Genomic DNA, 56,531 nt, shown 5'->3' with positions numbered 1-56,531 from the left:
ATCACCGCCATCAACGGCCGCGCCATGCGCTGGCCGCAAGGCGCCACCCTGCTGCAGGGCGAGGCCGGCAAGCAGGTGCGCCTGGAGCTGCTGCAGGGCCAGGAGCGCCGCAGCCTCATCGTCACGCCCGTGGACCCGCGTCGCGAGAGCGTGCTGCGCTACAACGACTGGCGCCACGGCCGCGCGAAGGCCGTGTCCCAGGCCAGCAACGGCCGGGTGGGCTACTTGCACCTGCGCGCCATGGGCGCCGAGGACGTGGCCGACTTCGCCAAAGACTTCTACGCCCAGCTGGACAAGGAGGCCCTGGTCATCGACGTGCGCTTCAACAACGGCGGCAACATCGACAGTTGGATCTTGGAGAAGCTGCTGCGCCGCGCCTGGGCCTGGTGGCAGCCGCGCCACCCGGCCGGCGGCGACACCTACCCCAACATGCAAAACAGCTTCAGCGGCCCGCTGGCGGTGCTCGTCAACGAGAACACCTACAGCGATGGTGAAACCTTCGCCGAGGGCTTCAAGCGCCTGAAGCTTGGCCCGGTCATCGGCAAGGCCACCAGCGGCGCTGGCGTGTGGCTGAGCGACCGCAACCGCCTGATGGACAACGGCATCATGCGGGCGGCCGAAACCGCGCAGATCGACGCCACGGGCCAGATCTTGGTGGAAGGCGTGGGCGTCCAGCCCGACCTGGAGGTGGACAACCCGCCCCGCCACACCGCGCAAGGCGGCGACGCCCAACTGCAGGCCGCGGTGGCGGCGCTGATGAAGCAGCTGCCGGCCAGCACACCCGCACAGCGAAGCCCACGCGTGAAGGCCTACCCCGACTTGAAGCGCTGACGCGGCGGGTGGCGCCCACTCAGCGGTAGCGCTGGAGGATGGTGGCCACCTCGCCCGAGCGGCGCACCGCCTCCACCGCGGCCAGCAGCCGGGCGGCGTCCACCCGCCCGGCCTTGGGCACGGCGCAATGCACGGGCTCCTGCGACACCTCCAATCGCCACGGCGCCAGCGCGGCGTGGGGCGATTGACGCAGGAACCAGCCCAAGGTCAGGGCGTCGGTCACGGCGTAGGGGTGACGGCGCAAAGACAGCTTGAGCAACAGCTTTTCTTGGTCGACGGCGTCTTCGCGCAGCCAAGTGCCGGCCTGGAAGCCGGCCTCCAGCGGCGGGTAGCGATAACCGCGCGTGCCGCCCACCACGCTGCGGGCTGGCAGCTCGGCCAAGGACTGCGGCGCTGGCACGCCGGCATGGCCCACGATCACGTTGGCCACGGGGAACAACTCGCCACTCCAGGCGTAGGCCTCGGGGGTGCTGGTCCAGGCGGGGCGCACGTAGCAACGCAGGTCGGCGTCTCCGGCCAGAGCGGCCGCGTCCATGCGGGCGCGCGGCATGACGACGAAGTGCACGCTCCGGCCCAGGCGGTGCGCCACGGCCTGGGCCAGGTCGGGCACGATGCCGCCCTGCACCCGCTCCTCGCGCCAGTCCAGCAAGGGCATGGCCCAGGCGCTGGAAACCAAAACGCGCAAGGGTTCGACGCCCTGGGCCTGCACCGAGCCCAACGCCAGCGCCCATGCGCCAGCGCCGAGCGCGGCGCGGCGCGTCGCGCAGCGTCTCGATCGGCGGCGGTTTGCCGGGTTCGTCACAGGGTCTCCATGGGTCAGTCAGCGACGCACGATCAGGGGTGTGAGTTCCGTCAGGGCCCGCACGCGCCGAGCGGCGTCTTGGGCCTCGTCCTGCGAGTCGAAGGGGCCCAGCTGCACGCGGTGCAGGCCGCGATCGCGGAAGGTGGTGAGCAGCAGCTCGGCCTGCGGCCACTGCTGACGCACCCGCTCTTTCAGCGCCAGCGCGTTGTCCAGCTCCCGAAAGCTACCCAGTTGCACCCAAGTGCCGGGGCTGGGGGCGCGAACCCGAGGCGCGGCGTTCTCCACGGGTGCCGCATCGCGCAGGGCTTGCGTGTCCGGCAGGTCGGGCGCCCCCACGCTGGGGGCGGGGGCCGCCAGCACCGGGTCGGCGGGCGCGCCGTCGCGGCGCCAGCGCCCAGCGCGGATCTCGTCGAAAGTCAGGCGCTCGATTTCCACCGGGGCCACACCGCGGTGGACGTCGAGCTTGAGCGCGGCGGTGTAGCTCAGGTCGATGACACGGCCCTTGACGAACGGCCCGCGGTCGTTGACGCGAACGATCACCTCGCGTCCATTGGCTGGGTTGCGCACGCGGGCGTAGCTGGGCAGGGGCCAGCGCGGGTGCGCGGCCGTCATGGCAAACATGTTGTAGGTCTCGCCGCTGGCGGTTTGGCGGCCATGGAACTTCTTGCCGTACCAGCTGGCCAGCCCCCGTTCGGCGTAGGGGCGGTCCTCCAGCAGCGGCTCGTAGCGCTCGCCCAGCACCTCGTAGGGCTTGTTGGGCCCACCCAAGCGGATGGGTTCGACGCGGGGCACGGCGTCGGGCACTTGGAGCAGGTCGGGCGGCACCTGGGCGGTCAGGCCGTCGCGGCCCGTGCGCTCGGGGGCGGGCAGGCTGCTGGGCTCGCGCGTGGCGCAGGCCGTCAGCAGGGTCAGCAGCATCAGGAGGAGGAGCCGTTCCAGCATGGCGCGCACCTTAGCATCGCGCCCTCTGACGCTCCAGGCTTGCCATGTCCGCCACCGTCTTCCCCCCTTGGCCCCCGGCCACCGTCACCGTGCTGGGCCGCGCCGAGCGCTTTCCGGTGCATCGCATCTACTGCGTGGGCCAGAACTACGCCGAGCACGCCCGGGAGATGGGAGCGATGGCCCTGCAACCGCCCGCACCGGACCACCGTCCCGCCACCGCGGCCCCCTTGGAAGGCGTGCTGCCCCCGCCCTTTTTCTTTGCCAAGCCGGCCGACGCCGTGTTCGAACCCGCGCTGCGCGGTGCGCTGCCCTACCCCTGCGCCACCGAGAACCTGCACCACGAGGTGGAGTGGGTCGTCGCGCTGGGCGCGCCGCTGCACCGTGCCACGCCAGCGCAAGCCCTCGCCGCCGTGTGGGGCCAGGCCGTGGGACTGGACTTGACCCGCCGCGATCTGCAAGCCGCCGCCAAGGCCGCAGGCAAGCCCTGGGATGCGGCCAAGGGCTTCGACCGCTCGGCCGTGCTGGGCCCGATCCAGCCGCTGGCCAGCGCCTTGCCCACGGCAGGACGCATCGCGCTCGGCGTCAACGGTCTGCCGCGTCAGCAGGGCGACTTGGCCGATCTGATCTGGCCCGTGCCCGACTTGCTGTCTCGCTTGAGCGAGCTGTACGAATTGCAGCCGGGCGACCTCGTCTTCACCGGCACGCCCGCTGGCGTGGGGCCGCTCTTGCCGGGCGACCGCGTCGAGGCCAGCATCGACGGCCTGCCCCCCTTGGTCTTGGAGATCGCCCCCCGTGTTTGACCACAACGAAAGCTTGGAAGAAGCCCGCGCCCGAAACATCCGGGACGCGCTGCGCGAAGACATCGGCGTGGCCGACTGGACCGCCCGACTCACGCCCGCCGTCCAGCGCGTGCGCGCGCAGCTGCGCGTGCGCGAGGCCGCCGTGTGCGCCGGTCAGCCCTGGTTTGATGGTGTTTACGCGGCGCTGGACCCGAGCGCGGTGCTCACTTGGCACGTGCCAGAGGGGGCCGACATGCAGGCCGACACGGTGATCTGCACGATCGAAGCCGACGGCCGCGCCCTGCTCAGCGCCGAACGCCCGGCGCTGAACTTTTTGCAAACGCTGTCGGCCGTGGCCACGCTCACCCGCGAGCACGTGAAGGCCATCGCAGGCGCCAGCCCCAACCCTCGGGGCTGCGTCATCCTCGACACCCGCAAGACCCTGCCGGGCCTGCGACTGGCGCAGAAGTACGCGGTGCGCGTGGGCGGCGGCGCCAACCAGCGCCTGGCCTTGTACGACGGCATCCTCATCAAAGAAAACCACATCGCCGCCGCCGGTGGCGTGACGGCCGCCCTGCGCGCCGCCGAGGCCTTGAAGGCGGGCGTGAGCATCCAGATCGAGGTGGAAACACTGGCGCAGCTGGACGAAGCCCTGCAAGCGGGCGCCACCAGCCTGCTGCTGGACAACTTCAGCCTCGACGCCATGCGCGAGGCCGTGAACCGCAACGCCGGCCGCGCGCTGCTCGAGGCCAGCGGCGGCATCACGCTCGAGGGCCTGCGCGCCATCGCCGCCACGGGCGTGGACCGCATCAGCATCGGCAAGCTGACCAAGGACGTGCGCGCGGTGGACTACTCCTTGCGCGTGCTCGGCCCGGTGTGAGTCAGCCCGGCGCCGCGCGCTCATGCGGCGCGGCGCGGGGGCTTCAGCGGCCTTACAGGCCCAAGCGCTGCGCGATGGCGGCTTTGGTGGCGGGCAGTTCGGCCGGCAGGCGCAGGGCCAGTTGGGCGAACAGCTCGTCGTGCAGCTTCAACTCGGCGGCCCAGTCGGCCTTGTCGATGTGGGTCACCGTCTCGAAGTGCGCGTGCGTGAACGGCAGGCCGCCCCAGTGGATCTCGTCGTACTTGGGCGACACACCAAACGCGTTGTCGCTGCCCTCGACCTTGCCGTCCAGGCGGTCCAGCATCCAAGCCAGCACCCGCATGTTTTCCCCGTAGCCGGGCCAGACGAACTTGCCATCGGCGCCCTTGCGGAACCAGTTCACGCAGAAGATGGCCGGCGCCTGGGCGCCGAGTTGCGCGCCCATCTTCAGCCAGTGGGCGAAGTAGTCGCTCATGTTGTAGCCCATGAAGGGCAGCATGGCGAAGGGGTCACGGCGCACCACGCCCTGTTGCCCAAAGGCGGCGGCGGTGGTTTCGCTGCCCATGGTGGCGGCCATGTAGACGCCTTCCACCCAATTGCGGGCCTGGGTGACCAGCGGCACCGTGGTGCTGCGGCGGCCGCCGAAGATGAAGGCATCGATCACCACGCCCTCGGGGTTGTCCCATTCGGCGTCCAGCGCGGGGTTGTTGGTGGCGGCGATGGTGAAACGGGCGTTCGGGTGCGCCGCCTTGCGGCCGTCGACCTTGGCGTCGTGCGGCGTCCAGTCCTTGCCTTGCCAGTCGATCAGGTGCGCCGGGGCTTCCGCCGTCAGGCCTTCCCACCACACATCGCCGTCGTCGGTCAGGGCCACGTTGGTGAAGATGACGTCGCGGTCCAGCGAGGCCATGCAGTTCGGGTTGGTCAGCGTGTTGGTGCCTGGGGCCACGCCGAAGTAACCGGCCTCGGGGTTGATGGCGCGCAGGCGGCCATCGGCCCCCGGCTTGATCCAGGCGATGTCGTCGCCGATGGTGGTGACCTTCCAGCCCTCGAAGCCGGCGGGCGGGATCAGCATGGCGAAGTTGGTCTTGCCGCAGGCGCTGGGGAAGGCAGCGGCCACGTGGCGCTTGACGCCTTGCGGGTTGGTCACGCCCAGGATGAGCATGTGCTCGGCCAGCCAGCCTTGGTCCCGGCCCATGGTCGAGGCAATGCGCAGCGCGAAGCACTTCTTGCCCAGCAGCGCGTTGCCGCCGTAGCCCGAGCCGTAGCTCCAGATCTCGCGGGTTTCGGGATAGTGGACGATGTACTTGGTGCTCGGGTTGCAGGGCCAGGCGCTGTCGGCCTGGCCGGCTTGCAGCGGCGCGCCCACGGTGTGCACACAAGGCACGAAGTGGCCGTCGTCGCCCAGCACCTCGAGCGCGCCCTTGCCCATGCGGGTCATCAAGCGCATGTTCACGGCCACGTAAGCGCTGTCGCTCAGTTCCACGCCGATGTGCGCGATGGGCGACCCCAGCGGGCCCATGCTGAAGGGCACCACGTACATCGTGCGGCCCTTCATCGAACCCCTGAACAGAGCCTGGTCGCCCGTCTGCAGCAAGGCGCGCATCTCGTCGGGCGCCATCCAGTGGTTCGTGGGGCCGGCTTCGTCCTTCGTGCGGCTGCAGATGAAGGTGCGGTCTTCCACACGGGCCACGTCGCTGGGGTCGGAGCAAGCCAGGAAGCTGTTGGCGCGCTTGGCCGGGTTCAAGCGCTTGAAGGTGCCCTTGGCCACCAACTCATCGCACAGGCGGTCGTATTCGGCTTGCGAGCCGTCGCACCAGTACACCTCGGCGGCCTCGGTCAGGGCGGCGATTTCCGCCACCCAGGCAATCAGCCGAGCGTGCTTGACGTAGGCGGGAACGTTCAGGCGCAGGCCTTCCATCGTGGGAGCGTTCATCGGGCGGGTTCCATCAAAGTTACGAAAGCGGGATTGGGTGAAGGCCCGCCCAGCCGACCTTCACCCCATACCGCGTGGGAAGGTCGATTGTCGGCGGCCTGTAACCGCGATGTAACTCCCCGCGGACGCGGGGTTATGCGCTTGGCGCATGTGCCAATGTGCCCCCACCCTCGCGGACACTGGGGGCATGAAGCTGCTCAGCGTGAACCGGGCGACCAGCGCCCCCATCCCCACTTTGACGGGCGAACGGGTCTTCAGCGCCATCGGCAAGGGGGCGGTCGACGGGCCGGTGGCGCTCTCGGCCTTGGGGCTGGATGGCGACGAGCAGGCCGACCTGAGCGTGCATGGGGGCTTGAGCAAGGCGGTTTACGCCTACCCCAGCGAGCACTACCCGTTTTGGCAGACCGTCCGGGCCCAGGCTGGCGCGGCGGCCTGGGGCGAGACCCTGCCTTGGGGAGCGATGGGCGAAAACCTGAGCCTGAGCGGGCTGCTCGAAACCCAGGTGTGGCTGGGCGACCGCCTGTGTTTTGACGATGCCGAACTGGTGGTCAGCGAGCCGCGGCAGCCGTGCTTCAAGTTCAACGCCGTCATGGGCTTTGCACAGGCCGCGAAACTGATGGCTCAGAGCGGCTACTGCGGCTTCTACCTGGCGGTGAAGCGCCCCGGCCGTCTGCGCGCCGGGGCAGCGTTTCGTCTGGAGCCCGGGCCCCGGGAGGTATCCATCCCGGAGCTGTTCAGGCTGGCGATGCGGGGACGCTGATCGGGAGGCGGGCCCCGCCCGAGCTCAGAAGGTTTCCCAATCTCCATCGGCGGCCGGCGCTGGCGCTGGCGCCGGACTGGGGGCAGGTCGGGGCGTGCTGGCTGCGACCGCCGCCGGGGCCGACGTGGGCCTGGGCTTCTTCATGCCAGGTTTGAGGCCGGGTTTGGGCGCTGTTTTGGAGGCCGAGCTGGGCGTCATGGCTGGCGCCGGGGGCCTGTAGGCCATCATGCTGCTGCCGCCCGGCAGGCGGAAGGTGGACACCACCTCGGCCAGCTTTTGCGCTTGCTCGCGCAAGGAGTGGGCGGCCGCGGCCGACTCCTCCACCAGCGCGGCGTTTTGCTGCGTGGCTTGATCCAGTTGCACCACCGAGGTGTTGACGTTTCCGATGCCGCTGCTCTGCTCGCCCGCTGCGGCGCTGATCTCGCCAATGATGTCGGTCACGCGCTGCACAGCGGAGACGATCTCGCCCATGGTGGTGCCGGCGTCGGCTACCAGGCGCGTGCCGGCGTCCACGGACTCGACGCTCGCACCGATCAAGCTCTTGATCTCGCGCGCCGCCTCGGCGCTGCGCTGGGCCAGGTTGCGCACTTCGGCGGCCACCACGGCAAAGCCCCGGCCAGCCTCGCCAGCGCGGGCGGCTTCCACGGCCGCGTTCAGAGCCAAGATGTTGGTTTGGAAGGCGATGCCGTCGATGGTGCCGATGATGTCGCTGATGCGGCGGCTGGAGTGGTTGATCCGCTCCATGGTGCTGACGACCTCGCTCACCACGGCGCCGCCCCGCTCGGCCGTGGTGCTGGCGCTGCCGGCCAGTTGCGCCGCCGTGCGGGCCGAGTCGGCCGTTTGGTTCACGGTGGTGGTCAGGTCGTTCATGGCGCTGGCCGTTTGTTGCAGGCTGGCGGCGGTTTGCTCGGTGCGGTGGCTCAGGTCTTGGTTGCCGCTGGCCACCTCGGAGCTGGCGACCTGGATGCTGTCGGCCGCTTGACGCACATTGCCCACGATCTTCTGCAGCGAGCCTTGCATGTCCACCAGGGCCTGGGAGAGGGAGGCCGCTTCGTCGCTGCCGCGCACGCCCAGATCGCCGGTCAAATCGCCATCGCGCACGCGGCCGGCAAAGCGCTCGGCCGCTTGCAGGGGTTCCACGATGGAGGCCGAAACCGCACGGCCCAGCAGCACCATGGCCACCACGGCCAAGACGATGAGCGAGCTGCTCACCGTCAGCACGGTTTGGTAGCCAGCCTGGAACCGTCCTTGGATTTGCTGGGTTCGCTCGGCGACCAACTCGTTGGCCTTGGCCAGGATTTCGTCGGCCGTCACGAAGCCCTTTTGGCCCTCTTGGAGGGCGGCTTTGGCATCGGCGACCGTCTTCCCGTCCAACTGCGGCAGTTCCTTGGCGACGGCGTCGTGGTAGCTCACGAGCCCGGCTTTGGCGGTGGCCACGTCCTTGAGCACGGCGGGGTCGACGATGCGACGCTCCAGCTCCCCAAAGGCCTTGAGGGCCCGTTGGAAATGCCCTTCCCACTGGTCTGCATGCTTCTTGCGTTGCGCCGCATCGTCCACGGCGATGACCAAGTCCTTCTCGTAGCGCTGCAGGGCCATCAAGTCGAGCCGCAGTTGGCTGGCCCATTGGCCGCTCTGGGTCACGCGAAAGGTGTACTGCTGGAAGGCCTCGTTGTTCGAGCGGGCGGCGTACAAACCGAAGCCGCCGATCACCAAGATCATCAAGGCGAACAACACGTAAACGGCCAGCAAACGCTGACGGATGTTGAAGTTGCGCAGCATGGAGCGGTTCCAGGAAACTGAACCGCCCCACTCTAGCCATCAGGCAGGGCCCCGACACACTCGGGTTTCCGAGGGGCTCCGACCCCGTTTCAAACGCCCCGCGCGCGGTCGGCGTGGAACTGGGCCTTCCAAGCCGCGAAGCGCCCTTGGTCCAGCGCGTCGCGCATTTCCTGCATCAGGTTCAGGTAGTAGGCCAGGTTGTGGATGGTGGTCAGCATCGGGCCCAGCATCTCGCCACAGCGGTCGAGGTGATGCAGGTAGGCCCGGCTGAAGTTCGCGCAGGCGTGGCAGGCGCAGGTTTCGTCGATGGACCGCTCGTCCTCGCGATAGCGGGCGTTGCGCAGGCGCAGGTCGCCGAAGCGGGTGAACAGGTGGCCGTTGCGCGCGTTGCGGGTGGGCATGACGCAGTCGAACATGTCGATGCCGTTGGCCACGCCTTCCACCAAGTCCTCGGGCGTGCCCACGCCCATCAGGTAGCGCGGCTTGTTCGTGGGCAGCAAGGGTGCGGTGTGGGCCAGCACGCGCTGCATGTCGGCCTTGGGCTCCCCCACCGACAAGCCACCGATGGCGTAGCCGGGGAACTTCAAGTCCACCAGCCCGGCGGCCGATTCGTCGCGCAGCTTCTCGAACATGCCGCCCTGCACGATGCCAAACAAGGCATTGGGGTTCTCCAGCCGAGCGAATTCGTCCTGGCAGCGCTGGGCCCAACGCAGGCTCATGGCCATGCTGGCGCGGGCTTCTCGCTCGGTGGTCAGGCGGCCCTTGGTCTCGTAGGGCGTGCACTCGTCGAACTGCATGACGATGTCGCTGTTGAGCACCGTCTGGATCTGCATGCTGACCTCGGGCGTGAGGAACAGCTTGTCGCCGTTGATGGGGCTGGCGAACTTGACGCCCTCTTCGCTGATCTTGCGCATGGCGCCCAGGCTCCACACCTGGAAGCCGCCGCTGTCGGTCAGGATGGGCTTGTGCCAGTTCTCGAACTTGTGCAACCCCCCGAAGGTCTCCAGCACCTTCAAGCCCGGGCGCAGCCACAGGTGAAAGGTGTTGCCCAAGATGATCTGGGCCCCCATCTCGGTGAGGTCGCGCGGCATCACGCCCTTCACAGTGCCGTAGGTGCCCACCGGCATGAAGATGGGGGTCTCGACCACGCCGTGGTTGAGCTTCATGCGGCCACGGCGGGCGGCGCCTTCTTGGCGCAGGAGTTCGAACTGAAGCATCGGGCGATTGTCGCGGTGCTCTCCGTGCAAACGCTGATGCCGGCTTCGGTGCGTCGACGCAGACTGTCCGCATGGATTCGGCCTTCGCCACCCTTGGGCAACACAAGCGCAGGACTTGGGTCGGTCTGGCGTGCGCGCTGGCGATGCACGTTGCGCAGGCCGGCAGCGACTGCCCGCGGCTGCGGGCGGCCTTGCTGCCCGGGCCAGGTCTGTTCGAGCCTCGCGCCGACGGCTCAGCCGCTGGCATGGACGCAGAGGTGGCTCGCGAACTGAGCCACCGAACCGGCTGCCCACTCGACATCGAGCCCACCAACGTGACGCGCTTGTGGCGCTCGCTCGAGTCGGGCGCGGTGGACCTCACCTCGGGGGCGGTGTACAGCGAGGCGCGGGCCGCCCAGGCCGATTTCCTCGTGTTGACCCGGTTGAGGGGCTTGGCACTGACGAGCCGCGCCTTGGCCGAGTACGTGCCCGACCGCGAGGCGTTCGCGCAGCGCACAGAACTCCGGCTGGGCGTCATCGCTCAAGCCCGCCGGCCGGCCTCCGTGCAGGCCTGGATCGATCGCCTGAAAGCGCAGGGCCGCGTCAGCGAATCGGGGGACTTGACGGGTCTGTTGAAAGCGTACGCAGCAGGCCGGGTGGCCGCTGTCTGGATCCCGCCCGAGGTTTTGGTGGGGCGGACCGATGCCTGGCTGCACCAGCAGCGCCTGCTCGATTGGTTCCCCGACGAGTCATTCATGGTCGGCTGGGCCGTGTCCAAGCGCGTCCCTGACCCCGTCCGGCGATCCCTGCGGTCCGCCGCTGAAGCTGCGCATCGAGACGGCACCCTGGCTCGCATGGTTCAGCATCATTTGGGGCCCATCGTTTCGCGGCATGTCGCGGTGGTTGCGGTGCCGGCGACCGTGGTTGTCAACCCCACGGACCCCACCCGCTGACCGCTCGTTGGTCCTCGCTGGCCCCGCCGTGGACACCCTGCGCGCGCCAGCGCACGCCGAGACGCTGATCAAAAAGAGCCGATTCATCGCCTGCGTGGAGCCCTGCGCCGGCCGCCCCGAGGCCCTGGCCCGGGTGGACGAGCTGCGCGCCGAGCATCCGCAGGCCGCGCACGTCTGTTGGGCGTTGCTGGCAGGCGGTCAGAGCGCGGCCAACGACGACGGCGAGCCCAGCGGCACGGCGGGGCGGCCCATGCTGGACGTGTTGCGTCACCAGGGTCTGGAAGGCGTGCTGGCCACCGTGGTGCGCTACTTCGGGGGCGTGAAGTTGGGGGCTGGTGGCTTGGTGCGCGCTTACACCGACGCCGTGGCGCAGGCCTTGATCGACGCCCCACGCACCCGCCTCCAGCGCTGGGAGATCTTGCGCTGCACCTTCCCCTACCCGCAAGAAGGCCTGGTCCGCCGCATGGCCCAGCAGGCCGGGGCCGAGCTGCTCGCCGCCCAACACGGCGCGCAAGTGACCCTGCAACTTCGTCTGCCGGCCGATGGCGCCCGGGCGCTGGCGTCCGCGTTGGACGAAGCCTGCCAAGGCCGGATTGGGTGGCTGCCGCCCGACCCCGCCACCTAAACTTGCGGGTTCTCCCGCAGTCCCACCCTTCATTCAGCGAGCGACCGTGTCGGCCACCATCCAGCAATCCATTCCCGTCGGCCAGCGCGTCGGCATCGCGTTCTCGGGCGGCCTGGACACCAGCGCTGCCGTGCATTGGATGCGCGGCAAGGGCGCCGTGCCCTGCGCCTACACGGCCAACCTGGGCCAGCCGGACGAGAGCGACTACGAGGACATCCCGCGCAAGGCCAAGGCGTACGGGGCCGAGATCGCCCGGCTGATCGACTGCCGGGCGCAGCTGGCGGCGGAGGGGCTGGCGGCGCTGCAGAGCGGGGCCTTCCACATCAGCACTGGCGGTGCCACCTACTTCAACACCACGCCCTTGGGCCGCGCGGTGACCGGCACGGCCCTGGTGGTGGCCATGCGCGAAGACGGCGTGAACGTCTGGGGCGATGGCAGCACCTACAAGGGCAACGACATCGAGCGCTTCTACCGCTACGGCCTGCTGGCCAACCCGGCGCTCAAGATCTACAAGCCCTGGTTGGACCAGACCTTCATCGACGAGCTGGGCGGCCGCAAAGAGATGAGCGAGTACCTCATCGCCCACGGCTTTGACTACAAGATGTCGGTCGAGAAGGCCTACAGCACCGACAGCAACATGCTGGGCGCCACGCACGAGGCCAAGGACCTGGAGTTCCTCAACGCCGGCCTGCACATCGTCAAGCCCATCATGGGCGTGGCCTTCTGGCGCGACGACGTCGAGGTCCAGCGCGAAACCGTGACCGTGCGCTTTGAAGAAGGCGTGCCCGTGGCCTTGAACGGGCGCGAGTTCCCCAGTCTGGTCGAGTTGTTCCTGGAGGCCAACGCCATCGGCGGCCGGCACGGCCTGGGCATGTGCGACCAGATCGAGAACCGCATCATCGAAGCCAAGAGCCGCGGCATCTACGAGGCCCCGGGCATGGCGCTGCTGCACATCGCCTACGAGCGCCTGGTGACCGGCATCCACAACGAAGACACCATCGAGCAGTACCGCATCAACGGCCGCAAGCTCGGCCGCTTGCTCTACCAAGGGCGGTGGTTTGACCCGCAATGCCTGATGCTGCGCGAAACCGCCCAGCGCTGGGTGGCGCGCGCCATCACCGGCGAGGTGACGCTGGAGCTGCGCCGCGGCAACGACTACAGCCTCCTCAACACCGAGAGCCCCAACCTGACCTACGCGCCCGAGCGGCTGAGCATGGAGAAGGTGGAGGACGCCGCCTTCACGCCGGCCGACCGGATCGGCCAGCTGACGATGCGCAACCTCGACATCGCCGACACGCGCGACAAGCTGGGCGTGTACAGCCGCGCCGGCCTGCTGGGCCGCGATTCGGGCGGCAGCCTGCCCCTGCTGACGGGCGGCGAGGGCTGATCAGCCCCGGCGCGTCAGCAGCATCGAGTCGCCGTAGCTGAAGAAGCGGTAGCGCCCCGCCACCGCGTGGCGGTACAGCGCCATGATGTGCGCGTGCCCGGCCAGCGCGCTGACGAGCATCATCAGCGTGCTCTTGGGGAGGTGGAAGTTCGTGATCAGTGCGTCCACCACCTGGAAGTCGAAGCCGGGGGTGATGAAGATCTCGGTCTCGGCAGCGCCGGCCTGCAAGCGGCCACCGCGGCCGGCCGATTCGAGGGCGCGCAAGGTGGTGGTGCCCACGGCCACCACGCGGCCGCCGCGCTCGCGGCAGGCCTGGATGGCGTCCACCGTGGCCTGAGGCACGTTGAACCACTCGCTGTGCATCTGGTGCTCGGCGATGTTCTCGACGCGCACCGGCTGGAAGGTGCCGGCCCCGACGTGCAGGGTGACGTTGGCTCGCGGGCAGGGCAGCGCAGCCAGCACCGCTTCGTCGAAGTGCAGCGCCGCCGTGGGTGCGGCCACGGCACCGGGGTTCTGAGCGAACACGGTCTGGTAGCGGCGCGCGTCGTCGGCGCTGTCTTCGTGCTCGATGTAAGGCGGCAGCGGCACGTGGCCGTGGGCGTCCAACAAGGCCAGCGGATCGGACGGGAATCGCAGGTGGAACAGGCTGTTTTCGGGGCCGCAGCGGCCGAGCACCTCGGCGTCGAAGGCTTGCGCGAACCGCACTCGGCTGCCGGGCTTGGGGCTCTTGCTGGCGCGCAGGTGGGCCCAGACCTCGTGCGTGCCGGGCAGCAGGCGCTCGATCAAGGCCTCGACGCTGCCGCCCGTGGCCTTCACGCCATGCAGCCGGGCCTTGATGACTTGGGTGTCGTTGAACACCAGCAGGTCGCGGGGATCGAGCAGGGTGGGCAGGTCGCGAAAGACCCGGTCCACCGGCGGCCACTGGCGGCCATCGAGCAGGCGCGAGGCGCTGCGCTCGGCCGTGGGGTGCTGGGCGATGAGCTCGGGCGGCAGCTCGTAGTCGAAGTCGGACAGGGTGAGGGCAGGCGCTGACATCCCGCCATTGTCAAAGCCCGCTCAAACCCTTACTGGATGCGGCGAACCCAGTAGGTCAGGATTTCGACGCGCGGCCGCAGGTCGGTGCTGCTGTAGGCGTACACGGGGGTGACGTTGATCGCGTCCACCACCGGCAGGCCCGAGATGACGCGCCCGAACACGGCATAGCCGCGCTGCGTGGCCGTGGAATCGAGCGCGGTGTTGTCGCGCACGTTGATGAACCACTGCGAGGTGGCGGTGTTGGGGTCGGTGCGCCGCGCCATGGCGATGGTGCCGCGCAGGTTACTCAGGCCGTTGTTGTCTTCCAGCAGCACGGGGCTGTAGAGCGCCGCCTTGGGCACCATGCCGCTGGTGTAGCCGCCGCCCTGGAAGACGAAATCGCGGTCCACGCGATGCACCAGGGTGCCGGTGTAGTACCCCGTGCTGACGTAAGCCAAGAAATTGTTGACGGTCGCCGGGCTGAAGGTGTCGTAGAGCTCGATGACCATCTCGCCGCTGCTGGTCAGCATGCACACCACCGGCCAGCGGCTGGTGGCGGCGGCGGCCAAGCCCGCGGTGCTGCAGCTCAGCGTGGGCGGGTTGGGGCTGGGGTTGGGCTGCGGAACCGGGTTGGGGCTGGTGCCGCCATCGCCCACGATCACCGTGGCCCCGCCGCCGCAGGCGGTGAGCAGGGCCAGCGTGCAGGTGGCGAGAGCGAGTCGGAGGGTGCGCGTCATGGGGAGCGGAGGGCAGGGTGCCGTGAAGCGGCGAGGAGGCAGCAACGCCGCGGGCCGCCTTGGCGTTGACCTCCACCCCAGCTGGCCCTCGTTGCCGAGGCCGGAGCCTTCAAAGCCCCGCCAACAACGCCGCGTTGCCGCCCGCCGCCGCCGTGTTCACGGTCAGCGTTTGCTCCGCCGCGAAGCGGTAGACCTGCTGCGGCTGCGCGGCCTCGTCGGGCGTCACCAAGGGCACGATGGCGCCTTGGCGGGCGGCCAGGGCGTTGAGCAGCGCGGCCTGCTGGGCTGCATCCGCACCGGCCACGAAGGCGGCGTCCAGCGCGGCGGTGCGGGCCCAGTCGGCCCATTGCGCCGGGGCGTGTTCCTGGCAGACCAGGGCTTCGGCTTGTTCGGCGCCGTGACCGCCGCGCAGCTGCTGGCGCAGCGCGCAGGCCGCGCCCAGGGCCGAGGCCTCGCCCACCAGGGTGACCTGGTTGCCGGCCAGCAAGGCCAGGGCCACGGCCGGGCGCCAGGCCCAGGCGTCGCCCGCGCCCACAAAGCCCACCACGTGGCCGCGCGGGTGCAGGCGCAGCTCGTTGCGCTCGCCGGTGGGGCCGGGCAGCGCGCGGGTCAGCAGGCGCGGTGCGGCCTGGGCCAACAGGCCGGCTTGGTCGGGCAGCGCGGCTTGCAGGCTGCGCAGGCGCTGGGCCAGCGCATCGGGCAGGGCGGAGGGCGCGCTGGCGCGGCCGGGCACGGTGGCCGGCTGCACGAAGCGCCACAGGTAGTTGGGGCCGCCGGCCTTGGGGCCGGTGCCGCTCAGGCCCTCGCCGCCGAAGGGCTGCACGCCCACCACCGCGCCAATGATGTTGCGGTTGACGTAGACGTTGCCGATGCGCGCGGCGTCGGCCAGCTTGTCGGCGCGGCTGTCGATGCGGGTTTGGATGCCCATGGTCAGGCCGTAGCCCAGGCCGTTGACCTTCTCGACCACGGCCTCGGGGTCGCCGCCCCAGCGCACGATGTGCAGCACGGGGCCGAAGAGCTCGGTCTTCAGGCTGTCGATGCTGGGCACCTCGAAGGCCACGGGGGCCAGCAGGTTGGGCACGGCGGGGTCGTGCAGCGTGCCTTCGGCCAAGAGCTTGGCCTCGCGCTTGAGGCGCTCGACCTGCGAAGCGATGCCTTGGTGCGCCTCGGCGTCGATCAGCGGGCCGACGTCGGTTTCCAGCTTGCTCGGGTCGCCCACGCGCAGCTCGGCCAAGGCGCCCTTGATCATCTCGATCACGCCGTCGGCGATGCCTTCGTGCACGGCCAGCAGGCGCAGGGCCGAGCAGCGCTGGCCGGCGCTGCGGAAGGCGCTCTGCACCACGGCGTCCACCACCTGCTCGGGCAGGGCGGTGCTGTCCACCACCATGGCGTTCAGGCCGCCGGTTTCGGCGATCAGCACCTTGTTGGCGCCCGTCGAAGCCAAGGTCTTCTGGATGATCTTGGCGACCTGCGTGCTGCCGGTGAAGCACACGCCGGCGGTGGCCGGGTGCGCGACGAGTGCGGCGCCCACGGTCTCGCCAGTGCCGTTCAGCAGCTGCAGCGCGTCGGCTGGCACGCCGGCCTGGTGCAGCAGGGCCACGCAGGCCTGGGCCACGGCGGGGGTTTGCTCGGCGGGCTTGGCGGCCACGGTGTTGCCCGCCACCAGCGCGGCCACCACCTGGCCGGCAAAGATGGCCAGCGGGAAGTTCCAGGGCGAGATGGCGACGAACACGCCGCGGCCCTGCATGGCGCGGTCGCCCGCAGCCTCGGCCTCGTCGGCGTAGTAGCGCAGGAAGTCCACGGCCTCGCGCACCTCGGCGATGCAATCGGCCAGGGTCTTGTGCGCTTCCTTCACCAGCAGGCCGCAGAAGAAGGGCAGCTGGGCGTCCATCACGTCGGCCGCGCGGCGCAGGATGGCGGCGCGCTGCGACACGGGCTTGGTGGACCAGGCCGCGAAGCCGCCTTGCAAGCGGGCCATGGCGGCGGCCACCTCGTCCGGCGTGGCCACGGGCACGCTGGGCACCACGGTGGCGGCAACGGCGGCCACCAGGGGCGCGCGCTGGCTGGGGGCGGCCAGGTCGGCGCCGGTGCTGTTGGCGCGGGTCTCGCCCGCGGCCTTGTACAGGTCGACCGGCAGGGGCAGCAGTGGCGCGGGGCGCACACCTTCCAGCGGGCAGCCCAGCAGCTCGGGCACGGCCACGCTGGGGTCGGCCAGCTGGTGCACGAAGCTGCTGTTGGCGCCGTTCTCGAGCAGGCGGCGCACGAGGTAGGCCAGCAGGTCGCGGTGCTCGCCCACCGGGGCGTACACGCGGCAGGGGATGCGGCCGTCCTTCAGCACCTCGCGGTAGATGCCCTCGCCCATGCCATGCAGGCGCTGCATCTCGAAAGGCGCTTGGTGAGCGCGGGCCATGCGCACGATGGCGGCGATGGTGCCGGCGTTGTGGCTGGCGAACTGCGGGTAGATGACCTCGCGGTGGCGGATCAGGGCCTGCGCGCAGGCCAGGTAGCTCACGTCGGTGTGGGCCTTGTGCGTGAACACCGGGTAATGCGGCAACCCCAGCTCTTGCGCGCGCTTGACCTCGCCGTCCCAGTAAGCACCCTTGACCAGGCGCACCATGAACTTCAGGCCCAGGCGGCGGGCGATCGCCGCGACCTCGTCGACCACGGCGCGGGCGCGGGTTTGGTAGGCCTGCACGGCCAGGCCGAAGCCTTGCCACTGCGGGTGGGCCTTGGCGATGTGCTGGGCCAGGGCCTCGAACACGTCCAGGCTCAGTTCCAGGCGGTCGACCTCTTCGGCGTCGATCGTCAGGTTCATGTTGGCGCTTGCTGCGGCGTCCACCAGGCCTTGCACGCGGGGCACCAGGGTGTCGAACACGCGCTCGCGCTGCAGCACCTCGTAGCGGGTGAACAGGGCGCTGAGCTTGATGGAGATGCCGTCGCCCGCCATGGGGCTGCTGGCGCGGCCGCGCGCGGCGATGCGCGCGATGGCGTTGCGGTAGCTGGCCAGGTAACGCTCGGCGTCGTGCTCGGTGCGCGCGCCCTCGCCCAGCATGTCGTAGCTGAAGGTCAGTTGCGGCTGCGACTTGCGCGCCGAGGCGGCCTCGTTCTGCGCCTCGTCGATGCTGCGGCCCAGCACGAACTGGCGGCCCAGCAGCTGGATGGCGCGCACCGTGGCGCCCACCACCGTCTTGCTGCCCAGGCGGCCCATCAGGCCGGTGCTTTCATCGCCCGGCAGGAACTTCTTGCTCAGGCCGATGGCGGCTGCGCTCAAAGACGACAGCACCTTGTGCGGGCCGTCGCCGGCGCCGTCGAAGTCGGCGCGGCCCAGCTGGTCGGCCGTCAGCGCGATGGCGGTTTCGGCGTCGGGCACGCGCAGCAGGGCCTCGGCCAAGCGCATCAGGGCCAGGCCCTCGGGGCGGGTGATGGGGTACTCGCGCAGCAGGCTTTCCATGGCCCAGAAGGCGGGCGGGTTGTCGCGCACCTGGCGCACCCAGGGGCCGGCCTCGTCGATGACGGCCGGCCAATCGGCCTGGGCCCCGCCCAATTCGGCCACCAGGGCCGCCACGCAGGCGTTTTCGTCGCGGTAGGGTTCGGGCAGGCGTTGCTGTTCGGGCAGGCTCATGATGCGGGCTCCACAGTGGATTCCAAGACTTTAGGCGCGTTGAGTCCGAAAAGTTTTCGGACAATGCAGGCATCTACCGAACAGATGGCGACCCATGGACCAAGACCACGACCTGCCCGAGGGCCTCGACCGCATCGACCTGCGCATCCTGCGCGTCCTGCAAGACGACGCCCGCATCACCCACCAAAAGCTGGCCGAGGCCGTGCACCTGAGTGCCAGCAGCGTGCACGAGCGCGTCAAGCGCCTGCAGCGCGACGGCTTCATCCTGGGCTACCGCGCCCAGCTCAACCCCGACAAGCTCGGCGCGGCGTTGATGGTCTTCGTCGAGGTGCTGCTGGACCGCACCGTGCACGACGTGATGGACACCTTCAAGGCCGCGGTGCAGGCCCGGCCCGAGATTTTGGAATGCCACCTCGTGGCCGGCGGCTTCGACTACCTGCTCAAAACCCGCGTGGCCGACATGGCCGCCTACCGCCACTTCATCGGCAGCGGCATTTGGAGCCTGCCCGGCGTGCGCGAGACGCGCACCTACGTGGTGATGGAGGAGGTGAAGTGCGCGGTGGGGGTGATGGTGTGAGCGCCACCGCTCACCACGACCGCGACAATGCCCCCACGATGACCGACACCCCACGCATGCCCCCGCAAGCTCGCCCGGACGAGCGGCCCGACGAAGACCCCAAGCACCGCGCCGAGCCCGCTTGGGACCTGACGCCCATGGACGCGGCCAGCCCCGCCCCGGCACCTGCGGCGCCCGCCGCAACCCCTGCGGCCCCCGCCAACCCCAACATGGTGTTCTGCCGGGCTTGCGGCCACACCCTCCACATCACCGCCCCCACCTGCCCGAAATGCGGCGCCCCGCAGCGCCTGGCTGCCCCGGCGTCCACCGCGGGCCTCAAGAGCAAGGTCACGGCCGGTTTGTTGGCCATCCTCATCGGGGGCTTTGGCGTGCACCGCTTCTACCTGGGGCAGTGGTGGGGCTTGTTCTACCTGTTGTTCGTGTGGACGGGCATTCCGGGCTTGGTGTCCTTCATCGAAGGCATCGTCTTCCTGGCCAGCGACCAAGCCCGGTGGGACGAGCGCCACAACCAGGGCCGCTCCTCGGTGGGCACCGGCGGCGGGGCGGTGGTGGTGGCCGTGGTGGCGGTGTTCGTGGGCATCGCCATGATCGGCATCTTGGCCGCCATCGCCGTTCCGGCGTACCACGACTACACCCAGCGCGCCAAGTCCGCCAGCGCCTACAGCCAACTGACCTTGGCTGGCAGCGCCGTGGCCGACTTCATCGACACGGAGCAACGCCTGCCCGCCACGCTGGACGAAGCCGGCTACCGCGACGCCCCTTCGAACGGCGTGCGCGAGCTCGCGATCGACCCCAACACGGCGGTGCTCACGGCTTGGCTGGACGGCACGCCCGAGCGAGGGCTTCGCTTCGTGCCCTCGCGGGAGGTCGGTGGTGCCATCGAGTGGCAGTGCGAGGCGATCGGCCTGCGCGAGCAGCAGGTGCCCAAGGCCTGCCGCTGATAGCGAGGTTCAGCGCAGGGCCAGGCCCGCGCGCTCCCAGCGCGGCGTCCAGGCTTGGGGGTCGACCGACACCAAGAGCCGCGACACCCGACCGACCAGCAAGCGCCGTGGCACCGGGCCGAACACGCGCGAGTCGGCGCTGTGGTCGCGGTTGTCGCCCAGCAAGAAATACGCGTCGGGGCCCAAGGTCAGCGGCGCCATTTCTTGCAGCGGCCCGTGCACCGGCAAGCGCTGCACGGCGTGCCGCGCTCCCTGCGGCAACGCCTCGTCGGCCCGCCAAGCCGGCAAGGGCCCCAGGGGCGAGGCCTCGTCGCTTGCCGCTCCACCGCCATGCAGGGGCACGGGTGCGCCGTTGAGCCACAGCGCCCCGTCCACCACCGCCACCGTGTCGCCCGGCAAGGCCACCAAGCGCTTGAGCAGGCGCGTGCCGTCCGCCGGACTGAAGGCCACCACGATGTCGCCCCGCTGCGGCTCGGCGTGGCGATGGAGGTCGATGGACGTGAAGGGCAAGCGCCAGTCGTAGGCCCGCTTGTCCACCAGCACCACGTCGCCCTCCAACACCGTGGGCCGCATGCTGCCGGTGGGCACCGGGTTCCAGTCGGCCAGGGCGCCGCGCATCACGCCCAGGCCAAGCAAAAAGATCAAGAAGCCGCGCTGTTCGCGCAGCCAGGGTCGCCAGTTGAGGTGCATGGGGGAGCTCCATCCGCTTGTGAAACCCAGCGCGCCCTCAGCCGACCGGACGCTGGCGCAGATAGCTCCAGCCAGCGCCGACAGCAGCGCCATGCAGCCCCAGCAGCGCACCGAGGATACCAAGGCTCGCGCCCATCGCGGCAGGGTGTGCTTGGCTGAGTGCGCCTGAAACCCCAAAAGCAAGGCCGGCCGAGAGGCCCAGAGCCCCTGCTGCGAGCCCAAGGAGCGTTCCAACACGAGGCATTTCCAGTCCTTTCTGCGCCCAGTGGGGCGCGTGGCGTCCGGTGGCGCCCAATGCGTCGGGCCTTGGGCTTGGCAGCGAGTGTGCTTGTGACGGGATGTCAGCGTGTCGGGTGCGCGATGAACAGCGGATTGGCGCGAACGACTGGCGGATCAGGCTGGCAAGTGGTCGCGTTGGGTGGGGTCGCGTTGGTTGGGGTCGCTCAAGCGAGCCGTCACAACGCGCCGCCACTTCCGTCCCCTGCCGGATCGCCCGGCTCGCGTCCAACTCGCCCGGCTCCATCGCCCCACCGATGAGCTGCACCCGCGCCCCGGCGGCCTTCAGCCGGGCCCGCCCCGCGCCACCGCCACCAGCAGCAACAGCCCCATCGCAGCGGAGGCCAAACCGATCGGGCGCAGGTGCGGCAGCGCCCGGGGCACCGACCAAGCGGCAAAGCGCTGGTGCCAGCGCCAGGGCAGCACGGCGAGGCCCACCGTCGTGACACTCAGCACCCCCGCCGCGCCGGCCAAAGCCTCGGGCCAGGGGCTGTACGCGGACCAGCGCCACAAGGCCCAGGCCAGCAGCAGCCGCAAGGTCAACTCCAGCGCGTGACGCGCCGGTGTGGTCGCGAAGCCCAGCAGGTAGCGCGCCGCCCCAGCTGGCCGCACCCAGGCCAGGGTGCCGAGTGTCAGCAGGTAAACGCCAGCCAGCACCAAGAGGGCGCCGGCCAAGGGGTCCAACAGATCAAGCATGGGGCGAACCGACGGTTGATGGGCGAGTTTCAGCCAGCAGGGGGCAGCACGTCGATGCCAGGATCGGGAAAGCTCGTGTGCGAGACCCTCGTCTGGCGCTTGTCCGATGCCACGTCTTCGTGTTCGCCCCAGGTCAGCAAGCAGGTGGCGCCGGGGCCATGGACGAGCGCTGCAGATTGACCTGGGCAAAGCCTGTCAACCACGACACGCTGTTCGTGCCGCCAGGGACGCCGCTTGACGATCATCGCGGCGCTCCGTGGGTTGGAAACGTGGCGAGCTTGGCCCTGCAAGGTCTGCGACCGAATCGCCAAGCGGAGGCTGGCGGAACGGAGCACACGAATGGCACAAGCAGCCCCAGATCAGCAGCTGGCGCCGCCCCCCCAGCCCCAGGGCTTCCAGGCACCGGCTGTGCGCTTGACCACGTTGATGTGGCTCGTTTCGTAAGCCGACGTGTTGACGAACAGCTCGTCGACGCCGTCATCGTCCAGATCGGCGCTGGCCAACACCTCGGAGGTTTCGGGCGCTCCGTCGGAGTCGTTGGCGCCCCCCAGGTTGAATGTGTCCCAGGTCAACACCCATTCGCCGCCGTCGCCGGGTTCCGCAACCAGCAGCACCGCGACGCTGGCGCCTTCCCAGTGGACGACGCTGTCGATGACCAGTGCCCGTCCTTCGCCGTTGGCGAGTTGGGCCGAACGAACCCGGGCCTCCGACAGGATCTCTGCCATGCGGCGGGTGCTGAGCTCCGGCTTTACGAGCACGCGTCGGGCCAGCAGGCCCAGTCCCACACGACGTTCTTCCGGGTTGGCTTCGCGCCAGCCGGCATCGCGCCCGGCGATCGGCTGCGTGGACATGACGTCATGCCAACCCCCCTTCACCGTGGGCGGGATCTCGCAGCCATAGCTCGACCCCGCCTCAACGCGCTCAACACGGCTTTCCAAAGGCTCTTGCCCCTGCCCGTAGTTCCAGAGCGGGTCGCCGAGCTTGAGCAGCGCCTCATTCAAAACCACCTGGTTGCCGTCATCGATGAAGAGGGCTGGCGCCGCTTCGCCCTCGTCCGTCGCGGCTGGCAGCGTCAAGACATGCAGGCCCCTGAAGAAGACGAAGTTCCATGGCTTGCCAGTCGCCCCGCTGGGCTCAGACGCGGCGCTCATGGACGCCACCCCAGCCATTGCCACCCAGCAAAGCAGGCGGCCAAGTGCGGCCCTCCGGGCCGAGGTCATCGAGTGGCGCCGCAGGTTGGCGATCCTCACAACGCCGCCGCCACTTCCGTCCCCTGCCGGATCGCCCGCTTCGCGTCCAACTCGCCCGCTTCCATCGCCCCACCGATCAGTTGCACCCGCACGCCCGCCGCTTGCAGCGGCGCTTGCAGCTCGCGCAGCGGCTCTTGGCCGGCGCACAGCACGATGGTGTCGGCCTCGATGAGCTGGCCGTCCTGGCGCTTCTCGCCCCAGGTGACGAACAGGCCCTCGGGGGTGATGCGCTCGTAGTTGGCGCTGCCCAGCATCTCGACCTTCATCATCTTGAGCATGGCGCGGTGGATCCAGCCCGTGGTCTTGCCCAGGCCCGCGCCCGGCTTGCCGGCCTTGCGCTGCAGCAGGGTGATCTGGCGGCGCGGCGCGCCGGGCTGCGGCGGCACGAAGCCGCCAGGGGTGGCGGCCGGGTCGCCCACGCCCCAGTGGCGCTGCCAGGCGGCGGGGTCCAGGGTCAGGCTGTGGCCGGCTTCGAGCAGGTACTCGGCCACGTCGAAGCCGATGCCACCGGCGCCCACGATGACCACCTTCTGGCCCACGGGCTTGAGGCCCTTGAGCACGTCGATGTAGCCCAGCACCTTGTGCGCCACGGCGGGGTCGTCCTGGCCGGGGATGCGCGGGTTGCGCGGCGTCACGCCCGTGGCCAGCAGCACTTCGTCGAAGCCTTTGAGGTCGTCGGCGCTGACGCGGGTGTTGAGCTTGAGCGTCACGCCGGTGCGCTCGATGCGTTTGCTGAAGTAGCGGATCGTTTCGTGGAACTCTTCCTTGCCCGGAATCTGCTTGGCCAGGTTGAACTGGCCGCCGATTTCGCTGCTGGCATCGAACAGGGTGACGGCGTGGCCGCGCTCGGCGGCGGTGGTGGCGGCCGCCAAGCCCGCGGGCCCCGCACCCACCACGGCCACCTTTTTCTTCGCCGGCACGGGGGTGATGCGCAGCAGGGTTTCGTGCGCGGCGCGGGGGTTCACCAGGCAGCTGGCGATCTGGTTCTTGAAGGTGTGGTCCAGGCAAGCCTGGTTGCAGGCGATGCAGGTGTTGATCTCGTCGGCGCGGCCTTCGCGCGCCTTTTTGACGAACTCGGCGTCGGCCAAAAAGGGCCGGGCCATGCTGACCATGTCGGCCGAGCCTTCGGCCAGCACGCTCTCGGCCACGTCGGGCATGTTGATGCGGTTGCTGGTGATGACGGGGATGTTGAGCCCTTCGGCGCGCAGGCCGTCGCGCAGCTTCTTGGTCACCCAAGCGAAGCCGGCGCGCGGCACGCTGGTGGCGATGGTGGGCACGCGGGCCTCGTGCCAGCCGATGCCGCTGTTCAAGATGGTGGCGCCGGCCTTGGTGATGGCACGGGCCAGCTGCATCACCTCGTCCCAGGTCTGGCCGTTGGGGATCAGGTCCAGCAGGCTGATGCGGTAGATGACGATGAAGTCGGGGCCCACGGCCTCGCGGATGCGGCGCACGATCTCCACCGGCAGGCGCATGCGGTTCTCGTACGAGCCGCCCCAGGGGTCGGTGCGCTGGTTGGTGTGCTGGCAGAGGAACTCGTTGATGAAGTAGCCCTCGCTGCCCATCACCTCCACGCCGTCGTAGCCGGCCTCACGGGCCAGCACGGCGCAGCGCACGAAGGCGCGGATCTGGCGCTCGATGCCGCGCTCGCTCAGGCCAAAGGGCTTGAAGGGCGTGATGGGCGACTGGATGCGCGATGGCGCCACGCTGAACGGGTGGTAGGCATAGCGGCCGGCGTGCAGGATCTGCAGCGCGATCTTGCCGCCCTCGGCGTGCACGGCGTTCGTGATCACTTTGTGGCGCGCGGCGGCGCCCGAGGTGCTGAGCGTGCCGGCAAAGGGCTTGACCCAACCGGCCACATTGGGCGCGAAGCCGCCGGTGACGATGAGGCCCACCTCGCCGCGCGCGCGCTCGGCGAAGTAGGCGGCCGCGCGCTCGAAGTGCTTGCGCCCGTCTTCCAGGCCCGTGTGCATGGAGCCCATGAGCACGCGGTTGCGCAGGGTGGTGAAGCCCAGGTCCAAGGGCTGCAGCAGGTGGGGGTAGGGCGTGCTCATGGTTCGTCTCCGATCGGGGTGGCCGATTGTGCTGAGACCGCGGGTCGTCGGCGGCCTGCGGATTGGGGTGGCCACTCCGCTGCGGGCTCGGGCTTTCCCTCGGTTACAACCCCTGTCCATGCAATCCACCCGCTTCGGTGCTTGGCTGGCGCCGGGCGCCTTCATCCTCATCTGGTCCAGCGGCTACCTGGCCGCCAAGGCCGCGGCGCCGCACGCCGACCCGCTGACCTTCCTGAGCGTGCGCTACGCCGGCGTGGTGCTGCTCATGCTCACCCTGGCCCTGCTGGCCCGCGCACCCTGGCCCAACCGCCGCCAAGCCGCGTGGCTGGCCCTCACCGGGCTGGGCATCCAGGCCATCTACCTGGGCGGCGTGTGGGTTGCCATCCGCGAGGGCATGAGCGCCGGCGTGGCCGCGCTCATCGTGAACTTGCAGCCGGTGCTGGTGGCCGCGTTGGCGCCCTGGGTGCACGAGCGCGTGAGCCCGCGCCAGTGGGCCGGTGTGGCCCTGGGGCTGCTGGGCGTGGTGCTGGTGCTGGCGCCCAAGCTGGCTGGGGCGCAGTTGCACTGGGGGCCGGTGGCCTTGTGCGTGGGCGCGCTGGCGGGCATCACCGCCGGCACGCTGCTGCAAAAGCGTCACGTGCCGCACTTCGACCTGCGCACCGGGCAGGTGATCCAGTTCGCCGCCTCGCTCGCCTTCACCCTGCCGCTGGCTTGGGTGTTCGAGCCCATGCGCATCGACTGGAACGCGTCATCCTTGGGGGCGATGGCCTGGTCCATCGTGGTGCTGACGGGCATCGGCATCAGCCTGATGTTCTGGATGCTGCGCCACGGCCGCGCGACGGCGGTGACCAGCACCATGTACCTGGTGCCCAGCGTCACGGCGCTGATGGCCTGGGCGATGTTCGGCGAGCGGCTCACGGCGCTGGCCGTGCTGGGCATGGCCGTGACCTTGGTGGGGGTGGGGCTGGTGGTGCGGCCCGCCCCTGCGCCTGCCGGGGCTCTTGAGAGACCCTGAGAATGCAGCGCATGAGCCTCACCCGACGCAACGCTTTGTGGGCCACCGCACCCTGGTCGATGGCCCTGGGAACCGTGGGCGCGACCCCGCCCCCGCCCCAGCCGCCCGCCCGCTGGGACGGCGAATGGCCGAACGAAACCTTCCCCTCGGGCGGCGAGACGCGGCGCTACCGACTGCTGGTGCCGCGCACCCTGGCCCGGTCCCGTGGCCTGCCCCTGGTCATCGCCCTGCACGGCATGGGGCGGGACAGCAAGGACAGCTTCCCGATGGCCAGCGGGCTGAGCAACGCCGCCGCGAGGCACGAATTCGCGGTGGCCTACCTGCAGGCCCGGCGCAGCGGCTGGGGCCAGCAAGGGGCCGACCTGGACGCCGACCTCGAGGCCCTGGACGCCTTGTTGGCCGCGATCAAGGAGCGCATGCCTGTGGACGAGCAGCGCCTGCACCTGCTGGGTTTCAGCAGCGGCGCACGGCTGGCCCTGCGGGCGGCGGCGGCCCGTCCGGGGCGTTATGCCTCGGTCGTGGTGCACTCGACGCTCATGCCCGTGCCGGCCCCGACCACGCGCATGCCGCCGCAAATCTGGGTGCACGGCGACGCCGACCGACTCAGCCCCATCGCCCCGGTGCAGCGGGCGGTGGCCGCTGCGCTCAAGGCGCGTCAGCGCGTGGAGTTGATCGCCGTGCCCGGCCTGGGCCACCAATGGGCGCGCGAGGCCAACTTGCACACCAAGCTCTGGACCTTCATGGCCTTGCAGGCCTTGGGCCGCCGCGACTGAGGAGAAGCCGACCGTGCACGGCGAGATGCCCCTCATCGCCACCTTGGCCGCTGCCTTCGGGCTGGCCCTGGCCCTGGGGCTCCTGGCCGTCAAGCTGCGCCTGCCGGCGCTGGTGGGCTACTTGCTGGCGGGCGTGATCATCGGCCCGCACACGCCGGGCTTCGTCGGCGACGTGCACCTGGCGCAGCAATTGGCCGAAGTGGGGGTCATGCTGCTGATGTTTGGCGTGGGGCTGCATTTTTCGTTGGCCGACCTGCTGGCCGTGCGGCGCGTGGCCTTGCCGGGCGCCGTGGTGCAGATGGGCGCCGCCACCGCCATGGGCGCCGGTTTGGCCCTGTGGTGGGGCTGGGGCATGGCCGCGGCCTTGGTGTTTGGGCTGGCGCTCTCGGTGGCCAGCACGGTGGTGCTGCTGCGGGCGCTGGAGAGCCGCGAGCTGCTGCACAGCGGCAATGGCCGCATCGCCGTGGGCTGGTTGGTGGTGGAAGACCTGGCCATGGTGCTGGCCCTGGTCATGCTGCCCGTGCTGGCCCAGCGTGAAGGCGGCGGCTGGCAGGCCGTGGCGGGCTCCATGCTGACCACCTTGTTGGCCGTGGCGGGTTTCGTGGCCGTCATGCTGCTGGCCGGGCGGCGCTTGCTGCCTTGGTTGCTGTGGCAGGTCAACCGCACCGGCTCGCGCGAGCTGTTCACCTTGTCCACCGTGGCGGCGGCCATCGGGCTGGCGGTGGGCGCGGCTTCGCTGTTCGGGGTCAGCGTGGCCCTGGGCGCCTTCTTCGCCGGCTTGGTGCTGCGGGAATCCGCCTTCAGCGAACGCGCCGCCCACGAAAGCCTGCCCTTGCGCGACGCCTTCGCCGTGCTGTTTTTCGTGGCCGTGGGCATGCTGTTCGACCCGAGCGTGCTGTGGGAGCAGCCGCTGCAGGTGCTGGGCACGGTGGGCATCATCCTGATCGGCAAGTCGGTGGCCGCGGCCGTGTTGGTGCTGTTGCTGCGCTACCCGCTCAACACCGCACTCACCGTGGCCGTCAGCTTGGCGCAGATCGGCGAGTTCTCCTTCATCTTGATGGGCTTGGCCCTCAGCTTGGGCCTGGTGCCCCCCGCGGCCAGCAGCCTGGTGGTGGCTGGCGCCATCGTGTCCATCGCGCTCAATCCGCTGCTGTTTGGCCTGGTCGAGCCGCTGCGGCGCTGGGCGCTGAAGCGGTCGGGCCTGGCCCGGCAGTGGGAGCAGCGCGACGACCCGCTGGCCGTACTGCCCGACACCACGTCCAGCGCGCACCTGAGCGATCAAGTCGTGCTGGTAGGCCATGGTGACCTGGGGCAGGCCGTGCTCGCCGCCTTGGGCGATCGCCCCGTGGTGGTCATCGACCGCGACCGCAGCGTGGTCGAAGCCCTTCGGTCACAAGGCCGCGCCGCCGTGCTCGGCGACGCGGTCGAAGCCATGACCCTCATCCAAGCCCACATCGCCCGCGCTGCCTGGATGGTGGTGGGCATCAGCGACGTGCGCGGCGTGCCGCCCATGCTCGACCTGGCCCGCCAGCTCAACCCCCACCTGCGCTGCGCCGTGCTGGCCCACACCGCCGAGGAAGAAGGCTGGCTGCGCGAAGCCGGTGTGAGCCACGTGCTGCGCTCGCAATCGGCCCTGGCCCAAGCCCTGGCTGGGGTGGTGCAGCGGCCGGACGAGAAGCCGGGGGCTTGAGGCCACGCTACCGTCGCTGGCTCACTCAGGGCCAACGCCTCACCATCCAACTGGTGGCCCCCAAACTCCCGTCGGCCTGCTGCGCGTAGTCGGGCATGACCCCGCAGCGCTGCCACCCTCGTCGGGCATAGAGCCGTTCGGCGGGGCTGTCGGTGTGGGTGTCCAGCACCAGCAGGCGCTTGCCCAGGCGCTGGGCTTGGGTTTCGGCGGCGTCCATGAGGGCGTTGGCCAGGCCCAGGCGGCGGGCGTGGGGGGCGACCATGAGCTTGGCGATGTCGGCGCGGTGTGTGCCGTTTTCGGGCTGGGCCACGATCAAGCTCACCGTGCCGACGAGCTCGCCCGCGTGTTCGGCGCCCCACCAGTGGCGTTCGCCGCGCGCGACGCCCTCGGCCACGCCCTGCCAAAACCGACGCGCCGCCTCCTGGCTGGGGGCCTGCACCCAGCCGATGCTGGCACCGGCGGCCACGCAGGCCACCAAGGTGCGAGCCAGTTGCTCGAGCTCGTCGGGGGTGGGGCGCGCCAAGGCTCGGATGCAGTTCATCGCGCCCCCGGCACGGTCAGGGCGAGCAGGTAGCGAGCGGGGGTGGTCCCCAAGGCTTCGAAGCGACTGGCGCCGTGCACGCGGTAGCTCAGGCTGTCGCCCGCGCGGAGTTCCTGCGCCTGGCCTTCCAAGGTGAGGCGCAGGCGGCCGGCTTGCATCAACAGGTGTTGCTCCAGGCCGACCACGGGCGGGCGGTCGTAGTCGAGGGCACTGCCGCTGGCGAGGTGGATTTCCACCAGCTCTGTGGCGAAACCGGCCAAGGGCGGGCAGCGCAGGTGGCGCGTCAAACCGCTGTCGGCGTCGGTCCACTGGGGCTGGTCGGCGGCGCGCAGCAAACGCATGGGCGCCGATTCGACCTCGGCCAGCAAGCGGCTCAAGGTGAGCCCGTAAGCGGCGCACAGGCGGTTCAGCACGCCAGCACCCGCGCTGCTTTCCCCCCGTTCCAGCCGGCTGAGCGTGGCCCGGCTCACGCCGGTTTGCGCGGCCAGTTCGTCCAGGGACCACCCGGCTGCGGTGCGCAAATCGGCCAGGCGCTGCGCCAGTCGTGTTTCAAGGGGGTCGTTGACATCTCTCATGTCTGAGATGATCCGACCGAAATAGAGAAAAGTCCAGGTCCATGCGCCGATCGCCTGCCTCCACCGTGCTGCCGCTCCTGGCCGGGCTGGCCGTCATCCTCGTCTGGGGTTTGAACTTTCCTTTGCAAAAGGCCATCCTGGGCCAAGTCAGCCCGGTGGCCAATGTGGCGGTGCGCTACCTGATCGTGCCGGTGTGCGCCGTGCTGCTGCTGCTGTGGCGCTACGGCCGGCATTGGCCCCGACTGACGCGGGCCGACGGCTGGCAACTGGCCCGGCTGGCGCTGGTGGGGCAGGCCTTGCACCTGCTGTGCGCGGCCATCGGCATGGCCACGTCCACCGCTTTCAGCGCCAGCGTGCTGCTGGCCTGCGGTCCGGTGTTCACCTTGCTCATCTTGCGGGCCTCGGGCCTGGAGGCGCTGAGCGCGCGGCAGTGGCTGGGCGTGGCGGTGGCGGCGTTGGGGGCCTTGGCGTTCACGGGCGACAAGCTTTTGGCCTGGCAGTGGCAGGCCAGCGGGGGCGACGCGATGCTGCTGGTAGCGGCTGCGCTGTTCAGCGCGTACACGGTGGCCAGCAAGCCGCTGATCGAGCGCCACGGCGGCGTGTTGGTGCTGGGCTATGGCACGCTGGCTTGCACCTTGCCGGTGCTGTTGCTCACCAGCCCTGTGTTGTGGGCGCTCGATTGGGCGGCGGTGCCCCATTGGGTGTGGTGGGGGCAGTTGTGGCAGGTGGCCGGTGGCGGGTTTTTGGGTTGGCTGGCTTGGGGGTGGGCCAACGAGCATCGCGGTGTGGCGCGCACCGCGCCGCTGATTTACCTGATGCCGGTGGTGGCCGGCCTCAGTGCCTGGGCGTTCACGGCCGAGTCGTTCACCTGGGCCAAGGTGTTAGCGGCGGGGGTGATCTTGCTTGGGGTGGCGGTGGCGCAGTTCGGGGCTCGGGCGCCGCGGGTGCCCGACGCCATCGGCGACTGACGATCCGTCAAAGGCTGTGGGTTCAAGCCACTTGGACTAGGCTCTGCCGCATGCTTTGGTACACCGAAATGTTGGAGATGCACCGCTGGTTGGCGGTGGGCAGCGTGTTGGTGTTCGCCTTGCGGGCGCTGGACGTGATCGCCCGCACGCGCTGGCTCAGCGAGGGCACGGGCAAGGTGATGAGCGTGCTGCTCGACGTGCCTTTGGCGGTCAGTGGCCTGAGCTTGTGGGGCTTGCTGCAGACCGATCCCTGGGTGGAGACCTGGCTGCTGATGAAGTTCGCTCTGCTGTTCGCGTACTTGGCCCTGGGCGCGCTGGCGCTGCGCGCCAAGACGCGCGAGTCGGCGTTGCTGGCCTTGATCCTTGCCCTGACCTGCATGGGTCTGTTGTTTGGGGTGGCGCTGACGCGGGACCCCTTCATGGGGCCGTGGAACTGAGCCCCAGTCGCCCCCAGGTGCGCCGCCTGCGGGAGATCTACCGCAGCGCCGGTTGGCCTTGCCAAGACACCCTGGAGTTGGAGTTGCTGGCGGCGGGCTGGCTCGAGCGCGAACGCGACGCGCAGGGCCGCGAGCGGCTGCGGCTGACCGAGGCTGGCGTGGCCGCCGCCGCCTTGGGCGTGGCGAACAACCGCGCGCAACGCGGCGCCCACGAGGCCCTGGTGCAGCGCACCGTTCTCGAATTGCAGCGCGCTGGCCGAGTGGCCTGGACGGGGCTGAGCCTGCGCGCGGGCCTGCCGCTGGAGGGCGAGGTGCCCGCCGTGGCGCGCGCGCCGTCCTTGCCCCTGTGGGAGGAGCCTGCTCTGCCCGCGGCCCCGGCGCAGCGTTGGGTGCTGTGCGAGCCCGATGTGTTCAGCCTGCGACCGAGCAGCCGGGTCGATGCGCTGGACGTGGCCATCCACGAGATCAAGGTCAGCCGCGCCGACCTGCTGGGCGAGTTGCGCCGACCGGCCAAGAGCGCAGCCTATGCCGCGCTGTGTGCCCAGGCGTGGTTCGTCTTGAAGGCGGGCATCGCCGAGATGGACGAGATTCCGCCCGGCTTTGGTGTCTGGTGGGCGCACCCCACGCACTTCGAGCTGGCGCGCGCGGCGCCCCAGCGGCCTCACGCCCCGGACTTGGCCACCTGGCTGGCCTTGGCGCGAGCCCGCCCCTGCGAACGCGAGATCGAGCGGGCGCAACAGCCGCTGTGAGCCCGCCGCAGTGCTGCTGTGAGAACCCGGGGGATCAAGCCGCCCAGGCCTCCGTGGCGGCATGGTCGGCATGGTGCTCCACATGGACTCCGTCGGGCTGGGGCAGCTGCGTCAGCAGGCGCTCCACCGTCAGCGGCGACACGCTCTCGGCCAAGGCCTGCCAGCGACGCTGCGCGCGCGCATCCAGCCACACGTCTTCCAAGGCGTGGCGGCGGGCCAAGGGCTCTTGGGGCAGGGCCAGCGCGTGCGGGGCCAAGGCAGCGCTCAAGGCGGTGGCGGCTTGCCGCGCGTCCGCGTGGGGCAGGGCGTCGTGCAGGGCCTGCAGGCGCTGGGCCCAGCCCGGGGCCGACAGCTGCCGGGTCACCCAGGCTTGCAAGGCTTGAAGTGGGTTGAGCAGGCGCAGCCGGTTGGGCGGCAGCACCGGCAAGGCGACATGGCCGTCGCTCTCGGGCGTCACCAGGGCCACCAAAGCGGCCAGGCGGGTCCAGGCGCTGGCGTCCAGACCTTGTTCGCGACCGCCGGTGGCGCTCAGGTACTGAGCCCGTTCGCGCAGCGAGGCGAGGTTTTGGCCCGCCAAGGCCTGGGCCGCCACCAGGCTCAGGCACACCAGGTGGCCGGCCGCGTAGCCCGCGTCTTGGCGCAGGCGCACCACTTGGCGCTGCTGCGGGTGGCCGAGTTCGTCGTGCAGCGGCGCGCGGGTGACGGGGCAGTGGGTCGCGTCCAGCTGGCGCAGGTAATGCGGCGTCAGCAGCTGGTCTTCAAAGGGCAGCCCTTCTTGCCACGCCTGCAGGCGCAAACCCAGCCAGCGGCGAATGCCGGGTGCGGGGTCGCGGTGGGCGCTGGCGCGCCGTTGGTCCAGTGCGGCCTGCCAACCGGCGAACAGGGGCGAACCCTCGTGCAGGTGAGCGGCGGGCAGGGACAAACCGTGCTGCGCATGGTCGAACCCGAGTTGCCAGCCGATGGCGTCGCTGTCGCTGGGGGCCAAGGCCTGTGCCACCAGGGGGGCGGGGGCCATCAAGCTGAGCTCCAACTGCGCGTGGGGGGCGATTTGGCGGGGGGTGGCGGTGGCAGTCATGGCATCTCTCCTGGGTTGATGGAGGCCAGTTTCCAAGCCTGGTGGCTCATGGCGTGAGCCACCTGAGATACTGAATAAACCATCAGTAATCACCCTATGAACAATGGACCGCACCGAGCGCTTTTACAAGATCGAAATGTTGATCCGTTCGCGGGGCTCCGTGCGCTTTGACACGTTGTTGCAGGAATTGGAGGTCTCGCCCGCCACGCTCAAGCGCGACCTGGCTTACCTGCGTGAGCGCCTGGGCGCGCCCATCGAGTACGACGCCATGAGCCGGGGCTACCGCTTTGCGCAAGAGGGCTGGCGCGACACCAAGCACGAGCTGCCGGGCCTGTGGCTCAGCGAGCACGAGCTGCACGCGCTGCTGACCCTGCACCAGATGCTGGCCGGCCTGGACGAGGGCCAGCTGCTGGCCCGCCACCTGCAGCCCATGGCCGAGCGCTTGCAGGCCATGCTCGGCCTGGACGAGAAGGAGGCCAAGCAGTTGCAACGCCGCGTCAAGCTGATCAGCACGGCGCGGCGGCGGGCCAGCACGGCGCACTTCGAGACCGTGTGCAGCGCCGTGCTGCTGAACCAGCGCCTGGCGGTGCGCTACCGCAAGCGCGCCAGCGGGCAGTTGGAGACACGCGACCTCAGCCCGCAGCGCCTGGTGCACTACCGCCACGCCTGGTACCTGGACGCCTGGTGCCACCGCAGCGAGGGCCTGCGCCGCTTTGCGCTGGACGCGATCGAGGGCGCGCAGGTGCAGGCCGAGGCCAAGGCCCACCGTTTGCCGCTGAAGACCCTGGAAGCCGAGTTGGACCGTGGCTACGGCATCTTTGCCGGCGGCACCGAAGCATGGGCCGATCTGCGTTTCGAGCCCAAGGCGGCGGCTTGGGTGGCACACGAGGAATGGCACCCCAAGCAGCAGGCCGAGCGCGAGCCCGATGGCGGCTTGCGCTTGCGCCTGCCCTATGTGGATGCGACCGAGCTCACCATGGACCTGCTGCGGCATGCGGGTCAAGTGACGGTGATCGGGCCACCGGCGCTGCGCGCGCGCTTCGCCCAGCGCCTGCGGGCGGCGCTGGCGCGGCTGGACTGACGTAACCTGCTGCTTTTGAGACCGGGAGAGGCTCGATGAGCGTGGATCGTGTGTTGTTTGCCTTCGTGATCGTGCTGGCGCTGACGCTCAACGTCGGCTTCGTGGTGGGCGACATCGACAACCCCGCCCACCACGATGCGATGGAGTTGTTCCTGGCCTTGGTGGTCAGCCTGATCGCCACCGTGATGAAGTTCGGGGACCGATCGCCCCTGGGCTCGACCATGCTGGCCACCAGCCTCGTTGCCGACGTTCAACTGCTGGGGGCAGCGGCCTTGTGGGGCTACTTTGGCACGCAGGGCGCTGTGCTCACGGGCGGCCAGATGGCCACCGTGGTGTCGTTCGCAGCCGGTGCCATGGTGGCCAACGTGGTGTCGGTGGTGTTGCTCATCATCGAGACGGCCAGCTTGCGTCGCTGACGTGGTCACCCCGACGCGCAGCCGCACCCACCACGGCTTCTTCGTCTTGCTGCGGCGCTTGCGGCGGCCGCTGGTGGTGCTCATCTTGGCCTACGCCGTGGCCATCCTGGGTTTCGTGCTGCTGCCCGGACAGACGCCCGACGGCCGGCCCTGGCGGATGGACTTCTTGCACGCGGTCTACTTCGTCAGCTTTCTGGGCAGCACCATCGGCCTGGGCGAGATTCCCTACCCCTTCACGCCCCTGCAACGGCTGTGGGGCATCGTCACCATCTACCTCACCGTGGTGGCTTGGCTGTACTCCTTCGGGGCGCTGCTGACGGTGTTGCAAGACCCCCAGCTCAAGCGCCAATGGCTGGCCAATCGGTTTGAAAACGCGGTTCGCCGCCTGCGCGAGCCCTTTTACCTGCTGTGTGGCTACGACGAAGCCGGGCGCCGCGTCACCCGTGAGTTGGCCTTGGATGGCGCGCAGGTGGTCGTGGTGGAGCAAGACGTCTCCCGCGTCGAATCGGTCGACGTGGACGACCATGCCCTGCCCGTGCTGGCCTTGGAGGGCGATGCCTCCGACCCCCAGGCCCTGCTGATGGCTGGGCTCACGCATCCGCAATGCCGGGGCGTGATGGCGCTCACGGGCAGCGACAGCGTCAACACCAAGGTGGCGCTCACCGCCAAGCTGCTGGCCCCGACCGTGCCCGTGATGGCCGTGGCGCACGACCACGAATGGCACCCCCGCATGGCCGCCACCGGCGCGGCGGTGCTCATCAACCCGTTCGACGTGCTGGCCCAGCGGGTGGTCATCGCCCTGAAAACGCCCAGCCTGCATGTGGTGTACGAAGCCCTCACCGCACAGCGAACGACGGTGATGGCGCCGCTGATGGACATGCGCGTGGGTCGCTGGGTCATCGCGGGCTGGGGGCCCATGGCCCGTGCGCTGCGCCACCGCCTGCTGCGGCTGGGCGTGGAGGTGTTCTTGATCGACCTTGCCTTGGACGACGGCTGCGACCCGCAGCACAGCCTGCTCGGCGACCCGACCGACCCCAAGGTGCTGCGCCGTGCCAAGCTCGACCAGGCGCAAGTGCTGGTGGCCGCCATGGACGACGACCTGGCCAATCTGGCGGTCGTGATGGCGGCACGCCAGATGGCCCCCCACGTGTTCGTGGTGGCGCACCAGCTGCAGCGCCGCAACACGCCGGCCTTTCGGGCGATGAAGGTGGACCTGCTGGTGGCACGGCACTACCTCGTGGCCTCCGAGGTGTTGCGGCACACGCGAGCGCCCCTGCTGGAGCGGTTTTTGAGCCTGGCCGGCCAGGAAGACGAGCCCTGGGCCGCAGGCCTCTTGGCCCAGTTGCGGCGCGACGTGGGCGACGCCGTGCTCGAAAGCTGGGGCATGACCATCGCGCCCGAGGAGACGCCCAGCGTTTGCCAAGCCCTGGCACGCGGTGAACCCGTGAGCCTGCGCCGCTTCTTGCGGCGGGTGGACCTGGATGCGCGCGAAGACGACAGCGCCCGCGCCGTCACGCTGCTGCTGGTTCGTGCCGACGCGCCCTACTTGCTGCCCCACTGGGACACCTTGCTGCTGCCGGGCGACACGCTACTGCTAGCCGGCTGCGCCGAGGCCAGGACACGGTTGCGGGGCCTGGCCCACACGCGAGGCTTGGCGCCCCTGGAGGGGCTCGGCTGAGAGGCTGAGCGTCCACCCGCATCCCACCCGCATCTCGCCCGTCTGTCCGCCCTGGTCCCCCGACTTCCCGATGGGGCTGACCCGGAGCGCCCTTTTCGCATCTGCCGGATGGGTGCTCACCCTCGGAAGGCCGTCGTGCCCCGACAATCCCGGGCTTTCGCCAGCCCTCGCTCCGGAGCCCACCGATGAAGCCGATGCCCTCCTTGTCGCTGCTGCGTGCCGCCGCCCTGGCCTGCGCCCTGACCCTCGGCGGACCCGCCGCTCACGCCGCCATCGACATGCCACCCGGCATCGCTTGGCAGGCTGCTGCGGCCGACAGCGACATCGAGGCCGCCTTCGCCAAGGCCAAGGGCGAGAAGAAGCCGGTGCTGCTGTACTGGGGCGCCAAGTGGTGCCCGCCTTGCAACCAGCTCAAGGCCACCTTGTTCAATCGCGCGGACTTCATCGCCCAGACCCAGGGCGTGGTGCCCGTGATGATCGACGGCGATCTGCCCGGCGCGCAAAAACTGGGCGCTCGCTTCAAGGTGCGCGGCTACCCCACGCTCATCTTGTTCAGTGCCGATGGCCAAGAGGTCACGCGCCTGCCGGGCGAGGCCGACGCGCCGCGCGTGGTCAAGCTGCTGCAAACCGGGCTGGCCGGCGGGCGGCCGATCAAGGACGTGCTGACCGATGCCCGCCAGGGCAAGTCGCTCAAGGCCGGCGAGTGGCAGCTGCTGGGCTTCTACAGCTGGGACACCGACGAGCAGCAGCTGGTGGCCGCCGGGCTGCGCGGCGAGCTGCTGCGCCAGCTGGCCACGCGCAAGGGCGTGCCGGCCGAAACCCGCACCCGCCTGGTGCTCAAGGGCCTGGCCGCCGGCGCCGAAAGCGGCGAAGCCGCCACCCCGGCCGAACGCGCCACGGTGGCCGCGGTGCTGAAGGACCCCAAGCAAGCACGTGCCCATGTTGACGTGCTCAGCAACCAAGCGCCCGAGCTCGTGCGCGCGTTGTACCGCCAGGCCGGTGCCGAGCGCGATGCCACCGTCGCACAGCTGCAGCGCGCCTTGGCCAGCCTGCAGGCCGACAAGAGCCTGTCGCGCGCCGACCGCACCTCGGTCCTCATCTCGCGCGTCAACCTCGCTCGGCTGGACGAGCCCAAAGCCAGCATCTCGCCCAAGCTCGACGCCGCCTTGGTGAGCGAGGTGCGTGCATTCGCCACGCGCATGGACCGCGAGATCACCGACGGCTACGAACGCCAGGCCGTGATCACCGCCGCCGGCCACCTGCTGGGCCAGGCGGGCTTGTGGACCGAAAGCGATGCCCTGCTCAAGGCCAACCTGGCGCGCAGCCACTCGCCCTACTACCTGATGAGCCAACTGGGCAGCAACGCCCGCAAAACCGGGCGCAACGACGAGGCCTTGAACTGGTACGAGCAAGCCTTCGCCAAGAGCGAGGGGCCTGCCACCCGTCTGCAATGGGGCAGCACCTATTTCAAGAACCTCATCGAGCTGGCCCCGCAGGACAGCGCCCGCATCGAAAAGCTCGTCGCCCAACTCATCACCGAAGCCGCGGCCGACAAGGGTGCCTTCTACGAGCGCAGCGCCCGCTCGCTGCAGCGCGTGAGCGACCAGCTCGTGCCCTGGGCCACCGGCGCGAATGCGCCCGTGCTGGCTCGCTTGCAGACGCAACTGGGCGGCGTGTGCGCCAAGCTCGACGGCACCGAGCGCAGCACCTGCGACGGCCTGCTCAAGCCCAAGAAGGGCTGACCCTCGCCATGCACGCCACCCTGGCCTTCATCGGCGGCGGCAACATGGCCAGCGCCATCGTCGGCGGCCTGCTGCGGGCCGGACGACCCCTGGCGTCGGTCGTGGTCGTCGAGCCCCACGCGCCGCAGCGCGAGCTATTGCGCGCTCAGTTCGGGCTGGAGGCTGTGCCAGCCCCCACCGCCGCGCTGGCCCAGGCCGAACTCGTGGTGTGGGCCGTCAAGCCCCAAAGCTTTGCCGAGGCGGCACAGGCCGCCCAACCTTGGTTGGCGCAGGCCTTGCAGCTCAGCGTGATGGCCGGCGTGCGCAGCGAGGCCATCGCCCAGGTGGCCGGCACCGAGCGCGTGGTGCGCGCCATGCCCAACACCCCGGCCCTCATCGGCCAGGGCATTGCCGGCCTGTACGCGCGCCCCGCCGTCAGTGCCCGCGATCGCGCCGAGGTCGACGCGGTGCTGGCCCCCACCGGTCGCACGCTTTGGCTGGAGCAAGAGGCGCAACTCGATGCCGTCACCGCACTCAGCGGCAGCGGGCCGGCGTATTTCTTTTGCGTCTGCGAAGCCATGGTGAACGCGGGCGTCGAGCTGGGCTTGAGCGAAGCCCAGGCGCGCGAGCTGGCCCTGAACACTTGCGCCGGCGCTGCTGCGCTGGCGCTGCGCTCGCCCGAGCCCCTGGCCACGTTGCGCGAGCGCGTGACCAGCAAGGGCGGCACCACGCACGCGGCCCTTGAAAGCCTGCGGGCCGATGGCGTGGGTGCAGCCTTCGAGCGCGCCGTGCGGGCTGCTGCGACCCGCGCCGAAGAGTTGGGACGTCCCCCCACCCCGTGACCCCCGCATGACCGTCAGCGCCCGTGCGTCCTTGCGCGCTTGGTTGCGTGCGCCGGGTTCGCTCAGTGCCCGCCTGGCCCGCCACGGCCGCTTCGAGGTCAAGGTGCTGCGTCAGGCCACCGCCAAGTTGCGCGCACCGGAGCGCCGGGCACTGGGCACGCCGCGGCGCGGCTGCACCCTCGTGCGCGAGGTCCTGCTCTGCGTGGACGGCGTGCCCCTCGTGTGGGCTCGCTCCAGCCTGCACAAGAGCGCTTTGGCGGGGCCTTGGAAAGCCCTCAAGGGCTTGGGCCCCCGGCCTCTGGCGGACCTGCTGTACCGCGACCGCCGGGTGCGGCGCAGCACCCTGCAGCCCAAGCGCATCGCGGGCCACGGACCCACCCAACGCCACATGGCCCGACAGTGGGCTGTGGCCACGGGGAGCGAGCCGCCCCGTGCCATGCGGTGGAGCCGGCATTCGGTGTTCAAGCGCCAAGGCGCGCCGCTGCGCATCCTGGAGCTGTTCCACCCGGCGGTGGCCGCGCTGGCGCCCTACCCCGGCACCCGTCGGCCCAACTGGCGCAGCTTGGCCGCCGCGGTGGGGCCGGCGCCGTGGGCGCACCCTTGAGGTGTTGCTGCTGGGCAACCGGGAATGAAAAAGGCGACCCACAGGTCGCCTCATTGGGAGCCTACAGAGCGCCGCTTCAGGCCTGACGGCGGCGGGCGAAAGTGCCCAGGACCAGCATGCTCAGGCCGAGCAGACCTAGGCTTGCTGGTTCCGACACCGCGTTGACGGTCAGCCGTGCACTGAAAAAGCTCAGGGGGTCTGCGCCCACGCTGTCTCCCATGCCCAGAATCCACGTGCCGGCGGCCACTTGTCCGTTGAAGGCCGATAGCGACTGCACGCCGCGGAAGGTGCCACTGCTCATGGCAGCGCCACCGACGACAGAGGCGGCTGCGTCATCGAAGTTGATTTGGACGCGAGCCCCTTGACCGCCCGTGAAGGTGCCGGTGTTGATCAGGTTGACGCGAGTGCCCGTAGGGCTGAGCAAGTAGAAGAAGGTTTCGCTCAGGTAGGCGTAGCCCGCACCGATGCAACTGGTGTTGGCTGGGCCGATGGCAGGGTCGTCGCACTTGGCGAAGTCGATGAGGATGTCCACGTCGGCCACTGCACCGGGGCCAGTGACTACGAGGTTGCGGGTGCCCGAGCTTCGGTCGAAAGTGCCAAAAGTGTTGTTGGTCGCGACGATCGGGGCGGCCTGGGCTGACACGATGCCGACGAGGGCGCCGAGTACGGCGAGGATACGAATGGAGCGCATGGTTTGCGAGGCGTGAAGTTGTACACAGTGCAGCCCCTGGAAAGGCTGCGGTGAGGACATCAAGCAATTAGTGGGCCACAGTCTCGTCCAAATGAATAACATGTTTTAAATCAATCGCTTGCGCCTGTCTCGTCGTCAGCTCGCCTTTCATGTCCGGTCGAGATGTAAGAAAAAGCAACAACTGGCTTGTCGTCTCCGCTGCCTGCTCATCGGCCTTCGTCGGCGAGGCTGGACCGTGAGGCGGAGTGGCTGTACTGGTGTAGTGCCGACCGCTGGTCTCGCGATAGGTTCAGTCGCTGGGAAGGAGCGCAGCGCCACGCCCAATAATCTCGGCTTCCTCCGCTCCTCCCTCGCCCCATGTTTTCCCACGTCCCCCCCTACGCCGGCGATCCCATCCTCAGCCTCAACGAAGCTTTCCAAAAGGACCCGCGCACCGAGCAAAAGGTGAACCTGTCCATTGGCATTTACTTCGACGAGGCGGGCAAGATCCCTGCGCTGGCCTCGGTGCGCGAGGCGGAGTTGCGCGTGGTGCAAAACGCCGGGGCGCGGCCTTACCTGCCCATGGAGGGTGCGGCCAACTTTCGCAGCGCCGTGCAAAACCTCTTGTTCGGCGCCGATCACCCGGTGCTGCGCGACCGGCGCGTGGCGACCATCCAGGGCGTGGGCAGCAGCGGGGGGTTGAAGGTGGCGGCCGACTTCCTGAAGGCCCACTTCCCCGACACCACGGTGCACCTGAGTGACCCCACCTGGGACAACCACCGCGCGGTGTTCGAGGGCTCGGGGCTGCCCACCGCCACCTACCCCTATTACGACCCGGCCACCGGTGGCCTGCGTTTCGAGGCCATGATGGAGGCGCTGGAGCGCCTGCCCGCGCGCAGCGTGGTGCTGTTGCACGCGTGCTGTCACAACCCGACGGGGGTGGACTTGACCGCGGCGCAGTGGCAGCGGGTGGCCCAGGTGGCGGCCGAGCGCCAGTTGCTGCCCTTCCTGGACCTGGCCTACCAGGGCTACGGCGACGGCTTGCAGGAAGACTTGGTGGCGGTGCGCACCTTCCTGGACGCCAACTTGTCTTTCCTGCTGGCCAACAGCTTCAGCAAGAACATGAGCGTGTATGGCGAGCGTTGCGGCGCGCTCAGCGTGGTGTGCCCCAGCGCGCAGCAAGCCGAGTTGGTGCTGGGCCAGCTGAAGTTCAACATCCGCCGCAACTACAGCAACCCGCCCACGCACGGCGGTCAGGTGGTGGCCACGCTGCTGAACGACCCGGCGTTGCGCGCCCAGTGGGAGGGCGAAGTGAACGCCATGCGCGAGCGCATCCAGGGCATGCGCTCGGCCTTGTACGAGGTGCTCAGCGCCAAGCTGCCTGGCCGCGACTTCGGCTACTTCCTGACGCAGCGCGGGATGTTCAGCTACACCGGCCTGACACCCGCGCAGGTGGACGCGCTGCGCGAGCAGCACGGCGTCTACATCCTGAAGAGCGGCCGCATGTGCGTGGCGGGCTTGAACCGCCGCAATGTCGAGCCGGTGGCGATGGCGATGGCGGCGGTGCTGGGCGGCTGAGGCTGGCTTCTCAGTCGGGCGCGTGCAGTTGGATTTCCGGCCGCGCCCGCGCGCTCAGGCGCGGGCCGCGACGCCCTGGCACCCAGCTGAGCTCCCAGCGGCCCCAGCACAGAAAAAGTGCCGTGCCCACGCGGCGTGCGCCCAGGCGCTCGTGGGTGCCGATCGAGGCGCGGTTGAAGCGTGAAATGCGGCTGAAGGTCCAGGCCACGCCGCGCCGCGCCAAATCTTGGTCCACCGCCGCCCACAGCCGCGCCACGGTGCGCCCGAGGCGATACCTGGGCACAACGTACACGTCGTGATCCCACACGCTGTGCGGAGGCAGCCGGTAGCGACAACGCACCTCGTCTTCGTCGTGCACGCCACGGGACAGCCAGATGGTGCCGGCGAACTGCCCGGCCACCTCGCAGACGTGGCACTCGTGGCCGGCCTGCAGGCGCCGCTGGATGACGTCGTCGGTTCGTGGGCCAGGCGGGATGCGGGCCGCGGGGCCGGATTCGACGCGCACGGTGGTGTTGGGGTCGGCCTTGACGGCCTGCAGCGCCGTGTGCCCGACGGCTTGCGCGTACAGCGCGTAGGGCACGATGCGCACCCGCCCCTCTGTCAGCCGCCCCAACAGGCGGTGCGCCACGTACAGCGCGGCGGTGTGGGCGTCGCCCATTTCTTGGCACAGGGCCTGCCAGCGCGCCCTCATCGACACCCTCTCGCCCCCCTCATGCCAGGCTCCGCAGCCAGCCGATCAGGGCCTGGGTGGAGGCGTCCTGCCAGCGCCGCTGCGAGAAGGTGTGGTCCGCTTCGTCGTAGGGCTGCACGGTCAGTCGGGGGCGTTCGCGCCAACCGGCCCAGGCTGGGAACACGGCGTGCACGTTCTCGAATTCGCGCGCGGTGTGGTCGCGGCCGCTGAGTTGCAGCAGGATGGGGCCGTCAAAGCCGCCCATCCACGCTCGCGCCATCGTGGCTTGGAAGGGCTCGATCCGGGGGGCGGGCGCGGCCGAGCGGGCCTCGCGCGCCTGTTGGCGCACGCGCCACCAGTCGAGCGCCGCCCTCAGGCCCACACCACCGCGCAGCAGCTTGCGCCAAAACGCGGGGCTGCGCAGGCGCTCTCCGTAGTAGTGCCGCAGTCGCGTCTGGGCCTCCCCTTGGGGCGATCGCACCCACGGGTTGAGCAGGGCCAGGGCGCGCACGCGCGGGTCGGCCCGGCGGGCGGTGTAGAGCAGGGCGGCGCTGGCGGCATCGCACAGCCCCCAGAGCACCACGCCTTGCAGGCTCGGCACAGCACGGGTCAAGGCATCGATGCCCGCGTCCACGTCGTCGTCCAGCGCCTGAAACGGTTGCAATGGGCCACCGCAATCGCCCAGGCCGCGGTGGTCGAAGCGCAAGGTGGGCACGCCCGCGGCGGCCAGTTGCCGCGCCAGCGTGACGAAATGGCGATGCGCCCCCACCCGTGTTTGCGGGCCGCCCACCAGCACCAGGACGCCCCATGGCGAGGGTGCGCCGAGCGGCTCGCTCAGCAGGCCAAAGCCGTCGTCGCGCCCAGGCCAGGCCAGCGGGACGACCCGCTCTTGGACGGTCATTGCGGCCATTGGGTGTTCCACCAGTCGAGGCTGGCTTGCGTCAGCGCCGGGCAGTCTTCGAGCTCGGCCACGGCCCAGGGCGCGGGGTCGTTCAGGGCCCGGGCTTGCAGGCTGGGCGCGTTCCAGCGCGCCAAACCAGCGGCGCTGGCGGGCAGCAGGGCGGGCGGGGTTTGGCGGGTGGCTTCCAACCACAGCGTGGGGCCTTGGGGTGGCTTCAGCTCGCTGGCCACGAGGCCTTGCACCCAGCCGGGCGCGAAGGTGTAGCCGGCGATTTCGAGGGTGTCACCGCGCTGGGCGACGTCCTCCAGGCGGGTCCGTTCGCTGCCGCCGTCGGCCAGGCCAGCGGCTTGCTTCAGGCGCAGCCATTGCTGCCAATGCGTCTGACCCTTGGCCACGGGCTGCCACCACAGCTGGCCGTCCCACGGCGCGTCGGCGTCCAGCGCCGAAGCCATCAGGCAACCGGCGCGCACGCCCCACGCCAACAGCGGGCGACCCGGGTGCTGGTCGGCCCACCAGGCGCGGGCCGCGGCCGCTTGCGCCAGCCAGGCGGCCCAGTCGGCCTCGGCGAAATCGCCCTCGCTGTCGCCGCTGCCTTGCCAGTCCACCTGCAGCACGGCCAAGCCCTGCTCGGCCATGGCTTGCGCGGCCAGGGTGGTGGCGCGGCGGGTCTTGTTCAACTCTTCGGCCAGGGCCGGGAACAGCAGCAGGGCCCCGCGCACCGGTCCGGTGGGCCGGTGGCTCACGGCCAGGCACCGCGCCCCCGCCAGCACGAGGTGCTCGGCGTGAACGCGGTGGTGGGAGGGGGAACGGGGCGAGACCATGGCGCGGGGCAGTCTACCGACGGGCCTTCCGGGGCGGCTTGACAATCCGCCCCCTCATGCGACCGCCCTCCGCCCGCCCCGCCCCGCAGTTGTGGCCTTTGCTGTGGCCCCTGTTCTTGGAGCTGGCCCTGGGCATGGCCGTCGGCTTGGTGGCGACGGCCCTGGCGGCGCGGGTGAGCGATGCAGCCGCCGGCGCCTTTGCGCTGGCCCAGCAACTCAACGCCACCGTCTTCATCGTGTTCCGCATCGTTGGGGCGGGCATGGGGGTGGTCATCACGCAGGCGCTGGGCCAAGGCGCCAGCGGATCGGCCGAACGCCTGGCGCGCGCGGCCTTGGGCGCCAGCACCTGGATCGGGCTGGCCTGCGCGGTGGTGATCTGGGCGGGTGCCGATCCCTTGTTGCACGCGCTGCAGGCTCCCGCCGAACTGCTGCCGCTGGCCGTGCCCTTGCTGCAGTGGCTCGCGCCGGCGATGCTCTTGGACGCCTGGAACGCCAGCATGGGCAGCGTGATGCGCGCCCACCTGCGCTCGCGCGACACCCTGATGGTGCTGGTGGCGCAAAACGCCCTGCAGCTGGGCTTGGCGCTGGCTTGGATGCCGGGTTTCGGGCTCGTGGGCTTCGCCTGGGCCGTCATCGCCAGCCGCCTGCTGGCCCTGGGGCTGCATGCCTTGCTGTGGACGATGCGCCTGGGCCTGAAGCCACGCCCCAGCGACTGGCTGCGCTGGCAGCGGGCCGAGGTGGCGGCCATGCTGCACATCGGGCTGCCGGGAGCGGCCGAGAACATCGCCTGGCGGCTGGCCTTCATGGTCAGCATGGGCGTGGTGGCCACCCTGGGCAGCGCGGCGCTGGCGGCGCACGCCTACACCTCCCAGGTCATGCATTTCATCTTGCTGGCGGGCTTGGCCATCGGCTTGTCGATGGAGATCCTGATCGGCCACTTGATCGGGGCGGGGCGTTTGCGCGAAGCCAACCGCTTGCTGCGCCGCGCCTTGGCCTGGGGCTTGGCCAGCAGCGTGGTGGTGTCGGGTTTGGCCGCGCTGGCCGGGCCCTGGCTGATGCGCCAGTTCACGCAGGATGCGGCCATCGTCGCGCAGTGCGTGACCCTGCTGTGGCTGACCGTGCTGCTCGAGCCCGGCCGCACCTTCAATCTGGTGGTCATCAATGCCTTGCGCGCGGCGGGCGATGCGCGCTACCCGGTGGCGGTGGGCGCGGTGTCCATGGCCGTGGTGCTGGCCGGTGGCAGTTGGTGGTTCGGGCTGCATCTGGGCTGGGGCCTGGCCGGGGTGTGGATGGCCTACGCCTTGGACGAGTGGTTGCGGGGCCTGCTGATGTGGCGGCGTTGGGCCACCCTTGCTTGGTTGCCCAAAGCCCGGGCCGCTCGGCGGCGCGTCAGACGCCTGGAGGACTGAACCTAGAAACGGCGTCAGCCGAGCTCGACGCGGTTGCGGCCGTTTTGCTTGGCGCGGTAGAGCGCGGCATCCGCACGGCGGATGGCGTCGTGGGGGCTCTGGTCGTCGGCTTGCACCACGGCGACGCCGATCGACAGGGTGAGGCCCAAGGGCTGACCGTTGGCATCGTGCCCGTACACGAGCGAGGCCTGCCGCAAGCGTTCGGCGCTGCGCCGCGCGCCTTCCAAGTCGGTGTCGGCCGACACCACGCAAAACTCTTCGCCGCCCAGGCGGCCGGACAGGTCGTAGGGGCGCAGGTGTTGGCGCAGCACCTGGCCCAGGTGCCGCAGGGCGGTGTCGCCCACGGCATGGCCGTGTTGGTCGTTGATTTGCTTGAAGTGGTCGATGTCGATCACCAGCACCGCCAGCGACGAACCGCGGCGGCGTTGCCGCTCCCACTCCAGCGCCAAGGCGCGGTCGAAGCCGCGGCGGTTGGACAGGCCCGTCAGGGGGTCGGTGGCGGCCTGCTTTTCCAGGGCTTCGAGCAAGTGGCTGGCGTGCAGGGACAGGAAACCGAAGGCCAGCGCCAGAGCCGCCAGGGTGTTGAGCATGATGGCCATCACATGCCCTTGGCTGGCCTGCATGAAGCTGGGGGTCGGCTCGTTGGTTTGGAGCGTCAGGCCGATGCGAACCAAGCCCATCAACACCTGCACCAGGTGCGCGCCCACGGGCAGGGCCAGCACGGCCCACCCGAAACGGTGGCGGTGCTGGCGCAGCACCAGCGCGCTGGCGGCCGACAACACCACCAAGGTGCTGTTGAACACCAGCATGCGGGTGGGGTAGTCGTCGACCCCAAACGTGAGCCAGCCGTACACCAAGGTTTGCACCAGCACCAGGGCGAGCATGGCCCGCACCGGCACGGGCTGGCCGAAGAGCCGCAGGTAGCCACTGAGCGTGAACAGCAAATTGCCCAGCAGCATCACGTTGGCGGTGACGATCGTCAGCAGGTCTGGCGCCGTGCCGCGCAAGCCGAACAACAACATGCCCACGAAGGTGGTCGCCAGTGCCGCGGCCCAGTGCATCAGGTAAGCCCGGCGCTCGCGCCAGGCCAGCAGGCCCAAGCCCAGCGTGACCACGGCCGTCAGCAGGCCGGCGAACATCATCACGGTGGGCAGGTGCAGGGCCATGGGCGCCTTGTTTACTCCAGCAGCGGGGCCAAGGCCCGTCGGGCGGTGGCCTCGGCCAAGCCGCAGCGTCGCGCCCAGTCGGCCAGCTGGTCGTCGCCGATGCGACCGACGTTGAAGTAGGTCGCCTCGGGGTGGGCCAGGTAGAAGCCCGATACGCTGCTGGCCGGCAGCATGGCCATGCTCTCCGTCAAAGTCAGACCGAACTGGTCGGCCTGCAGCAGGCGCAGCAGGTCTTGCTTCACCAGGTGGTCGGGGCAGGCGGGGTAGCCGGGCGCGGGGCGGATGCCGCGGTACTGCTCGGCGATCAGGGCCTCGTTGCTCAGGGCCTCGACCTCGGCGTAGGCCCAGAACTCGGTGCGCACGCGCTGGTGCAGGCGCTCGGCGAAGGCCTCGGCCAGGCGGTCGGCCAGGGCCTTGAGCAGGATGGCGTTGTAGTCGTCGTGCGCGGCCAGGAACTCGGCCTCCTTCTCGGCCACGCCGTGCACGGTGACGGCAAAAAGGCCGATGTGGTCGCGCGGCGCACCGCCCTCCAAGGGGGCGACGAAGTCGGCCAGGCAGCGGTTGGGGCGCTTCACGTCAGCGACCACCGGGCGCTCGGTCTGCAAGCGCAGGCCGTGCCAGGTCATCAGGCGCTCGGTGCGCGCCTCGTTGAACACGGCGATGTCGTCGTCGTCCACCTGCGCGGCGGGGTAGAGCGCGAAGGCACCATCGGCGCGCAGCCAGCGGCCGGCCACGATCTTCTGCAGCATCGCCTTCGCATCGGCGAAGACCTTGGTCGCCTGTTCGCCCACCACCTCGTCGCTGAGGATGGCGGGGTAGGGGCCGGCCAGGTCCCAGGTCTGGAAGAAGGGGCCCCAGTCGATGCAGTCGGCCAACTCGGCCAGCGGGTAGTTGCTCAGGCGCTTGACGCCCAGCACGCGGGGCACGGGCAGCGCGTCAAACACAACGCGGTGCTTGTTGGCGCGGGCCTGGGCCAGGGTCACCAGCGGGGTGGTCTTCTTGTTGGCGTGCTGCTCGCGCACCTTGCGGTAGTCGGCCTGCAGCTCGAGCAGGTAGGCGCCGCGGCGCTCGGGGCTGAGCAGCTCGCTGCACACGCTCACACTGCGCGAAGCGTCGGGCACGTAGACCACCGGGCCTTCGTACTTCGGCGCGATCTTCACGGCCGTGTGCACGCGGCTGGTGGTGGCGCCGCCGATGAGCAGCGGGATGCCCGCGTCGCGGAAGTGCGGGTCGGCCTGCATCTCGGCGGCCACGTGCTGCATCTCTTCCAGGCTGGGGGTGATGAGGCCGCTCAGGCCGATGATGTCGGCGCCCTCGGCCTTGGCCCGGGCCAAGATCTCGTGCGCGGGCACCATCACGCCCATGTTCACCACCTCGTAGTTGTTGCACTGCAAGACCACGGTGACGATGTTCTTGCCGATGTCGTGCACGTCGCCCTTGACGGTGGCGATGACGATCTTGCCCTTGGCGCGCACGTCGGCGCCGGCGGCTTCCAGCGCCTTCTTCTCTTCCTCGATATAAGGGATGAGGTAGGCCACGGCCGACTTCATCACGCGCGCGCTCTTCACCACCTGGGGCAAGAACATCTTGCCGGCGCCGAACAGGTCGCCCACGACGTTCATGCCGGCCATCAGGGGGCCCTCGATGACGTGCAGCGGCCGGCCGCCCGTGGCCTGGATGGCCTGCCAGGCCTCTTCGGTGTCTTCGGTGATGAACTCGGTGATGCCGTGCACCAAGGCGTGCTTGAGGCGCTCGTTCACGTCGCCCGCGCGCCAGGCGTACTTGGCGCTGTCGTCCTTGGCCGCGCCCTTCACGGCGTCGGCCACCTCCAGCAGGCGCTCGGTGGCGTCGGGGCGGCGGTTGAGCACCACGTCTTCCACGCGCTCGCGCAAGTCGGCCGGGATCTCGTCGTACACGCCGATCATCCCGGCGTTGACGATGCCCATGTCCATGCCCGCCTGGATGGCGTGGTACAGGAACACGGTGTGGATGGCCTCGCGCACCGGCTCGTTGCCGCGGAAGCTGAAGGACACGTTGCTGACGCCACCCGACACCTTCGCGCCGGGCAGGTTCGCCTTGATCCAGCGCGTGGCCTCGATGAAGTCCACCGCGTAGTTGGCGTGCTCCTCGATGCCGGTGGCGATGGCAAAGATGTTGGGGTCGAAGATGACGTCTTCCGGCGGGAAGTCGATGCCCACCAGCAGGTCGTAGGCGCGCCGGCAGATGTCCTTGCGGCGTTGCAAAGTGTCCGCCTGGCCTTGTTCGTCGAAGGCCATCACCACGGCGGCGGCGCCATAGCGCTTGACCAGCTTGGCCTGGCGCAGGAACTCGGCCTCGCCCTCTTTCAGGGAGATGGAGTTGACGATGCCCTTGCCCTGCAGGCAGCGCAGACCGGCCTCGATGACCTCCCACTTGCTGCTGTCGACCATCACCGGCACGCGGGCCACGTCGGGCTCGCTGGCCATCAGGTTCAAGAAGCGCACCATCGCGGCCTTGCTGTCGAGCATGGCCTCGTCCATGTTGACGTCGATGACCTGGGCGCCGTTCTCCACCTGCTGCCGGGCCACGGCCAGGGCCTCTTCGTACTGGCCGCTCAAGATGAGACGCGCAAAGGCTTTGGAGCCGGTGACGTTGGTGCGCTCGCCCACGTTGACGAACAGGCTGCCGGGGCCCAGCGTCATGGGTTCGAGGCCGGACAGCTTCAGGGGCGGGGGCATGGAGAGCATGGCGAGCGATCAATCAGGGCAAAAAGCCCGGTAAACACGGCCCGCATTCTAGGAAGGCCCCCCTCCAGACTCGCCGGGCTGCGCCGACAATCAGGGGGTGGAAATCGTTCGCCTTCCTCCCGATGCGCTGCGCCCGGGTCAGCGCCTGAACTTCTCGCTGCGCGATGCGGCGGGCAATCTGCTGTTTGCCAACGGCGTGGTGCTGCCCAATACCCCTGCCGTGCGCGAGATGCTGGAGCGTGGGGTGTACGTTCTGGCGCGCGAGACCGAGGCTTACCGTCGGGAAGCCAACAACCTGACGATGCAGCTGTTCCACCAGAACGCCGCGCTCAGCGAGATCGCCAAGGTCAAGCCCGACTTCAACCAGACCTTCGCGCGTTCGGCGGTGGTGCTCAGCGAGCCGGCGGCTTGGTCCGAATTGCAGTTGCAACTGCACAATTTGCTCCGCGACCCCAAGGCCGAGGGCTTTCTGGGTCGCTTGGAGGCGCTGCGCGAGGAGGCCGTGGGGCGCCTGCGCCGCAACCCAGACCAAGCCCTGCTCCTGCTGGTGCACGAGGCCAGCCAAGAGCTCATGCAATACACCGCGCGGCACGCTTTGCTGTGCATGGTGTTGTGCGAGCTGGTAGGCGACCGGTTGGCCTGGCCCCTCGATCACCTATCGTCCCTGGGCCGCGCAGCGCTGACCATGAACCTGAGTCTGGGCCTGCTGCAGGACCGCTTGGCGCAACAGCGCGAGGCCTTGAGCCAGGAGCAGCGCCGTCAACTGCAGGGCCACGGTGGGCGCAGCGCCGAGTTGTTGGCCAGCCTGGGCGTCACCGATCCGCTATGGCTCACTGCCGTGCGTTTGCACCACGACACCGCGCCGGGGCCGCTGTCCTCCCGGCCTGAACCCGAGCGCCTGGCGCGTCTGCTGCAGCGCATCGACACCTTCGCTGCGCAACTGGCGCCGCGCATTTCACGCAAGGCGCATGCTGGGGTGCAGGCGTCGCGCGCCATCTTTTTGGACGAGGCCAAGCAGCAAGACGAAGCCGGTGCCGCCCTCATCAAGGCTTTGGGACTGTACCCACCGGGCACCTTGGTCCGCCTGGCCAATGGCGAGGATGGGATCGTGCTCAAGCGCGGCGCCATCGCCACCGACCCCCTGGTGGCCGCGCTGATTGGCAAAAGTGGCGCACCGCTGACCTCGCCTGTGCCCCGCGACACCCGACTGTCCAGCCAGGCGGTGGTCACCGGCTTGGCGCCACACGAACTCAAGCTGCGCTTGTCGATCGACAAGTTGCTGCGCCTGTACTGAGGCGCGGCGCGGGAACTGACAACAAGGTCTTGAACGACCGCCCCAACCGCCCGCCGGTCCGATGGCGTGGTCCCGACTTGGCAAGGTTTTGAACAGGGAAGCGTGGCGTCGGCCCTTTGCACAAGCGAGCAGCAGTTTGAAAGACACCTCGAGACCGAGTGCTGCGGTTTCTGTCGGCACGGGTCACCGGCAGCCATCGACCCACACCGGTCGTCCGAAATCACGACTTACTTGCCAAGAAGCAGCCAGTCGACGACGCATGCGTGCATCGCGAGACAGTCCCCCCAACAGACGCGAGAACGCCCGCATCGCAGCCTTGCGCACAACGCCTCGCATGCCATACGCGCTTCACTTACACAAGAAGTCCACGACAGATTGCGCGTCGATGCAACTCGACAACTCGAGTGCCAGCGTCTCATCCGCTCACAGAGGGCTGGAAGTGCTCCCGACTCTCTTCGCCACCCTGACGCGTCAAGCAACTGCCTTCCGGTTTGCTACGACCAACTCGCGAATCGTCCTCACCAACAGCAAATCGGCGTTGTGTTCCCGGCTGATGAAGACCAGCGACTTAACGTAGCGGATTTCCTCGATGGACAGAATCATCAGCTGATCGCGCAGCGGGTGCGCTTGGACCATCGCGTGCGAGAAGCAGCCTACGCAGTCACTGCGCGCGATCGTGGAGAGCAAGGTCGTCACCGCGTCGCATCGCATCGCCACCTTTGGCAGCGGCAGACCCCTCTGGTGGACCAGTCCCGCAAGCCTGAGCCCCACGCGGGTGGTGGCCCGCGGCACGGCCCAGCGCTCTTGCACCAGTGCCGCCAGTGAGCGAAGCCGATCGCGGCGCGGATGGTTGATCGCGCACACGCCGGCATAGGTATCGGTGCCCAGCGGTGTCACCCTGTGATCCGGCGGCACCACCTCGGGCGTTGGCCCGATCACGCAGTCGACGTCACCGCGTGCCAGCGCAGCGGACAACGCCTCACTGGACGCCTGCACGACGTCGACGCGCGCGTGCGGTTCGCGCGAGACGAACTGCGATAGCGCCAGTGATTCGGCCTCTCCCAGTTCGCCCAAGCCGACCCCCAAGCGCAGGCAGTCCTGAGCCACCTGGCGCGACGCATCCACGGCGGCGCGCACGTCTTTGGCCATCGTCGTCATGCGCTCCGCATGACGCAGAACGATTTGTCCCTGCTCAGTGACTTCGATGCCGCGCGGTAGACGCAGCACGAGGCTCGCTCCGCAGGCGGCTTCCAGGCGCGCCAGCGATTTGGACAGCGTGGACTGCGAAAGCCCCAGCGCGTCGGCCGCTTTGCTGAGATTGGCCTCCCTTGCCAAGGTGGTGAAGTAGCGGAGGTCTCGCAGTTCCATGCCGTTGTTCGTGAATTTTGGTGCGCAGACTCCAGGCAGCTGAGGCATGAACAACATTCAGTGCCTATGAACGCCGATGTTGGCGACGAGGATACGTCACCACACCAATTTGTGACGCGCCAGGCCATGAAGAATCTGAACAGTCCCAGCTGCCGGTCGGCACGACTCGCGCTACTGGTTGCAGTCACGTTCTCGCTCTCGGCCTGCGGCGGCGGGGCGGGATCTGCGGCCCCGCCAGCACCAGCACCAGCACCGGCACCAGCACCGGCACCAGCACCGGCACCGGCACCAGCACCGGCACCAGCACCAGCACCGGCACCGGCTGCGCCGCCCGACTTTGCGTGGGCGACCTCGATCACGGGTGGCCCCGCAGTGGCACGCGGCGTCAGCACGCGGGACGACGGCAGCAGCGTGGTCGTCGGATCAGCCGGATCGGGCGCCGCTCTGCAACTGGGGGCACAGAGCATCGCGACGCAGGGGAAAGGAACCGATGTCTTCGTTGCATCGCTGGGTGCCGACGGCCGCCTGCAATGGGTGCGTTCGTTCGGCGGCGGCGGTGAGGACTACGCGTTCGATGTCGTGGCCGCACCCAACGGTGATGCGATCGTCGTCGGTCAGGTCTCGGGCAGCTTTAGCTTCGATGGCATCGCCGTCAATACGGCCGGCGCGAATTCAGATGCGTTCGTCGCCCGTCTTGACCGCAACGGCGCTGTGCGCTGGCTGACGACGGGCAGCGGCGCCGGCCGCGCCTATGGCAATGAAATCGCGATGGATGGCGCGGGCAATGCGCTGGCTATCGGTGTCTTCCGGGATCAGATCACCTTTGGCAATCGCACGCTCAACGCACCATCGGGCTTTACGGGCGATCAGGTCTTCATCGTCAAGCTCGACGGGCAGGGCGCGCCCCTGTGGGCACGCGCGATCACAGGGCCGGGTGTGCTGGCGGGCCGTGGCATCGGCCGGGATGGCAGCAACCGCGTGCTCGTCGCTGGTGAGTTCAGCGGCAGCGTCGCCATCGACAACGGTGCGGGCGGGCAGATGACCATCACTTCGGCGGGCGCAAGGGATTGCTTTGTCGCGGCCTACGACAGCGACGGTCAGTTGCAGTGGGCCCGAAGCTTCGGCGGCGCCGGCGACGACAAGTGCCGCGGCATCGGTGGCGACGCGAGTGGCAATATCGCGATCGCCGGCACGTTCAGTGGCACGGTCACCTTCGGCGCGCAGTCCGTTCGCAGCACCGGGGCGTCCAACCTCTTCCTCGCACGGCTCGACGCGGGCGGCCGGCCGGTCTGGGTTCAGACATTTGGCAGCGATGGCACAGACGAGGGCAGCGAGATCGAGGTCGCCGATGACGGCACGGTCGTCATGGCCGGAGAGTTCGGCGGCTCAGCGACGTTGCCCTGGGGTCAGCAGGTGGTTGCAAGCGCGGGTTCGCGAGAGATGTTCACGGTGCGCGTTGGCGCCGGGGGAGCGATCGAGTGGTTCGCCACTTCGCCGGGCACGGGTGACGACGTCAATTACGCGCTGTCGGTGGGTATCGACGGAGGCGTGACGCAGGTTGGCACGTTCGGTGGCAACACCGGGGGTTCCATTCGATTCGGTGGCACCACGCTGGACAGCCCTGGAGGGCCATCCTCGTTCGTCGCCCGGATGGGGCGGGGGCAGGATACGACGCCCACCCCGCCACCCAGCGCGTCGACACTCAACTTCACGGCGGCCGCCGATTTCCTGAAATCGATCGGGAGTTCGGGCACGGTGGTGATGCAGGACGGGCGCGTGGTCTATGAGGCGTACATGAATGGTTGGAACGGGACCACGGCCAAGGCGATCGCGAGCGGAACCAAGAGCTTCAGTTGCGCGTTGGTGGCAGCCGCCGAAGCCGATGGCATCCTGACACCCGACCTCCTTGCGTCGACCAGGATTCCGGCGTGGACCGCTGGAGGCTCCGCACCGCAACCCGCGGCGAAGGCCAAGATCCGCCTCAAGGATCTGCTGTCGATCAGTGCGGGCCTGCGGGCCTCGGGCGTCTCCGGCAGCGCCTTGAACAATGTCGACAGCTACGCACAGGCGGTGGCATCACCCTCAGCCTACGATCCCGGCGTGGCGGCCATCTACACGCCCAACAACTTCCAGGCGGTCGCGGCACTGTTCGAGCTGTCCACCGGCGGCGGCTACAACGCGCAGGGCTTGGTGACCGGCGGGCTGGACCCACTGGACTACCTGAAGTCGCGCGTGCTGGATCGCATCGGGCTGACGGTGGGAGACTGGCAGCGCGACTTGAACGGCAAGCCCAACTTCGGCGGCGGGGCATCGCTGACTGCCCGCGAATGGGCCAAGTACGGCCAACTCATGCTGGCCGACGGCGTATGGAACGGCGTGCAAGTGCTGCCGCCAGGCCTGCTTTCACGCTGCGCCAGCTACCGCACCGATGCGTTCTGGGGCTATGGCCTGTCGTGGTGGCTGAACCGGGAGGTCGGTTCGACCTATCAGCCGGGCCAGGACTCGGTCGACGTCACAAGGGCTCTGGAATGGTCCACTGGTGGCCGGCTTGCACCGAGTGTGCCGGCCGACATGTACATGGCGGCTGGCTTCGGCGGTTACCGCTTGTACGTGATCCCGAGCCTGCGCTTGGTGGCAGTGCGCATGGGAGGGCGCGACCCCGCCGACGCCACCGTATCGGCCGATGACCGCTTCCTCGGTTTGCTCATAGGCACTCAGCGCTAGCAATCCCTGCCAAGTCTGCGCGCGAGTTACTGATCTGGTCGTCCTGCGCGACTGCCGCTGGAGTCAAGTTCAACTGGGACTTCCGGAAGCTGCCCGTTGCGACCGGCCGTTCCTGGCCGACGGCAGCCGGTCATCGCGATTCATCGGACGGGAAGCTCCACTGCCAAGCGACCCACACGGCGGGCGGTACAGGGTGGCGCGGCGATCAAGGCTCTGGCCACTGACCGTCGTGCTTGGCGAGTAGACTTCAAAACTTTGCCCCCAAGTTCAAGACTGGGTCATCAGCTCCCGCGCCGCAGCTCTTTTCAGCCGGACCCATCTTCGACCCAGCGCGTGAACATCGCGTTGGGCCGCGGGCGGTAGGCGCTCACCTGCTGAGCGATCTCGGCCACGTGCGCCGGTGTGGTGCCGCAGCAGCCGCCGGCGATGTTCAGCAGGCCGCGCGCGGCGAACTCGCCCACCAAGCGGCCGGTGATCTCGGGCGTCTCGTCGAAGCCCGTGTCGCTCATCGGGTTGGGCAGGCCGGCGTTGGGGTAGCAGCTGATGGGCGTGTCGGCCGCCGCGGTGGACAGCTCTTCCAGGTAAGGCCGCATCAGGCTGGCGCCCAGCGCGCAGTTCAGGCCCACGGCGATGGGGTGGGCGTGGCGCACCGAGTGCCAAAAGGCTGTGACGGTCTGTCCGCTGAGGATGCGGCCCGAGGCGTCGGTCACCGTGCCCGAGATGATCACCGGCAGGCGCTCGCCCGTGGCCTCCATCAGCTCGTCCAGCGCGAACAGCGCCGCCTTGGCGTTCAGGGTGTCGAAGATGGTCTCGACCAGGAACAGGTCGCAGCCGCCGTCCAGCAGGCCTTGGGCCTGCTCGTAGTACGCGGCGCGCAGGGTTTCGAAGTCGACGTTGCGCGCGCCGGGGTCGTTCACGTCGGGGCTGATGCTGGCCGTGCGCGGCGTGGGGCCCAGGGCGCCGGCGGCGAAGCGGGGCTTGTCGGGCGTCGAGTACTTGTCGCACGCGGCGCGGGCCAGCTTGGCGGCCTCGACGTTGAGCTCGTAGGCCAGGCCGGCGAGGTCGTAGTCCTCTTGCGCGACCGAGGTGGCGCCGAAGGTGTTGGTCTCGATCAGGTCGGCCCCGGCGGCCAAGTACTGCTCGTGGATCTCGCGGATCACGTCGGGCCGGGTCAGTTGCAGCAGGTCGTTGTTGCCCTTCAGGTCCTTGCCATGGTCGGCAAAGCGCGTGCCGCGGAAGTCGGCCTCGGTGAGCTTGTAGCGCTGGATCATGGTGCCCATGGCGCCGTCCAGCACGAGGATGCGCTGCTGCATCAGGTGGGGGAGTTGGGTGGCGCGGGTGTAGGCAATCGGCTTCATGGCGGCATTGTCGCGGCCGCGCTGCGCACAATGGCTTTCCTTCCAGGAGATGCCCGCATGACCCCCACCGAACCGCGCCTCACGAGCCTCTCCCGCGGCGGAGGTTGCGGCTGCAAGATCGCGCCCGGCGTGCTGGCGGACATCCTAAAAAGCAGCAGCGGCTTTCCGCTTCCGCCCGAGTTGATGGTCGGGATCGAGACCGCCGACGACGCGGCCGTGTACCGGCTCAACGACGAGCAGGCCTTGGTGGCCACGACGGATTTCTTCATGCCCATCGTGGACGACCCGTTCGACTTCGGGCGCATCGCCGCCACCAACGCCATCAGCGACGTCTACGCCATGGGCGGGCGGCCTATCCTCGCTTTGGCTCTGGTGGGCATGCCCATCGCGACGCTGTCCACGGCCACGATCGGCCGCATCCTGGCAGGCGGCGCCAGCGTGTGCCGTGCGGCAGGCATCCCCATCGCGGGTGGGCACTCCATCGACTCGGTCGAACCCATCTACGGCCTGGTGGCGCTGGGGCTGGTGCACCCGGATCGCGTGCGCCGCAACGCCGATGCCCGGCCCGGCGATGTGCTGGTGCTGGGCAAGCCCCTGGGCGTGGGGGTGTACGCCGCGGCGCGGAAGAAGGATCGGCTCGGCCCCGAGGGCTACGCCGCCCTGATCGACGCCACCACCCGGCTCAACACCCCGGGCCCGGAGCTGGCCGCCTTGCCGGGCGTGCATGCGCTGACCGACGTCACCGGCTTTGGCCTAGGAGTCTGCGCGGCAGAGGCCCAGGCCGTCGCCGAGATCCCGGGGGCGACAGGCTAGGCGCTGGCGACGCCGCGTGGCGGGCTACGTCAGGAGCCGGAAACGACGCTTGTCGCCCCCGCGGCTCGGCCCGAAGGGTGGCCCCTGGATCCGGCGCATGCGTTGTCGCTCCTTCTTGTGGACACGAGTCCACGGCGGCGTCGCTCCTAGCCTGCGCCGGACCAGGGG

Annotated in this window: 49 protein-coding genes and 1 pseudogene (1 of these 50 running past the window's edge); 26 read left to right on the top strand and 24 right to left on the bottom strand. The window is 69.5% G+C overall.

Features of this window, described 5'->3' with window-relative positions:
* On the top strand, positions 1-831 hold the 3' end of the coding sequence (locus O9335_RS09200; protein WP_298386942.1) for a S41 family peptidase. It extends 2,532 nt beyond the left edge of the window; 831 of the gene's 3,363 nt are visible here — the last part of the coding sequence; its start codon lies off the left edge, out of view; the stop codon is at positions 829-831.
* Between the two features lie 19 nt (positions 832-850).
* Here the strand turns inward: O9335_RS09200 and O9335_RS09195 are convergent, their stop codons facing one another.
* Complete coding sequence (locus O9335_RS09195; protein WP_298386939.1) at positions 851-1,633, bottom strand: ABC transporter substrate-binding protein; 783 nt, start codon at positions 1,631-1,633, stop codon at positions 851-853.
* Positions 1,634-1,651: 18 nt separating this feature from the next.
* Positions 1,652-2,575 (bottom strand): septal ring lytic transglycosylase RlpA family protein, encoded by a 924-nt coding sequence (locus O9335_RS09190; RefSeq protein WP_298386936.1) that lies wholly within the window; start codon positions 2,573-2,575, stop codon positions 1,652-1,654.
* Positions 2,576-2,619: 44 nt separating this feature from the next.
* Between O9335_RS09190 and O9335_RS09185 the strand changes: the two genes are divergently transcribed.
* Entirely contained in the window at positions 2,620-3,375 is a 756-nt protein-coding gene (locus O9335_RS09185) for a fumarylacetoacetate hydrolase family protein (protein ID WP_298386932.1), read from the top strand.
* Positions 3,368-4,234 (top strand): carboxylating nicotinate-nucleotide diphosphorylase, encoded by an 867-nt coding sequence (nadC, locus tag O9335_RS09180; protein ID WP_298386929.1) that lies wholly within the window; start codon positions 3,368-3,370, stop codon positions 4,232-4,234. Before O9335_RS09185 ends, nadC begins: the two co-directional genes overlap by 8 nt.
* Before the next feature lie 52 nt (positions 4,235-4,286).
* Here the strand turns inward: nadC and O9335_RS09175 are convergent, their stop codons facing one another.
* Positions 4,287-6,146, bottom strand: a complete 1,860-nt coding sequence (locus O9335_RS09175) for a phosphoenolpyruvate carboxykinase (GTP) (RefSeq protein ID WP_298386926.1) — start codon at positions 6,144-6,146, stop codon at positions 4,287-4,289.
* Between the two features lie 187 nt (positions 6,147-6,333).
* Here O9335_RS09175 and O9335_RS09170 point away from each other — a divergent pair, with 187 nt between their 5' ends.
* Positions 6,334-6,906 carry an MOSC domain-containing protein gene (locus O9335_RS09170; protein ID WP_298386923.1) on the top strand — a complete coding sequence of 191 codons (573 nt, stop codon included), beginning with the start codon at positions 6,334-6,336 and terminating at the stop codon, positions 6,904-6,906.
* 24 nt (positions 6,907-6,930) lie between these two features.
* On the opposite strand, the gene O9335_RS09165 is transcribed toward O9335_RS09170, so the two are convergent.
* Together O9335_RS09165 and tgt are read right to left on the bottom strand one after the other, a co-directional pair.
* A complete protein-coding gene (locus tag O9335_RS09165; protein ID WP_298386920.1) occupies positions 6,931-8,685 on the bottom strand; it encodes a methyl-accepting chemotaxis protein in 1,755 nt (584 codons plus the stop codon).
* Between the two features lie 89 nt (positions 8,686-8,774).
* On the bottom strand, positions 8,775-9,902 hold the full coding sequence (gene tgt / locus O9335_RS09160) for a tRNA guanosine(34) transglycosylase Tgt (RefSeq protein WP_298386916.1): 1,128 nt from the start codon (positions 9,900-9,902) through the stop codon (positions 8,775-8,777).
* A gap of 71 nt (positions 9,903-9,973) precedes the next feature.
* Between tgt and O9335_RS09155 the strand changes: the two genes are divergently transcribed.
* The 3 genes from O9335_RS09155 to argG are packed head-to-tail and all read left to right on the top strand — an operon-like array spanning position 9,974 to position 12,846.
* The gene (locus tag O9335_RS09155; RefSeq protein WP_298386914.1) at positions 9,974-10,834 is read left to right on the top strand and encodes an ABC transporter substrate-binding protein; all 861 of its coding nucleotides are present in this window, start codon (positions 9,974-9,976) and stop codon (positions 10,832-10,834) included.
* 28 nt (positions 10,835-10,862) lie between these two features.
* On the top strand, positions 10,863-11,459 hold the full coding sequence (locus O9335_RS09150; RefSeq protein ID WP_298386910.1) for a YigZ family protein: 597 nt from the start codon (positions 10,863-10,865) through the stop codon (positions 11,457-11,459).
* Positions 11,460-11,505: 46 nt separating this feature from the next.
* Positions 11,506-12,846 carry an argininosuccinate synthase gene (gene argG, locus O9335_RS09145; protein ID WP_298386907.1) on the top strand — a complete coding sequence of 447 codons (1,341 nt, stop codon included), beginning with the start codon at positions 11,506-11,508 and terminating at the stop codon, positions 12,844-12,846.
* Here the strand turns inward: argG and queA are convergent, their stop codons facing one another.
* From queA to O9335_RS09130, 3 genes are all read right to left on the bottom strand, one after another.
* Complete coding sequence (queA, locus tag O9335_RS09140) at positions 12,847-13,881, bottom strand: tRNA preQ1(34) S-adenosylmethionine ribosyltransferase-isomerase QueA (protein WP_298386905.1); 1,035 nt, start codon at positions 13,879-13,881, stop codon at positions 12,847-12,849. It abuts the gene before it with no gap.
* Between the two features lie 29 nt (positions 13,882-13,910).
* The gene (locus O9335_RS09135) at positions 13,911-14,597 is read right to left on the bottom strand and encodes a peptidylprolyl isomerase (RefSeq protein WP_298386902.1); all 687 of its coding nucleotides are present in this window, start codon (positions 14,595-14,597) and stop codon (positions 13,911-13,913) included.
* Between the two features lie 109 nt (positions 14,598-14,706).
* Positions 14,707-18,219 carry an L-glutamate gamma-semialdehyde dehydrogenase gene (locus O9335_RS09130; RefSeq protein ID WP_298386899.1) on the bottom strand — a complete coding sequence of 1,171 codons (3,513 nt, stop codon included), beginning with the start codon at positions 18,217-18,219 and terminating at the stop codon, positions 14,707-14,709.
* Between the two features lie 94 nt (positions 18,220-18,313).
* Here O9335_RS09130 and O9335_RS09125 point away from each other — a divergent pair, with 94 nt between their 5' ends.
* Together O9335_RS09125 and O9335_RS09120 are read left to right on the top strand one after the other, a co-directional pair.
* Entirely contained in the window at positions 18,314-18,796 is a 483-nt protein-coding gene (locus tag O9335_RS09125; protein WP_298386896.1) for an Lrp/AsnC ligand binding domain-containing protein, read from the top strand.
* Positions 18,797-18,834: 38 nt separating this feature from the next.
* Positions 18,835-19,737: an NINE protein gene (locus tag O9335_RS09120; RefSeq protein ID WP_298386891.1), complete on the top strand. Its 903-nt coding sequence runs from the start codon at positions 18,835-18,837 to the stop codon at positions 19,735-19,737.
* Between the two features lie 9 nt (positions 19,738-19,746).
* On the opposite strand, the gene lepB is transcribed toward O9335_RS09120, so the two are convergent.
* From lepB to O9335_RS09100, 4 genes are all read right to left on the bottom strand, one after another.
* A complete protein-coding gene (gene lepB / locus O9335_RS09115; protein WP_298386888.1) occupies positions 19,747-20,427 on the bottom strand; it encodes a signal peptidase I in 681 nt (226 codons plus the stop codon).
* 561 nt (positions 20,428-20,988) lie between these two features.
* A complete protein-coding gene (locus O9335_RS09110; protein WP_298386885.1) occupies positions 20,989-21,399 on the bottom strand; it encodes a hypothetical protein in 411 nt (136 codons plus the stop codon).
* Between the two features lie 359 nt (positions 21,400-21,758).
* Entirely contained in the window at positions 21,759-22,475 is a 717-nt protein-coding gene (locus O9335_RS09105) for a hypothetical protein (protein WP_298386883.1), read from the bottom strand.
* Positions 22,476-22,645: 170 nt separating this feature from the next.
* Positions 22,646-24,700, bottom strand: coding sequence for an NADPH-dependent 2,4-dienoyl-CoA reductase (locus tag O9335_RS09100; RefSeq protein WP_298386880.1), 2,055 nt, complete (start codon positions 24,698-24,700; stop codon positions 22,646-22,648).
* 118 nt (positions 24,701-24,818) lie between these two features.
* Between O9335_RS09100 and O9335_RS09095 the strand changes: the two genes are divergently transcribed.
* Genes O9335_RS09095 through O9335_RS09085 form a run of 3 tightly spaced genes read left to right on the top strand, consistent with a single transcriptional unit; the run spans position 24,819 to position 28,178 of the window.
* Positions 24,819-25,715 carry a DMT family transporter gene (locus tag O9335_RS09095; protein ID WP_298386877.1) on the top strand — a complete coding sequence of 299 codons (897 nt, stop codon included), beginning with the start codon at positions 24,819-24,821 and terminating at the stop codon, positions 25,713-25,715.
* An 11-nt stretch (positions 25,716-25,726) separates the two neighbouring features.
* Entirely contained in the window at positions 25,727-26,488 is a 762-nt protein-coding gene (locus O9335_RS09090; RefSeq protein WP_298386874.1) for an alpha/beta fold hydrolase, read from the top strand.
* 25 nt (positions 26,489-26,513) lie between these two features.
* Entirely contained in the window at positions 26,514-28,178 is a 1,665-nt protein-coding gene (locus O9335_RS09085) for a cation:proton antiporter (protein WP_298386966.1), read from the top strand.
* 25 nt (positions 28,179-28,203) lie between these two features.
* Here O9335_RS09085 and O9335_RS09080 read toward each other — a convergent pair whose 3' ends face one another.
* Together O9335_RS09080 and O9335_RS09075 are read right to left on the bottom strand one after the other, a co-directional pair.
* Positions 28,204-28,719 carry a GNAT family N-acetyltransferase gene (locus O9335_RS09080; protein ID WP_298386871.1) on the bottom strand — a complete coding sequence of 172 codons (516 nt, stop codon included), beginning with the start codon at positions 28,717-28,719 and terminating at the stop codon, positions 28,204-28,206.
* Positions 28,716-29,294: an XRE family transcriptional regulator gene (locus O9335_RS09075; protein WP_298386869.1), complete on the bottom strand. Its 579-nt coding sequence runs from the start codon at positions 29,292-29,294 to the stop codon at positions 28,716-28,718. Before O9335_RS09075 ends, O9335_RS09080 begins: the two co-directional genes overlap by 4 nt.
* 41 nt (positions 29,295-29,335) lie before the next feature.
* Between O9335_RS09075 and O9335_RS09070 the strand changes: the two genes are divergently transcribed.
* From O9335_RS09070 to O9335_RS09060, 3 genes are read left to right on the top strand one after another with little or no spacing between them, the layout of a single operon-like run.
* Positions 29,336-30,262, top strand: coding sequence for a DMT family transporter (locus tag O9335_RS09070; RefSeq protein WP_298386866.1), 927 nt, complete (start codon positions 29,336-29,338; stop codon positions 30,260-30,262).
* Positions 30,263-30,312: 50 nt separating this feature from the next.
* A complete protein-coding gene (locus tag O9335_RS09065; protein ID WP_298386863.1) occupies positions 30,313-30,699 on the top strand; it encodes a SirB2 family protein in 387 nt (128 codons plus the stop codon).
* On the top strand, positions 30,690-31,448 hold the full coding sequence (locus O9335_RS09060; RefSeq protein ID WP_298386860.1) for a hypothetical protein: 759 nt from the start codon (positions 30,690-30,692) through the stop codon (positions 31,446-31,448). Before O9335_RS09065 ends, O9335_RS09060 begins: the two co-directional genes overlap by 10 nt.
* 34 nt (positions 31,449-31,482) lie before the next feature.
* On the opposite strand, the gene O9335_RS09055 is transcribed toward O9335_RS09060, so the two are convergent.
* The gene (locus tag O9335_RS09055; protein ID WP_298386857.1) at positions 31,483-32,523 is read right to left on the bottom strand and encodes a hypothetical protein; all 1,041 of its coding nucleotides are present in this window, start codon (positions 32,521-32,523) and stop codon (positions 31,483-31,485) included.
* A gap of 103 nt (positions 32,524-32,626) precedes the next feature.
* Between O9335_RS09055 and O9335_RS09050 the strand changes: the two genes are divergently transcribed.
* The 6 genes from O9335_RS09050 to O9335_RS09025 all read left to right on the top strand — a co-directional run bounded on the left by O9335_RS09050 (position 32,627) and on the right by O9335_RS09025 (position 38,865).
* A complete protein-coding gene (locus tag O9335_RS09050; RefSeq protein WP_298386854.1) occupies positions 32,627-33,604 on the top strand; it encodes a YafY family protein in 978 nt (325 codons plus the stop codon).
* 35 nt (positions 33,605-33,639) lie between these two features.
* Positions 33,640-34,020 (top strand): DUF6394 family protein, encoded by a 381-nt coding sequence (locus O9335_RS09045; protein ID WP_298386852.1) that lies wholly within the window; start codon positions 33,640-33,642, stop codon positions 34,018-34,020.
* Position 34,021: 1 nt separating this feature from the next.
* Positions 34,022-35,698, top strand: a complete 1,677-nt coding sequence (locus O9335_RS09040) for an NAD-binding protein (protein ID WP_298386849.1) — start codon at positions 34,022-34,024, stop codon at positions 35,696-35,698.
* Positions 35,699-35,883: 185 nt separating this feature from the next.
* Positions 35,884-37,440 (top strand): thioredoxin family protein, encoded by a 1,557-nt coding sequence (locus O9335_RS09035; RefSeq protein ID WP_298386846.1) that lies wholly within the window; start codon positions 35,884-35,886, stop codon positions 37,438-37,440.
* Positions 37,441-37,448: 8 nt separating this feature from the next.
* Positions 37,449-38,261 carry a pyrroline-5-carboxylate reductase gene (gene proC, locus O9335_RS09030; protein WP_298386841.1) on the top strand — a complete coding sequence of 271 codons (813 nt, stop codon included), beginning with the start codon at positions 37,449-37,451 and terminating at the stop codon, positions 38,259-38,261.
* A 7-nt stretch (positions 38,262-38,268) separates the two neighbouring features.
* Positions 38,269-38,865, top strand: coding sequence for a chorismate lyase (locus tag O9335_RS09025; protein WP_298386838.1), 597 nt, complete (start codon positions 38,269-38,271; stop codon positions 38,863-38,865).
* Between the two features lie 76 nt (positions 38,866-38,941).
* Here O9335_RS09025 and O9335_RS09020 read toward each other — a convergent pair whose 3' ends face one another.
* The gene (locus tag O9335_RS09020; protein ID WP_298386835.1) at positions 38,942-39,556 is read right to left on the bottom strand and encodes a PEP-CTERM sorting domain-containing protein; all 615 of its coding nucleotides are present in this window, start codon (positions 39,554-39,556) and stop codon (positions 38,942-38,944) included.
* A gap of 357 nt (positions 39,557-39,913) precedes the next feature.
* On the opposite strand from O9335_RS09020, the gene O9335_RS09015 reads away from it, so the two are divergent.
* A complete protein-coding gene (locus O9335_RS09015) occupies positions 39,914-41,113 on the top strand; it encodes an amino acid aminotransferase (protein WP_298386832.1) in 1,200 nt (399 codons plus the stop codon).
* A 10-nt stretch (positions 41,114-41,123) separates the two neighbouring features.
* Here the strand turns inward: O9335_RS09015 and O9335_RS09010 are convergent, their stop codons facing one another.
* The 3 genes from O9335_RS09010 to O9335_RS09000 are packed head-to-tail and all read right to left on the bottom strand — an operon-like array spanning position 41,124 to position 43,505.
* On the bottom strand, positions 41,124-41,804 hold the full coding sequence (locus O9335_RS09010; protein WP_298386831.1) for a hypothetical protein: 681 nt from the start codon (positions 41,802-41,804) through the stop codon (positions 41,124-41,126).
* Positions 41,805-41,823: 19 nt separating this feature from the next.
* Positions 41,824-42,693: a hydrolase 1, exosortase A system-associated gene (locus O9335_RS09005; RefSeq protein ID WP_298386828.1), complete on the bottom strand. Its 870-nt coding sequence runs from the start codon at positions 42,691-42,693 to the stop codon at positions 41,824-41,826.
* Positions 42,681-43,505: an alpha/beta hydrolase gene (locus O9335_RS09000; protein ID WP_298386825.1), complete on the bottom strand. Its 825-nt coding sequence runs from the start codon at positions 43,503-43,505 to the stop codon at positions 42,681-42,683. The genes O9335_RS09005 and O9335_RS09000 overlap by 13 nt, the downstream gene beginning before the upstream one ends.
* Positions 43,506-43,561: 56 nt before the next feature.
* Here O9335_RS09000 and O9335_RS08995 point away from each other — a divergent pair, with 56 nt between their 5' ends.
* Positions 43,562-44,914: an MATE family efflux transporter gene (locus O9335_RS08995; RefSeq protein WP_298386822.1), complete on the top strand. Its 1,353-nt coding sequence runs from the start codon at positions 43,562-43,564 to the stop codon at positions 44,912-44,914.
* Between the two features lie 14 nt (positions 44,915-44,928).
* On the opposite strand, the gene O9335_RS08990 is transcribed toward O9335_RS08995, so the two are convergent.
* Positions 44,929-46,080 carry a diguanylate cyclase gene (locus O9335_RS08990; protein ID WP_298386819.1) on the bottom strand — a complete coding sequence of 384 codons (1,152 nt, stop codon included), beginning with the start codon at positions 46,078-46,080 and terminating at the stop codon, positions 44,929-44,931.
* A gap of 11 nt (positions 46,081-46,091) precedes the next feature.
* Positions 46,092-48,806 carry a methionine synthase gene (gene metH / locus O9335_RS08985; protein WP_298386816.1) on the bottom strand — a complete coding sequence of 905 codons (2,715 nt, stop codon included), beginning with the start codon at positions 48,804-48,806 and terminating at the stop codon, positions 46,092-46,094.
* Between the two features lie 97 nt (positions 48,807-48,903).
* Between metH and O9335_RS08980 the strand changes: the two genes are divergently transcribed.
* Positions 48,904-50,100: a phosphohydrolase gene (locus O9335_RS08980; protein ID WP_298386813.1), complete on the top strand. Its 1,197-nt coding sequence runs from the start codon at positions 48,904-48,906 to the stop codon at positions 50,098-50,100.
* A 471-nt stretch (positions 50,101-50,571) separates the two neighbouring features.
* Here the strand turns inward: O9335_RS08980 and O9335_RS08975 are convergent, their stop codons facing one another.
* Both O9335_RS08975 and O9335_RS08970 read right to left on the bottom strand, forming a co-directional pair.
* Entirely contained in the window at positions 50,572-51,468 is an 897-nt protein-coding gene (locus O9335_RS08975) for a LysR family transcriptional regulator (RefSeq protein WP_298386807.1), read from the bottom strand.
* A 184-nt stretch (positions 51,469-51,652) separates the two neighbouring features.
* On the bottom strand, positions 51,653-51,781 hold the full coding sequence (locus O9335_RS08970) for a hypothetical protein (protein WP_298386803.1): 129 nt from the start codon (positions 51,779-51,781) through the stop codon (positions 51,653-51,655).
* Between the two features lie 59 nt (positions 51,782-51,840).
* Here O9335_RS08970 and O9335_RS08965 point away from each other — a divergent pair, with 59 nt between their 5' ends.
* Complete coding sequence (locus tag O9335_RS08965) at positions 51,841-54,192, top strand: serine hydrolase (protein ID WP_298386800.1); 2,352 nt, start codon at positions 51,841-51,843, stop codon at positions 54,190-54,192.
* A 305-nt stretch (positions 54,193-54,497) separates the two neighbouring features.
* Here the strand turns inward: O9335_RS08965 and O9335_RS08960 are convergent, their stop codons facing one another.
* Positions 54,498-55,550: a homocysteine S-methyltransferase family protein gene (locus O9335_RS08960; RefSeq protein WP_298386797.1), complete on the bottom strand. Its 1,053-nt coding sequence runs from the start codon at positions 55,548-55,550 to the stop codon at positions 54,498-54,500.
* A 57-nt stretch (positions 55,551-55,607) separates the two neighbouring features.
* Here O9335_RS08960 and selD point away from each other — a divergent pair.
* Positions 55,608-56,360: pseudogene (gene selD / locus O9335_RS08955) on the top strand (selenide, water dikinase SelD); the annotation flags it as partial.
* Positions 56,361-56,531 lie beyond the last annotated feature (171 nt).

The organism is Inhella sp. (assembly GCF_027532025.1).
In the GTDB taxonomy this organism is placed as follows: domain Bacteria; phylum Pseudomonadota; class Gammaproteobacteria; order Burkholderiales; family Burkholderiaceae_C; genus Inhella.
The sequence above is the reverse complement of the archived record's forward strand: the minus strand, read 5'-3'. Positions and strand labels throughout refer to the sequence as shown.

Bases quoted from the DNA above. Each gene is read 5' to 3' on its own strand.
- O9335_RS09075 (WP_298386869.1), bottom strand. From the start codon at position 29,294: ATGAGAGATGTCAACGACCCCCTTGAAACACGACTGGCGCAGCGCCTG.
- O9335_RS09100 (WP_298386880.1), bottom strand. From the start codon at position 24,700: ATGAGCACGCCCTACCCCCACCTGCTGCAGCCCTTGGACCTGGGCTTC.
- O9335_RS09110 (WP_298386885.1), bottom strand. From the start codon at position 21,399: ATGCTTGATCTGTTGGACCCCTTGGCCGGCGCCCTCTTGGTGCTGGCT.
- O9335_RS09010 (WP_298386831.1), bottom strand. From the start codon at position 41,804: ATGAGGGCGCGCTGGCAGGCCCTGTGCCAAGAAATGGGCGACGCCCAC.
- O9335_RS09090 (WP_298386874.1), top strand. From the start codon at position 25,727: ATGAGCCTCACCCGACGCAACGCTTTGTGGGCCACCGCACCCTGGTCG.
- O9335_RS08990 (WP_298386819.1), bottom strand. From the start codon at position 46,080: ATGGCCCTGCACCTGCCCACCGTGATGATGTTCGCCGGCCTGCTGACG.
- O9335_RS08960 (WP_298386797.1), bottom strand. From the start codon at position 55,550: ATGAAGCCGATTGCCTACACCCGCGCCACCCAACTCCCCCACCTGATG.
- O9335_RS09035 (WP_298386846.1), top strand. From the start codon at position 35,884: ATGAAGCCGATGCCCTCCTTGTCGCTGCTGCGTGCCGCCGCCCTGGCC.
- proC (WP_298386841.1), top strand. From the start codon at position 37,449: ATGCACGCCACCCTGGCCTTCATCGGCGGCGGCAACATGGCCAGCGCC.
- queA (WP_298386905.1), bottom strand. From the start codon at position 13,881: ATGTCAGCGCCTGCCCTCACCCTGTCCGACTTCGACTACGAGCTGCCG.
- O9335_RS09125 (WP_298386896.1), top strand. From the start codon at position 18,314: ATGGACCAAGACCACGACCTGCCCGAGGGCCTCGACCGCATCGACCTG.
- O9335_RS09095 (WP_298386877.1), top strand. From the start codon at position 24,819: ATGCAATCCACCCGCTTCGGTGCTTGGCTGGCGCCGGGCGCCTTCATC.
- O9335_RS09120 (WP_298386891.1), top strand. From the start codon at position 18,835: ATGACCGACACCCCACGCATGCCCCCGCAAGCTCGCCCGGACGAGCGG.
- O9335_RS09045 (WP_298386852.1), top strand. From the start codon at position 33,640: ATGAGCGTGGATCGTGTGTTGTTTGCCTTCGTGATCGTGCTGGCGCTG.
- O9335_RS08975 (WP_298386807.1), bottom strand. From the start codon at position 51,468: ATGGAACTGCGAGACCTCCGCTACTTCACCACCTTGGCAAGGGAGGCC.
- lepB (WP_298386888.1), bottom strand. From the start codon at position 20,427: ATGCACCTCAACTGGCGACCCTGGCTGCGCGAACAGCGCGGCTTCTTG.
- metH (WP_298386816.1), bottom strand. From the start codon at position 48,806: ATGCTCTCCATGCCCCCGCCCCTGAAGCTGTCCGGCCTCGAACCCATG.
- O9335_RS09020 (WP_298386835.1), bottom strand. From the start codon at position 39,556: ATGCGCTCCATTCGTATCCTCGCCGTACTCGGCGCCCTCGTCGGCATC.
- O9335_RS09190 (WP_298386936.1), bottom strand. From the start codon at position 2,575: ATGCTGGAACGGCTCCTCCTCCTGATGCTGCTGACCCTGCTGACGGCC.
- O9335_RS09170 (WP_298386923.1), top strand. From the start codon at position 6,334: ATGAAGCTGCTCAGCGTGAACCGGGCGACCAGCGCCCCCATCCCCACT.
- O9335_RS09015 (WP_298386832.1), top strand. From the start codon at position 39,914: ATGTTTTCCCACGTCCCCCCCTACGCCGGCGATCCCATCCTCAGCCTC.
- O9335_RS09000 (WP_298386825.1), bottom strand. From the start codon at position 43,505: ATGGTCTCGCCCCGTTCCCCCTCCCACCACCGCGTTCACGCCGAGCAC.
- O9335_RS09070 (WP_298386866.1), top strand. From the start codon at position 29,336: ATGCGCCGATCGCCTGCCTCCACCGTGCTGCCGCTCCTGGCCGGGCTG.
- O9335_RS09175 (WP_298386926.1), bottom strand. From the start codon at position 6,146: ATGAACGCTCCCACGATGGAAGGCCTGCGCCTGAACGTTCCCGCCTAC.
- O9335_RS09080 (WP_298386871.1), bottom strand. From the start codon at position 28,719: ATGAACTGCATCCGAGCCTTGGCGCGCCCCACCCCCGACGAGCTCGAG.
- O9335_RS09065 (WP_298386863.1), top strand. From the start codon at position 30,313: ATGCTTTGGTACACCGAAATGTTGGAGATGCACCGCTGGTTGGCGGTG.
- O9335_RS08995 (WP_298386822.1), top strand. From the start codon at position 43,562: ATGCGACCGCCCTCCGCCCGCCCCGCCCCGCAGTTGTGGCCTTTGCTG.
- O9335_RS09055 (WP_298386857.1), bottom strand. From the start codon at position 32,523: ATGACTGCCACCGCCACCCCCCGCCAAATCGCCCCCCACGCGCAGTTG.
- O9335_RS09005 (WP_298386828.1), bottom strand. From the start codon at position 42,693: ATGGCCGCAATGACCGTCCAAGAGCGGGTCGTCCCGCTGGCCTGGCCT.
- O9335_RS09050 (WP_298386854.1), top strand. From the start codon at position 32,627: ATGGACCGCACCGAGCGCTTTTACAAGATCGAAATGTTGATCCGTTCG.
- O9335_RS09155 (WP_298386914.1), top strand. From the start codon at position 9,974: ATGGATTCGGCCTTCGCCACCCTTGGGCAACACAAGCGCAGGACTTGG.
- O9335_RS09165 (WP_298386920.1), bottom strand. From the start codon at position 8,685: ATGCTGCGCAACTTCAACATCCGTCAGCGTTTGCTGGCCGTTTACGTG.
- O9335_RS09130 (WP_298386899.1), bottom strand. From the start codon at position 18,219: ATGAGCCTGCCCGAACAGCAACGCCTGCCCGAACCCTACCGCGACGAA.
- O9335_RS09135 (WP_298386902.1), bottom strand. From the start codon at position 14,597: ATGACGCGCACCCTCCGACTCGCTCTCGCCACCTGCACGCTGGCCCTG.
- O9335_RS09025 (WP_298386838.1), top strand. From the start codon at position 38,269: ATGACCGTCAGCGCCCGTGCGTCCTTGCGCGCTTGGTTGCGTGCGCCG.
- O9335_RS09185 (WP_298386932.1), top strand. From the start codon at position 2,620: ATGTCCGCCACCGTCTTCCCCCCTTGGCCCCCGGCCACCGTCACCGTG.
- tgt (WP_298386916.1), bottom strand. From the start codon at position 9,902: ATGCTTCAGTTCGAACTCCTGCGCCAAGAAGGCGCCGCCCGCCGTGGC.
- O9335_RS09085 (WP_298386966.1), top strand. From the start codon at position 26,514: ATGCCCCTCATCGCCACCTTGGCCGCTGCCTTCGGGCTGGCCCTGGCC.